Raw genomic sequence first — 46,053 nt, forward strand, 5'->3', positions numbered from 1 at the left:
CTCGTCACCTTCGTGCGGTTGAGGAATGTGCCATTGGTCGAGCCGAGGTCCTCGACGAACCACTGTCCGTCGTGAGGAACGAGTCTCGCATGCCGTCCTGACGCGAAGTCATCCTCGAGGACCAGAGTCGAGTCCGGTGCCCGTCCGATGGTGATTGCCTCGGGACCCAGTGGGATTGTTGTGCCGGCAAGATGCCCCTTTGTGACCACGAGCCGGCTCGGAGCCGGGTTGGTGGGCTGCGCGGGGGCTGGGCGTGGGCTCTGGCGCGGCGATCTGACCCGTTCGGGGCGCCCCCCGGCGGCCGGGGACGGCGCCCGCGCGACCACCGGCTGGCGTCGCTGCTGGCGCTTGGTCGGCCCGAACATGTCCAGCCGGACAGCTCGGACGGCCACCAGGACGAACCCCCAGAGCAGAGCCAGGAAGCCGATTTTCACCAGCAGCAGGACGAGCTCGCTCGGCGCGGTCGGATCCATCGGCTACCAGCCCCTGCGCCGGCGGTCGTCGCCGGGATGGTTCGCCGCCCGGCTGGGCAGGCGGGTCTCGGCGTCGTCGAAGCCGTCGAGCGGCTCCAACGCCTCGAGACCGTCGTCGGCCCGCCCGGGCGGGCGCTGGCGCGGATCGGTGGGCGAGCGGTACATCTCGTCGGCGGGACCGCCCCCGCCGCCCCCGCCGGCACGCGGAGGCTCCCCGCGGTAGCCGCGGGCCGGATCGGGCCGGGCCGGGCGACCGTACTCGGGCTCCCGGCCCGGCCCGGGGGCCCGCCGGCCGCCGTCGCCCCGCTCGCCGCCGTGGCGGGCGTCAGGAGGCGGCGTCGGCCCGGGACGGCCCCGAGGGGGAGCGCCGTCATCCCGGAAACGCGGGGCGGGTCCCTCGCGGTAGGTGTCCGGCCGGCCGGCCGGCGGCCGGCCGGGTGGCTCATCCCGGAAACGCGCCGCCGGGCCCTCGCGGTAGCCGCCGTCAGGCGGGGTCGCGCGGGCACCCGGCTCGTCCCGGAAGCGGGGGGCGGGTCCCTCGCGGTACGAGTCCGGCTGGTAGTCGTCGCCCGGGCGGGCCGGCGGCCCGTCGCGGAAACGCGGGGAAGGCCCCTCGCGGTAGTCACCGTCACGCGGATCCCGGCCGGGGCGGTCACGGTAGCCGGGCTCGCGACCACCCGGGCCGCCCGGATCCGGACGGGCGTAGCGGTCGTCCGGCGGAGGAGTGCCCCGACGGGTCGACGGAGTCGGCTGGCGCGGATCGAACGGCGGCGGAGTGCGGTGATCAGCCGGGGGCGGGGTCGGTCGACCTGGTGGCGGTGCCGAACGGGCCGGGACCGGCGTGCGCGGCCCACGCGGGCCGGTGGCACCGCGGGCCTCCTCACGGCGGAACTCGACGACCGCGGTGCCCAGCTCGATCCGGTCACCGCTCACGAGCTTCACCTGCGTCGCCGCGCGCCCGTTGACCAGGCTGCCGTTCGTGGAACCGGCATCCACGTACAGGAACTGCCCGTCCGGCAGGCGGCGGATCTCGCCATGCCGCCGTGAGACACCGGTGTCGTTCAGCCGGATGTCGCACTCGACGCTGCGCCCGATCACCGTGGTCTCCGCGTCCAGCGGGTACTCCCGCTCCCCGCTGCCCGACCCTCCCGGCGCGCGCGTCGTGATCAGTAGATGCGGGGTACCCGGCGCGGCGGGCCGCGGGCGCGGCCGGCGGCCACCGACCACCGCGGGATCCGCGGAGGCCACACTGCTGCGGATCCGGAAGACACCGATGTCGAGATCGGCGGCCTCCGCCAGCCGGACAGTCACCGGGCCGACGAAGGTGTAACGCTGCTCCGCCGCGTGCTCACGGACCATCTCCGCCAGCTCGTCGCACAACGCCCGGGTGTAGGGGGCCAGCCGGGCGAAGTCGCCACCGGCCAGCTCGACGGCGAACTCGTTCGGGACCAGGACACGGTTCGAGCTGTTCGCACGCCGGTCGTCGGTCTCCCGAGCCAGGGCGCTGGCGATCTCGACGGGTTCGACCCCGCCTTTGAAGACCTTCGCGAACGCGCCCTCGACGAGGCCGCCAAGGCGCCGTTCGAAGCGCTGCAGCACGCCCATGCCCGACCTCCCTTCTCCCGGTCTGTGAGATCGTATGCCCCCAGGCCGGTCCAACCCTCGGCTCGGCAGCTTGACATGCCCCCGGGGCCCGCCGGGGGGGTGCGCAAGGTACCGCCTGTGGCGTGATAGCGTGTCCCACGGCAAGGAGATAGTCCCACTCGGGCGAGTGGCGGAATGGCAGACGCGCACGGTTCAGGTCCGTGTGTCCTAACGGACGTGGGGGTTCAACTCCCCCCTCGCCCACGAGCCGGCCCGTCGTGCTTACCAACCGTTGGTTGGTTGCGCGGCGGGCCGCAATGTTTTCCGGGGGGCGACCCCCGGGCCCTCGGAGGGCTGGGGGGCGGTGGCCCCGGGCGTTTCGGCTTTCTGAGCGCGGGGCCCTGGCGGTTGGTCGTTCGGGTGGGGTGGTCGTCTGGGGCTCGGGCTCGCTTCGCTCGGCCTCGGGGGGCTTGGGAAGGCTTGCGGGGGGTGGGCTCGCTTCGCTCGGCCTCGGGGATCTCTTCGGCTTCTGGGTGGCGCTGTGGGCCGCTTCGTCGCCGGGGGGCTGGATCTTTCTTGGCCGGTTTTGGCTTGGTGGGCCGTGGATCGCGCGGAGCGCGGGTGGTTGCGCTGACCAGCGCGGAGTGGGGCCGGGCGGGTGTCGGGGGAGAGCGGACCGGTGGTGGTCCGGAATGTCTCCCACGTCGGGATGCGTACCGGTCGGCTTACCGGGTACTCCGACCCCGATCACGAAGGTCGGAGGTCACCTCGTCAGCGTCCTCCGCCGGACAGGCCCACGGAGGGAGCAACGGAATGGGAATCGGTGCCGGAGTATTCCTGATGGCGCTCGGCGCGATCCTCACGTTCGCGGTCGACGTGTCGATCTCCGGGCTCGACATCGCGGTCGTCGGGATCATCCTCATGCTGGCCGGGGCGGTCGGGCTCGTTCTTGAGCTCGCGGTGTTCGCGCCCCGGCGGCGGCGTGCCCTCGTGACGCGGTCGGATGTGGACGTCTACCCCGAGGCCGGGGCGTACGAGGAGCCCCCGACCCAGGCCCTGCGGGTGCAGCGCCGCACCACCCGGCAGGTGGACGTCCCGGCGGACTATGAGGTGGACGGTCGCACCGGGTACCCGCCGGTGCGCTGACCACGACTGATCGCCGTCCGGCCGGCACCCCGCGCAGTGGCGGGGTGCCGGCCGGACGGGTTTTCGGTACTTAGGACAAGCGTGCGGTGCTCAAAGGACAAGCTTGCGGTGCTCAGGACGGGTGCGTGGTGTTCAGCCGGCGGCCGCGGTCGTTCCGAGTGGTGGCTGCTGCGGGCAGGACTGCAGCACCTGGCGCATCGCGTCCGCCTCGGCCTGTTCGACCCAGAGGCCGTAGCGGGATTTCAGCCCCACCTGGCGGGCGATGTAGGCGCAGCGGATGCCCGGGTTCGGCGGGAGCCACTCGGAGGCGTCCTTGTCGCTTTTCTGCTGGTTGGTCGGGCCGTCGACGGCGAACAGGTTCTCCGGGTCGTTCGCGAAGCCGAGCCGTTCCTGGTCGGTCCATTCCAGCGCGCCGGTGCGCCAGGCGTCGGCCAGCGGGAGCACATGGTCGATCTGCACGGCCGACGAGTTGCGCCCGCGGTCGAACCGGATGATCCGGTTGGTGTACGGGTCGCGCAGCTCGCCGGTCAGGACGATGCAGTCGTCGTTACTGCGGGTGGTGATGCTGCGCAGGTCCCGGTGCAGGATGTCGTTGCGGGTGTCGCAGCCGTTGTGGTCGACGTCGCTCCAGGCCGTCCCGAACTCGTCACGTCGGTAGGGCGGGTTGTTGTCCTCCGCCCGGATCTGCAGCGTGCCGAGCATCTCGAGGGCCGAACCGGCGCCGGCCGGGGCGCCGGCGCCCACCCCGCCGCTGTCGGGCGCGGGCGCGGCGGTGGGATCTCCCGCCGTGGCGTCGAGGACCTCGTCGCATCCGCCCGCCAGCAGGACGATCGCGACCGCGCACAGGGCGCCGGCGACGCGGACCGGCCTTCCGCGCGCCGCGCCGGCCGTGCTCTTGCCCACTGTTGTCCCCGATCTGCTCGGCGTGGCCGGTCCGCTGTCACGTCCGGCTCCGTCCGTCTACGGCCGTTTCCACCCGTGACGGCCACCGTAGCCTGCGCCGATGCGAAGCCGTGTCCGGTCCCGTCAGATGAGCCCCGGGAAACGGCCGGCTGGGCCGGTTGATACCCATACAGTGTTCTGGCATGTACGGGGGGCCGACCGGTGGCGGGACGACTGACCATGATCTGGGCCGGCCGGGTGCCGAGCCGGTGTTCGCACGCCGGGCCGGTACGGAGACCGCGCCCGCCCGGCATCTGAGTTCGCTTCCCGTGCAGCCCGTGCCGGCAGGCCCGAGGGCGGTCTCCCGGCCGGCGGGCTCGCCGCGGCCGCTGCGCCGCGACGCCGAACGCAACCGGGAGCGGGTGCTCGCCGCCGCCCGGGAACTGTTCGTCGAGCAGGGCCTGGACGTCGGCGTCGACGAGATCGCGAAGCGGGCCGGCGTCGGGATGGGCACGCTGTACCGACGGTTCCCGAACAAGGACGCGCTCATCGAGGCGATCCTCGGCACGGTCGTCGACCATCTGCGCTCGATCGCCACGAACGTCCTGGCCACCGAGCCGCCGGGGGCGGCGCTGCGGTCCTTCTTCATCCGGTCGATCACGACCGAGGTCTGTCAGTGGGCGTTCCTGTCGAGCCGGCTGTGGAGCGGGCGGACCAACGAGCTGCTGTTCGCCGATGTGGTCCCGCTGATCGGCGAGATGTTCACCCGGGCGCAGCAGGCCGGGGCGGTGCGGTCGGACGTCGTGCTCTCCGACCTGATCGTGCTGGTCCGGTCGATGCGGGTCGTGCTGGACCTGACCGAGGAGTTCGCGCCCGAGGCCTGGCGGCGCCACCTCGACCTCCTGCTGGACGGCCTACGGCCCTGCTCCGGCAACGCCGTCCTCGGCGTGGAGCCGATGCCGTTCGACGCGCTCGCGATCTCGGTGGCGGCCCGGCCACTCGTCTGACCCTGAGGCCCGACGCTCCTGGGCCGCCACGGCTGCTCTGGCGGCTACGGCCGGATGGTGACGCCCTGGCTCTCCGGGCGCTCGTGCAGTTCCAGATCCTGGGGCTTCGCGTCCACCGGTATGTCGAAGACGATGGTGCCGGTGGCCGTGGCGCCGGGTGCGATCGTGTTCCACACGTCGTCGTGGAGCCAGAGGCGGGACCAGAAGTCGGCCGCGTGGCGGTCGCCGTCCACGGTGCGCAGGTACTGGTCAGAGTTGCTCAGCGTCCGCTCGGCCGTGCCGACGTTGGTGATTTTGATGTCGACCAGGCAGAACTGGCCGTCGGGGTGGGGAGCCAGGAAGTTGTCACCGAGCTGCTTCTTGCCGCAACTGAGCGTGCTCGCGACGAACTCGAGCTGGTCGTCGCGGACCGTTGTGTTCAGGCCCCCGCTGCGCGGGATCGTCGGCTGCTGGGACGGCGCGGTCCGGTCGCCGTTCGCCGCGGGCGCTCCCGGATCGTCCGAACCGCCGGCGACCGAGCTGATCAGCCACGCTGCCAGGACGACCACGAGCGCGGCCGCGCCGAACAGGAGCACGCGGTGCCAGGTGGAGCGGGACTGGTGGGGGGCGGGTGCCCCGCCACCGGCCGGGCCGGCGGGTACAGGCGGATAGGGGCCGCCCTGCCCGGGCGGATACGGGCCCTGCACGGATGAGTGCTGGCCTTGCGCGGGCTGATACGGGCCCTGCGCGGATGGATACGGGCCTTGCGCGGGTGGATACGGGCCCTGCGCGGGCGGGCGTGCCCCGGGGCCGGCACCCGCGGGGCGCGGGGCGGCGGGCCCGAAGCCCGCGGGGCCGCCGACGGGCACCGGCCCACGGGCCGATCCGGGGGCTCCAGGTGCTCCGGAGAAGGCCGGTGCGCCGGCCGGCGCCGGAACGGCCACACCGGCCGCGCCGGCCGGCCCGGCCGCGGCGGCCCTGCTGGCGGACGGCTGTGGGGCGACCCGGGTCGGTGTGAGGCCGGGCAGGGTCGTTCCCCGGGTGAGGTTCAGCAGTTCCTCGGCCTGGCCGACGGCGCTGGCGCTCGGCTGCCCGGTACCGTCGTCCCGGCCGTCGCCGGACCGGGTGGGTGGCAGCGAGATCAGGTTCAGCAGGAGGTCCCGGGCGCTCGGGCGGGCGTCGGGGTTCTTGGCGAGGGCCGCCGCGACCAGCGCCTTCAGGTCGTGTGGCAGGCCGTCCAGGGCCGGATGGGAACCGACGATGCGGGTGCTGAGCTCCAGGTCCGTCCCGGTGCCGAACGGGTGGTGGCCGGTGCCCGCGTAGGCGACCAGGATGCCCCAGGTGAACACGTCGGCCCCCGGGCCGATGGCCTGGCCGTTCACCTGCTCGGGCGCCATCCAGCCGGCGGACCCGAAGCCCCACGCGGTGGGTTTCGCCTTGGCGCCCTCGAGCGCCTGGGCGATGCCGAAGTCGATCACCCGGGGGCCGGACATCGACAGCAGTACGTTGCTCGGCTTGAGATCGCGGTGGACGAGACCGGAGCCGTGGATCGCGGTCAGCGCGGTGGCCACCCCGACGGCGAGCCCGGTCAGCGTCGAACCGCTGATCGGGCCGTTCTCCACCGCGTGGTCGAGCCGGACGCCGTCGATGAACTCGGTCACCAGGTAGGGGGCGGCGGCGTCGGGGTCGGCGTCCAGCACCTCGGCGGTGCAGAACGGCGCGACCCGCCGGGCCGCGTCGACCTCCTGGCGGAACCGGCGCCGGAACTCCTCGTCGGCGGCCAGATCCGGCCGGACGACCTTCACCGCGACCCGGCGGCCGGCGGACTCGGCGAGGTACACCGTCCCCATCCCGCCCGCGCCCAGGCGGCGCAGCAGGCGGTACGGGCCGATCACACGGGGTTCGTGCGGGTGCAGGATCTCACCGGGTGGCGCCATGCCACCCGGCTGCCCGCGCGCCGCCGGAGCGACGCGTTCCCCGTTGTGATCCACGATGGTGTTCCGCCTTCGGTGCCCGGGGCGCGGCTCTACGCCTGTTCGCAGTCTGCACCAACGTGGCGACGGCCCCGCGCGTGCCGAAGCTTTGGCCGGATTCTCCGGCCACGGCGCGGAAACGCCCGGCGAGTCGGTGTCGTCGGTGTCAGAGTCGTCGATACCAGAGCGGGCGGCGCAGCGGTGCGCTCCGGACCAGTCCGCCTCGCGACACCCCCGCGCGCCGCCACCACCGACGACCGATCAGCCCGGACGGGAGCGCCCCTGATGACCGAGATTGCCGGGCCGTGGCTGGACTGCCCCTGGTGCGCCGGCCCGGTGCCGCTGGCGCACCTGGTGCCCTCGGACGAGGAGCCCGGCGCCGTGGGCGCGGTCTGCGCGGGCTGTGGACGCCGGGTGACGATCACCCCGCCGACCGACCCCCGGGCCTGACCGCCCCCGACTCGCCACTCCGTCGAAGCGAGTTGCCTGAGTCGGCCCCATACGCCGCTGGCGCAACTCGCTTCGGCCGGGCCTGCGCGGCCGGGCCCGTGGGGTTGGCGCTGCGTGACCTTGCCCGCTGTTCAGCGTTCCAGTTCGTTGGCGACCGCGTGGACGACCTTGGCCACCTTCTGAGCCGCCTTGCGGTCGGGGTAGCGCCCGCGACGCAGGTCACGCTGGACGTCGTCGAGGACCTTGATCATGTCTTCGACCATGCTGTGGAGCTCGTCGGGGCTGCGCCGCGAGGCGTTCGCGGCGGCCTTGGCAACGGACGGGGGCGCGCTCAGAATGCGCAGTGAGAGCGCCTGGTCGCCCTTCCGACCGGCGGCAATGCCGAACTCGACCCGATCGCCGGGCTTGAGACGATCCACACCGGACGGCAGAGCGGCCTTGTGGACGAAGACGTCGGCGTCGCCGTCATCACGGCTGAGAAAACCGAAACCCCTGTCGACGTCGAACCACTTGACTTTGCCGGTGGGCACGGGCGACCTCGTTCTGCGTTGCGGATCGGTGGATTGACACGCGGTGACGGATTCCCAGGCTATCCGGCGCCCGCGCCATGTGTAGCCCCTTCGCGGACGATGACACCGCGTGGCCGGGGCCCGACATCGTCCCCGGATGACCATGCCGATGTTCGTCCGACACCGGACAGTTCGTGGTCACCTGCGGAATATGAACCGTCTGTCCGGTAAGGCGAGTTCTTCCGGCGTCCCGGGACGTTACAGAAGACGCATCCGGGGCAGGACCGCCGTGCGCGTGTCTCGCAACGGTCGCGCCGCCGGACACAAGCGCACACGGCGCGCACCAGCGGACGCACCAGCAGGAGCACACAACGCGCAACCAGAAAGAATCGATCGTTCGAGGAGTGAGCTCCATGTCGAAGCCCGACCGTGATCTCGACTTCCGTGACGCGGACGCTTTCGCCGAAGCCGAGGACAGCCGTCGCCGCGACGAGAACGCGCACGCCGACGGAGGTACCACCGACGCCGCGGCGATGCGGGAGGCCGACGGCCTCACGGCGTCGCCGAGTGAGGCCGCCGCCTACCGCGAGCACGTCGAACGGGGCGCCCGGCAGCAGGGTGAGGGCGCCCCGACCTTCTGAGGCGCCGGCCTCGCGCCCGAGTGTCGGACCGGCCCCCCCCGGGTGTCAGACCGGTTCGGTCTGGCGCCCGGGGGCGGGCAGGAGCTCGTTCATCGAGCCGGACCGGAAGCCCCGGGGATCCACCTCCGCGCGGGCGAACCCGGACTCGACGACCACCGAGACCAGATCAGGGCGGGCCGCCAGCGCGGCGACGTGGTCGGCGTCCACCTCGATCCGGGCGACGTCCCCCAGGTCACGCACCCGCAGGTCGCGTATGGGCAGGCCGGCGGCCGCCGTGGCCACCCGCAGCGCCGTCTCGGCCCGTTCCACCCGGGCGAGCCGGGCCGGGCTGACCCGCACCCCGTAGGCGATCCGGCTGGCCAGGCAGGCCGCCGCGGGCTTGTCCCAGGTGGGCAGCCCCCAGGCCCGGGATGTGGCGCGCACCTGGGCCTTGGTCAGACCGGCGTCCAGCAGCGGTGTGCGCGCGCCCCTGCTGGCCGCCGCGCCGATGCCGGGCCGGAATCCGGCCCGGGCGTCGTCGGCGTTGGTGCCGGTCGCGACCTGGGCCAGACCCAGCTCGGCGGCCAGCGGCGTCAGGGTGTCGACGAGCTCGGACTTGCAGAAGTGGCAACGGTCGGAGCCGTTGGCCTGATAGCCCTCGTGGCTCATCTCGTCGGTCGCCGGGAACAGGTGGCGCACCCCGAGCCCGGCGGCGAAGCGGCGGGCCGCGTCGAGCTCGGCCGCGGGCAGGGACGCCGACACGGCAGTGGCCGCGACCACGGCGTCGGGGCCGAGCTCCCGCACGGCGGCGGCGAGCAGGAAGGCGGAGTCCGCGCCGCCGGAGAAGGCGACCAGCACCGACTCGAGCTCGCCCAGCCGGGCGCGCAGCGTGTCCAGGCGCCGGCGGAGCACCTCGTCGGCCAGCCAGGCCGGGAAGGCCGCCAGGTCGGGCAGGACGACGTCCGCCCCGGCCGCGGCCAGCTCGTCCGGCGGGCAGGGGCCGGTGGGCACCGTGACGGCGGTGGCCCCGCCGGCGTGCGCGCCGCGGACGTCCCCGACGTGGTCGCCGACGAAGACGTCCACGCCGTGCTCCGCGATCGCCGCGCCCTTGGTCTCGGCGAACAGCCAGCCCACGACGTGGTCGGCCGTGATCCCGATGTGTTCCAGGCTGATCAGGGCCAGCGGCTCGCTCTTCGCGGTCACGACCACCACCCGTCCGCCGGCGTCGCGGACCGCCTCGACGGCCGCTGCGGCGTGCGGCATCGCGACGGAGAGCGGCACCGCGTGCACCGGGTAGAGCTCGCGGTAGCGGGCGGCCCGCGAGGCCACCTCGTCCGCCGGGAACCAGCGGGCGATCTCTTCCTCGAGCGGGGGGCCGAGCCGGCTCACGGCGGCCTCGCCGTCGATCGCGACGCCGGTCTCGGCGGCCAGCACGGCGAAGGTGGCGACGATCCCGCGGCGGGCGTCCAGCAGGGTCATGTCCAGGTCGAAACCGACGACCAGGGTGGATGTTCTCCAGGGGGACACCCGGCGAGCCTAACCAGCCCGGCGGACGAGCCGCCGAAAGCCGGTAGGGTCCGCGGGTGTGACCAGGGTTGTGGTGGATGTGATGCTCAAGCCGGAGATCCTCGACCCGCAGGGCCAGGCGGTGCTCACGGCGCTGCCGCGCCTGGGCGTGGCCGGGATCAGCGGCGTGCGCCAGGGCAAGCGTTTCGAGCTGGACCTGGACGGCGAGGCCGACGCCGAGGCGCTGACGCGCATCGAGCACCTCGCCGCGACGCTGCTGGCGAACCCGGTGATCGAGGACTACGTCATCCGGGTGGAGTCAGCCCGGGTCGACTAGCCCGGGCGGAAGCCGCTCGGGTGGAGCCGCGGCCCCGCGGCCCCACCCGAGCGGTTCAGCGCGCGTTCTAGAGCACGGTGGGGGCGAGCGGGGTCTCGCTGACCATGGGGCGGCCGGCGGCCTGCCAGCCCATCATCCCGTCCACGAGGTTGCGGGCCTGCCAGCCCTCACGGGCCAGGTGCGCGGTGACGGCGGCCGAGCGGCTGCCGGAGCGGCACACCACGACGATCTCCCGCTCCCGGGGGACCTCGCCGATGCGGGCCAGGAAGTCGCCCATCGGGATGTGGACCGCGCCGTCGATGTGACCGGCGGCCCACTCGTCGGGCTCGCGCACGTCGACGAGCAGCGGCCCGCCCTCGGTGGGGAGGTTGACGGGAAGCTCCGTCACGTTCACGGTCGGTATCTGCTGGGGACTCACAGCGCCATCCTGCCACCCGCCGCGGGGCTCGGCGGATGCGGCGTGGCGCTGGCTACCCGTCGGTGGCCAGGGCGGTGGCCATCAGGGCGCCGGCGGGCAGCTCCGGGACGAGCCCGGCGGCGGCGGCGCGCCCGAGCAGCTCCCGGACGGCGGTGAAGCCCTCGTCGCCCAGGTCGAGGGTGAAGTCGTTGACGTAGAGCTCGACGTGGGCGTCGACGACCTCGGGGGCCATCTCCTGCGCGTGCTCGATCACGAAGGACGCGCTGGCGGCCCGGTCGGCGAAGGCCGCGGCCACGCTGGCCCGCACGGCGGCCGCCAGCGCGGAGGTGTCGAGCTCGCGCCGGGCCAGGATGGCGCCGAGCGGGATCGGCAGCCCCGTCCGGCCCTCCCACCAGTCACCGAGGTCCGCCACCGCGGTCAGCCCGTAGGACGGGTAGGTGAACCGCGATTCGTGGATGACCAGCCCGGCGTCGTACTGGCCGTCCCGGACGGCGGGCATGATCTGGTCGAACGGCACGACGCTGGTCGAGCCGACGCCGAGCTGTTCGGCCCACAGCCGGAACAGCAGGTAGGCGGTGGTGCGGGTGCCCGGGATGGCGACCGAGGCGCCGCGCAGGTCCGTTCGCCCGGCGGTCAGGACGAGCGGCCCGCACCCGCGGCCGAGCGCGCTGCCGGCGCTGAGCAGCGAGTAGCGGTCGAGCAGCCACGGCAGGGCCGCGTAGGAGACCTTGACCAGGTCGTCCCGGCCGTCTGCGGCGCGGGCGTTCAGTACGTCGATGTCGGCGAAGGTCGTCGACACCGCCGGCGCGCCCGGGATCAGCCCGTGGATGAGCGCGTGGAAGGCGAAGGTGTCGTTCGGGCACGGCGAGATGGCGAGCGTCAGCCGGTCCGTCGCCGGACCGGCCGAGGTCGGTGCTCCGCTCTCGCTCCCGATGGCCTTGCTCCCGATCGGCGGCGTGCTCATGCGCGACCTCCTGGTCCGTTGCCTCCCGGGGGCCCGGGCTAGCCCGTCGGCCCCGAATCCTTCTCCGCGCGGGGGGCGGGTACCAGGCCCTCCGGGTGTGCCACGAGCGCCGCCGCGGCGGTGCGCAGGCTGGCCAGGGCGGCCTGCGTGTTCCAGGCCGTGCGGTCCCGGCGCCCGACCGGGTTGCTGATGGCGCGGATCTCCGTCGCCGGAACACCGAACGCGCCCGCGGCGATCCCGACGGCGTACCCCTCCATCGCCTCGGCGACCGGATCGAGCCGCGCGGTGAGCGCGGCGGCCCGCCGTTCCGTCCCGGTCACGGTCGACACACTGAGGACGGTTCCGCTGACGATTCTGCGCCCGGTGATGTCGAGAACGGCCGTCAGCCGCCGGACGAGATCGGCGTCGGGCTGCAGAGTCGACGAGCCGAGGCCGAGGTCGTCCATGGTCAGGAAGGCACCGGCCGCCACCGGGCCGGGCGGTGGGCCGGGCTGGTGCGGGGGTGCCCCCGCCGGGTGGAAGCCCAGGTTGCGGTCCATCTCGTTGACCCGGACCGGGGCGGCCGCCTCGGCCGGCTCGTCGAGGCCGGACTCGGCGCCGAGGTCCGCGGCGACCATCCGGTCGGCGATCACCAGGTCGCCGATCTCGGCCCAGCCGCGGAAGCCGCCCGCGATCCCCATCGAGAGGACCAGCCCGAACGGCTCGCCGGCCGCGCTCGCGACCGACAGGGCGACGGCCGTCCCGGCCGCGGACGCCGGACCGGCCGGGCCGGCGGCGAGGACCGTCACCGGACCGCGTCGGCGTCCGACGTAGGGCCCGAGGGTCGAGGTGGTCAGCAACTGCCGGTCCCAGTCGGGCGAGACCAGGCCGCCGGGCCCGGACGGAGTGCGCGAGCGGCCGCGCGACCAGCTCCCCATCAGACCGGCGCACACCGCGTCCGCCTCGGCGTTCACCGCGGTGACGATGAGGGTGCGGGTCATGACCTGCTCAAGATCATGGTTTGGACGTGTCCTCGTCTTCCGTCGCGCCGTTGGGGCGCCGGTCTGCGACCAGGCCACCGTGCCGGACGGCGAGGTGACGGCACGATCCCTGTGATGTGGTGCAAACCGGACTTAGTTGACGGACCCTAGCACCGCGATCGACCCTCCGTGGTTCCGCGCACCCGCTGTGAGTTGCCGCTCACGGTAATCCCCGGGCGTGGTGGGCCGCCCGCCGCGCGGCGGCTCATCGTGACCGGTCGTGGCGCCAGCGGCCGCGGCGGGCGGAGCCGTCCGGGGGGTCGGGATCCTCCAGCGTCCGCGGCACCGCCGGGGCGGCCCCGCCGGGCGGCGGCGGCCCGGCCACCCCCGGCTGCTCGGAGTTCCGCTGGTAGGGCTGCTGGTAGGCATGGTGCAGGTGCGGCGCCGGGCCGTGCGCGCCGCCAGTGCCCTCGGCCGCAGCCGGTGTGGGGACGGGCGGGTGCCCCAGCGGATTCGTGGCGTCGGGATCGCGGCCGGCCCACTGCCCACCGCCGGGCCCCCGCCAACTGACCGGGACGTCGGCCCGCGGATCGGGGGCGTACCAGCCGTTCATGGAACCGGCGGGCACCGCACCCGCACCCGTCGCCGGGCCGACCGCCGTGGGATCGGCCGCCGCCGGGCCGGCCGCTGTCGGGCCGACAGCCATGGGACCGGCCGCTGTCGGGGTGACGGCTGTCGGGGTGACGGCTGCCGTGGGGCCGACCGCTGTCGGGTCCGCCGGCGCGGGGCTGACCGGTGGGGGACCGACCGCGGTGGGGTCGGTCCCTGTGGGATCGGCGACAGCGTGACCGGCCGTCGCGTAGTCGGCTGCCGCGTAGTCGGCCGCCGGGTGGCCGGTGGTCTCCCGGGTCGTGGGCTGGTGGCGCTCGCGGGCCTGGCGCCGGGCCTCCCGCAACGCCCGGGACTGCAGGACGAGAGCCAGCCCGACCACCGCCGCGGCGAGCGCGAAACCGAGCGTGCCGGGCATCTCGATCAGGCCGAACGCGCCGCCGGTCACCCAGCCGAGCTGCAACGCCGTCTCGGAGCGGGCGAAGGCCGAGCCCCGGGTGTCCTCGACGATGTCGCGCTGGATTATGGCGTCCAGCGCCAGCTTGGCCATCGAGCCCGCCGTCATCGCCAGCAGGGCCGCGACCAGCGAGGTCAGGCGGGTGTACGTGACCGCGGCGACCAGGCATCCGCCCGCCGCCAGCAGCAGGCCCAGCATGAGGATTCCCTCGGGGCGCCGGCGCCCGAGCCGCCCGCCGATGAGAACGCCTATTCCGCTGCCGATTCCCGCCGTCGCCGCGAGGGCGCCGAGCCACAGGTTGTTGCCGCCGTTCGTCCGCAGCAGGAAGGCGAGGTAGAAGGTGAGGAAGCCCACCAGTCCGCGCAGGACCAGCGTCGCCCGCAGCGCCACGGGCAGCGCCCCGAGCGCCGCGGCGAACCGGGTGCGCAGGCTGCCCCGCCGGCGTGGGCCGGTGAGTTCGCGCAGCGTCCGCTCCCCGGCCGCCGAGTCGACGTGGCCGGGCAGGTTGAAGGCCAGCAGCACCCCGGCCATGTAGACCAGCGCGCACACCCGCAGGACCCACGGATAGCCGACGAACGGGATGTTGGCCAGCCCGAGGCCGACCGGGGCGACGATCGAGCCGGCGACGATGTTGACCAGGGAGATCCGCGAATTGACCTTGACCAGAGTCATCTCCGGTGGCGTCACCCGCGGCACGACGGCGCTGCGGGCGACGCCGAACGCCCGGGACAGGACGAGCAGGCCGAGGGCGAGCGGGTAGACCGCGAGCCCGTCCAGCGCGCCGGCGAGCTGCCAGGCCAGCAGGCACCGCCCGAGGCAGATGGCCGCGAGCGCGGTGCGCCGCCCGTAGGCCACCCGGTCCAGCAACGGCCCCACGACCGGTGCCAGCAGGGCGAACGGCACCATGGTGATCAGGAGGTAGAGCGCCACCTTCGACCGGGCCTCGCCGGTCGGCACCGCGAAGAACAGCGAGCCGGCCAGCGCCACCGTTACGAGCGCGTCGCCCGCCGCGTTGACGAATGACAACTCGGTCAGCGAGGACAGCCCGGACTGTTGCGCGCCGTCGCGGCGAATGGTCGCACGCAGGCGGTGGAGTCCTTCAGTGAGCGTGCTTCCCGGCTTCACTCTGCCGAGTGTCCTCGCCGGTACCGCTCGAGACCACGACCACATCGGGCGGGGCGACCGTCGGTGGGTGAGAATACGTGCCGTGGAAGCACTAGAAGTTCGTTCCGAGTCGGCTGGGGCCCGTGGGTCCCGGGGTTCGTCGGATGGTGCCGGCGTTCCCCCCGCTGGCACTGTGACGGATCACAGTGAGGCCACGGCGCCGTCCCCCGTGGACGACAAGCCACGCCGGCCCGTGCGCCGGTCATCGCGGCGCGCCCGGGCGGCAGCGGCCGAGCCCACCCCCGCGACGCCCCCCGAGGCCCCGGCCGGGCAGCACGCCACCGGGCAGCCCGCGTCTGCCGAGGCCGAGCCCACGCCTGCTGAGCCCGCGCCTGCGGGGGCCGCGGGCACGTCTGTCGAGGCGGCGCGCGGGTCCGGCGCCGACGCGCCGGCCGACGTGTCCGTCGGCGTTCCGGCCGGTGTGGTGTCGGAGCACGAAAGGGCGGTGCCCGAGAGATCCGGGCCCGAAACCCCCGGGCCCGACGCCGGGCCCGACGTCCCTGCGACGCGGGCGCGGGTCGCGCGGTCGGGCCGCCTGCTGCGGGAGCCCGTCCTCGACTCGGTGTGCGCCGGCGCGGTGGATCTCGCCCGTGCCGCGGCCGAGGAGGAGGCCGACTCGCCGGCCGAGGTCGGCCGGCACCTCGGTGTCGAGGCCGAGGCGGAGCGGCTCGTCCTGCACCGGTTCGAGTGCCTCTCCCGGGCCTACGTCGGCTGGACCTGGACCGTCGTCGTCGCCCGCGCGTCGCGCATCCGGAAGGCGACCGTCAACGACGTCGTGCTGACGCCGGGCGAGGGCGCGGTGCTCGCCCCGGCCTGGGTGCCCTGGTCCGAGCGCCTGCGCCCGGGCGACGTCGGGGTGGGTGACCTGCTCCCGACGGCCGTCGACGACCCCCGGCTGGCGCTGCGGGCGAGTGACGCGGAGGAGATCGAGGACCCCGAGCCCTGGATGGGGCCCGGCATCGGCCGCCCGCGGATGCTGTCGGCCGTCGGCCGTGAGGAGGCCGCGGAGCGCTGGTACGGCGGTGACTCCGGGCCGGACGCCTCCATCGCCAAGGTGGCACCGGCGACCTGCCTCACCTGCGGCTTCCACGTCCGGCTCGTCGGCGCGCTCGGCCGCCTGTTCGGGGTGTGCGCGAACGAGCTCGCCCCGGACGACGCCCGGGTCACGGCCGTCGACCACGGCTGCGGCGCCCACTCGGAGGCGCTGGTCGCGCCCTCGGCGCATCCGGAGTCGGTCCCCTTCGACGAGGACCCCTCCGACCTGACCCCGACCGACATCGAACTGGTCGGGGTGGCCGCCCACTCCCCGGGCTCGGTCCCCGACCAGCCCTCCGGCCGCGCCGACACCGACACCGATCCCGGCCCGGAGCCCTACGGCCACTCCTGAACGAGCGCGCGGCCTCCGCCTGGCGGGCCTGGCGGCGGAGGCCCCCGGTCGGCTTCTGGTGCTCGGCTACTCGCCTTTTGGTTTCCTTCTCGCCGTTTCGGTACCTGCTTCCGGCGGAAGCCGGTCCTGAACGGCGAGAAGGATGTCAAAGGGCGAGAAGGCTGCCCCGATATCTGGATTTTTTGTCCGATAGATGGTGATCCGGCGCCACCGGATCGGGCAGGTCGGGCCTTCTACTCAGGCCCCGCGGCCGAACAGGCGGGGCAGCGTGCCCTCGTGGGCCACCCGCAGCTCGTCCAGCGGTACGGCGAACGCGCCGACGACGTCCAGGCCGCCGCCGTCGGTCCCGCCGCCGCTGCTGCCGCCGTCGGTCCCGCCGCCGCTGCTGCCGCCGTCGGTCCCGCTGCCGCTGCCGTCGGCCGCGCCGCCGGTGACGACGCCGATCTGCCGGAACGGCAGGCCCCGGTCCGTACACAGCCGCGCGAAACGATCCCGCGCGGCGGCCGGGACGGCGACGACCGCCCGCCCGGCGGACTCGCTGAACAGCTCGACGAAGGCGTCGGCCCCGGCGGGCAGCTCGATCCGCGCCCCGTGCCCGCCCCGCAGGCACGACTCGACCAGCGCCTGGGCGAGCCCGCCCTCGGAGAGGTCGTGCGCGGCGGCGAGCAGCCCTTCGTGGGAGCCCGCGACGAGGATCTCGCCGAGCAGCCTCTCCCGCTCCAGGTCGACGGCCGGCGGTGTCCCGCCGAGATGGCCGTGGGTCGCCCAGGCCCACTCCGAGCCGCCGAACTCGTCCCGGGTCTCGCCCAGCAGGAGCAGCGCGTCGCCCGGGCCGGTGAAACCGATGGGGGTGCGGCGGGCGACGTCGTCGAACAGGCCGAGCACGCCGACGACCGGTGTGGGATGGATCGGGGCCGAGCCGGTCTGGTTGTAGAAGGACACGTTCCCGCCGGTGACCGGCAGGCCGAGCCGCCGGCAGGCGTCGGCGAGCCCGGCGCAGGCCTGGGCGAACTGCCACATGACCTCCGGGTCCTCGGGGGAGCCGAAGTTCAGGCAGTTGGTCACCGCGATCGGCTCGGCGCCGGCCGCGGTGACGTTGCGGCACGCCTCGGCCAGGGCGAGCTGCGCCCCGGCGAACGGGTCCAGCCGGGCGTAGCGGCCGTTGCCGTCGGTGGCGAGCGCGATGCCCAGCCCGGAGGCCGACAGGCGCAGCACGCCGGCGTCCTCGGGCTGGGCCAGCACCGTGTTGGCCTGCACGTACCGGTCGTACTGCTCGGTCACCCAGGCCCGTGAGCACAGGTTCGGGGAGGCGATCATCCGCAGCAGGGTGGCCCGCAGCGCGTCGCCGGTACGCGGCCGTTCCAGGGTGGACGGCGCGTCCGCCCGCAGCAGGTCGAGGTCGGCCGGGCGGCGCAGCGGGCGCTCGTAGACCGGCCCGTCGTCGGCGAGCGAGCCCGGCGGGACGTCCACGACGACCTCGCCGTGCCAGCGGACGACGAGACGGCCGCTGTCGGTCACCGTGCCGATGTTGGTGGCGATCACACCCCACCGCTCGGCGAGCGCCAGCACCTCGGGCAGCGCGTCCGGGGTGACGATGGCCAGCATCCGCTCCTGCGACTCGCTGGCCAGCACCTCGTGCGCCGCCATCGACGCCTCGCGCAGCGGCACGAGGTCGAGGTCGACCGACATGCCGCCGGGCTGGCCGGTGGCGATGCCGGCGGCGGTCGTCTCGGTGAGCGCGCAGGTCAGGCCGGCCCCGCCGAGGTCCTGGATGCCGGTGACCAGCCCGCGGTCGAACAGCTCCAGGCAGCACTCGATGAGGATCTTCTCGGTGAACGGGTCGCCGACCTGCACCGACGGACGCCGGGCCGGGCCGCCGCCCTCGTCGAAGGTGGCCGAGGCGAGCACCGAGACGCCGCCGATGCCGTCCCGGCCGGTCTTCGCGCCGAGCAGCACCACGGCGTTGCCGACCCCGGTGGCGGCGGACGTCTGCACCCGCCCGACCGGCATCACGCCGACGCACAGCGCGTTGACCAGCGGGTTCCCGCCGTACACCGGGTCGAAGACGACCTCGCCGCCGATGGTGGGAAGGCCCAGGCAGTTGCCGTAGCCGCCGATCCCGGCGACCACGCCGGGCAGCACCCGGGCGGTGTCGGGGGCGTCGGCGGCACCGAAGCGCAGCGGGTCGAGGATCCCGATCGGCCGGGCCCCCATGGTCAGGATGTCGCGGACGATGCCGCCGACGCCGGTCGCCGCGCCCTGGTACGGCTCGACGAAGCTCGGGTGGTTGTGCGACTCGACCTTGAAGGTGACGGCCAGGCCCTCGCCGACGTCCACCACGCCGGCGTTCTCACCCATGCCGACCAGGAGCCGGTCGGTGGCCGGCGTATCCCGGAACTGGCGCAGGTGCACCTTGGACGACTTGTACGAGCAGTGCTCGCTCCACATCACCGAGTACATGGCCAGCTCGGCGTCGGTGGGGACCCGGCCGAGGGTGGCGACGATCCGCGTGTACTCGTCGTCGGTCAGGCCCAGCTCGCGGTAGGGCTGGCGGTCGACGGCGCCCTCGCCCGGGCCGTCGGCCTGGTCGTCGGGGCTGGTCGTGGGGGCGGAAGGCGTTCCGGTCACGTCCCCCATCCTGGCGGATGCGCGCCGGTCGGGTGGCGGCGACGCCGCGGGCGTCACCCGCGGCCCACCAGTGGGCCCACCGCGGGGGGCGGTCAGGCGTCCAGCAGGCCCTTCTCGGCGAGGAAGTCGTGCGCGACCTCCTCGGACTTCTCCCGCTCCGCGTCCACCTTCTTGTTCAGCTCGGCCAGGTCCGCCGTGGTGAGGACCGGTGCCAGCGCGTTCAGGGCCGCGGTGATCTCCGGGGTGAGCGAGTCGGTGTTCACGATCGGCACCAGGTTGTCGGCGTTCTGAAGCTTCTTGTCGTCGGTCAGCACGACCAGGTTGTAGTCGCTGACGGTGGCGTCGGTGGTGAGCACCAGGCCGAGCTGCGCGGTGCCGTCCCGCACCGCCGCCTTGGTCTGGGCGGTCGCCACACCGGTCTCGACGATCTCGGAGACCTTGATCCCGTAGGTCTTCTCCAGGCCGGGCCGGCAGAACGGGCGGGTCGCGCACTCGGCGCCCGCGGCGAGCTTCACCGTCAGGCCACTGGCACCCAGATCGGACAGGGTAGTCAGCTGGTGCTCCGTGGCGAAGGACCTGCTCACCGCGAAGGCGTTCTGGTCGACCGCGTCGGCCGGCTCCAGCACGCTCAGGCCCGACCCCTGCGCGAGCCGGCGCAGCTCGGCCAGCGACGCGTCCAGGTCCGACGACGAGACCGAGGTGGCTCCGGAGCCGTTGACCTGGGAGTTCAGCAGGTCGGCGTAGGTCGCCACGTACTGCGGCATGGCGTCGATCTGCCCGCTCTCAAGGGAGGACTGGGCGATCTCGGTGCTCTGCACCGAGGTCCGCTCGACGTCGTAGCCGGCGTTGGTCAGCAGCTCCCCGTACATGTCGGCGAGGATCTTGCTCTCGGTGAAGCCGGCGTCGGCGACGGTGAGTGAGCCGAGGCTGGCGGCACCGGAGTCGTCGCCGCAGGCCGCGGCGGTCAGCGTGAGGGCGAGCACGGCCGCCACCGCGGCACCCACCCGGCGCAGACGGCCGGCCCGGTTCGCTGCCGCCACCGACGTTGGTTCGATCACGTCCGCCGACCCCATATCCCTCGTCCCGTCACCGTCGTACGCCCCGCGTCACCCTGCCGTGCGACCAGTTGCCCGTGCAACCCGGACCGGCCGTTGTCACCAGGCCGACCGCGATCCGGAGAACGCCGCCGTCAGGTTCCCACCGGGCTCCGCCCGGTGGGCCCGCCGCGGGGGGCCAGGAGCCGCTGCGCGCCCAGCAGGACGCCGTCCACGGCCAGCGCGAGCGCGGCGACCAGCACCGCGCCGCCGACGATCTGGGGATCGTCGTGCCGGGCCAGGCCGTCCACCACGAACCGGCCCAGGCCGCCGCCGCCGATCAGCGCGGCGATGGTCGCCGTTCCGACGACCTGCACCGCCGCCAGCCGCAGCCCGATTATGATCATCGGTGCGGCCAGCGGGAGCTCGACCCCGCGCAGGATCTGCCAGCCGGACATGCCCATCCCCCGGGCGGCCTCGCGCGCGTCACCGTCGATCTCCCGGACGCCCACATAGCTGTTCGTGACCAGCGGGGCGAGGGCGAAGAGGGTGAGCGCCGCGATCGTCGTCGTGTCGCCGATGCCGAATGGTCCGATCGCCAGCAGCACGAGCACGGCGAAGGTGGGCACCGCGCGTCCGACGTTCGAGATGTTGATCGCCAGGGTGCCGCCGCGGCCGGCGTGCCCCAGGGCTGTTCCGAGTGGCAGCGCGAGGGCGGCGGCGATCCCGACGGACGCGCCGCTGAGCACGAGGTGCTCGCCGAGCCGGGCGGGGATCCCCTCGTGGCCGGACCAGTTGCGGCCGTCCGCCAGCCACGACGCGGTCTCGATGAGCATGCTCATGTCGGGCTCACCCGCCGGGCGCGCCCGGCGGGCCGGGTGTCCGGCGGGCGCCGGGTGATCCGCGCGTGCCGTGCCGCCACGGGGTCAGCAGCCACTGCGCCGCCACGAAAAGGAGGTCCGCGGTGACGGCCAGGAGCACGCAGAGCACGGACGCGGTCAGCACCTCGGCCTTGAACGTGCTGCCCAGCCCGTCGTAGATGAGGTCGCCGAGCCCGCCGTGCCCGATCGTCGCCCCGACCGTCGTGAGGGCGATCGTCGACACCGTGGCGACCCGCAGCGCGGCCATGACGGACGGCAGCGCGAGCGGCAGTTCCACGGTGACCAGCAGCCGGGTCGGCCCGTACCCCATCCCGACCGCCGCCGCCCGCACCTCGGGCGGGACGGAGCCCAGCCCGGTGTGGAACCCGCGGAAGAGGATCACCAGGGTGTAGGCGATCAGCCCGATCAGCACGCTTGTCCGTGACAGGCCGGTGAACGGCAGCAGGATGGCGAAGAACGCCAGCGACGGCACCGTGTACAGCGCGCTGGTGGCGCCGCTGATCCAGGCGGCCAGCACCGGCCGGCGGCGGGCGGCCAGCACGAGCGGGACGGCGATCAGCGTGCCGTAGCCGACCGCGCTCACGGTGAGGCTGACATGCTCGCGCAACGCGGCCATGATCTCGTCCGAGCGGGAGGACACATAATCGCCACAGATCCAAGCGTTGCGTTCCAGGCAGCCGTCCGCGAGGAGTGCCACCACTGCACGGTAGCCGTCCACCGGTAGAAAACCCGGGGGAGCGGGATGAGGCGCGGCGGTGGCGCTGTTCGCCCCGGTGACACGGTGGGGGCCGGGGGGACGGGAGCGCGCGTGGAGACGACGACCCGACCGATGATCACCTTGGACGGGGTCGGCAAGCGCTACCCGGACGGCACGGTCGCCGTCGCGGACCTGTCCTTCGCGGTCGCCACCGGCGAGCTGATGTGCCTGGTCGGCCCGTCCGGCTGCGGCAAGACGACGATCATCCGGATGATCAATCGCCTGGTGGAGCCGACCTCCGGGCGGATCACCGTCGACGGCGCGGACGTCGCCCGGTCGGACCCGGTGCGACTGCGCCGCCGGATCGGCTACGTGATCCAGCAGGTCGGGCTGTTCCCGCACCAGACCGTCTTCGCCAATGTGGCGACGGTGCCCCGGTTGCTGGGCTGGAGCCGGGGCCGGACCCGGGAACGGGTCGGGATGCTGCTGGAGCTGGTCGGGCTCGACCCCGGCACGGTCTCGGCGCGGTACCCGCGGGAGCTGTCCGGCGGTCAGCAGCAGCGGGTCGGGGTGGCCCGGGCGCTCGCGGCCGACCCGCCCGTCCTGCTCATGGACGAGCCGTTCTCCGCGGTCGACCCGATCGCCCGCGACCGGTTGCAGGTCGAGTTCCTGCGCCTGCAGCGGGAGATCCGCAAGACGGTCGTGTTCGTCACCCATGACCTGGCCGAGGCGGTCCGCCTGGGTGACCGGGTCGCGGTACTCGGCCAGGGCGGCCGGCTGGCGCAGCTGGACACTCCGGCCCGGGTGCTCGGCGCCCCGGCCAGTTCGTTCGTCGCCGACTTCACCGGCGCCGACCGCATGCTGCTGCGCCTGTCCGTCACCCCGCTGCGCCGCGTTGACCTGGCGGATGTCGACGCGCCGGCTCGTGCCGGTGCCTGCGCGGGGGTGGAGGTCGGTGCCTCGTTGCGGGAGGCGCTCGCGGTGATGCTCGCCACGGGGGACGGCCGGGTCGAGGTGCGGGAACGCGGCACGCCGGTCGGCGTGCTCACCCTGGCCACTCTGCACGCCGCGCTGCGGCGCTCGCTGGCCACCGACGACCCGGGCGGCGGATGACCCACGCCCGCGCCGGCCGTCTCCGCCGGGGGTCGGGCCCGCCGCGCCCGCGGGCTAGGCGGCGGGGTGCAGCAGCGCGCCGAGCACCGAGGTGAACATCCGCAGGCCGTCCGTACCCGGTCCGGTGAGCTCCTCGACGGCGTGCTCCGGATGTGGCATCAGGCCGACGACCCGCCGGTTCTCACTGCACACACCGGCGATGTCGTCCACCGAGCCGTTCGGGTTGCCGCCCGCGTAGCGGACGACCACCCGGTCCTGCGCGACCAGCTGGGCCAGGGTCGCGGCGTCGGCGACATAGCGGCCCTCGCCGTGCTTGACCGGGACGACGATCTCCTCGCCGGGGGAGTAGGCACCGGTCCAGGCGGTGCCGGTGGTCTCGACCCGCAGCCGCTGGTCACGGCACACGAAGTGCAGCCCCGCGTTGCGGGTCAGCGCGCCCGGCAGCAGCCCCGCCTCGCACAGCACCTGGAACCCGTTGCAGATCCCCAGGACGGGCAGGCCCGCGGCGGCCGCCTCGACGACGGCGCCGACGACCGGTGAGAAGCGGGCGATCGCCCCGGCCCGCAGGTAGTCGCCGTAGGAGAAACCGCCGGGGAGGACGACCGCGTCCACCCCGGGCAGCTTGTCGTCGCCGTGCCAGAGCGGCACCGGCTCGGCGCCGGCGAGGCGCACGGCCGCCGCGGCGTCCCGGTCGTCCAACGACCCGGGGAAGGTCACCACACCGACCCGCGGGGCGCGTGCCGCGCCGCCGGCAGCTGCCTGCACCATCTGCCCACCACCGTCTCTCGACCCGCCGTCCCGCGACCGGCCGTCCCGCGACCCGCCTCCTCTCAACGTACCGGCAGGGTGTTCCCTCAGGCGCCGTCCGGTGCGGGGTCGCGGCGCTGGCCCGACCAGGGCCCACGGCTCGACCGCACCCGGCCGAGCTTGGCGCCGGGGGCGCTCTCGTCCCAGGTGAGCAGTTTCTCGAGATGGACCCGGGTGCCCGGGTGTGGTCCGTCTACGGTGTGGAACTGGACGTGGTCCATGAGCGCGCGCATCAGGAAGATGCCACGGCCCTGTTCCGGAACGGCGTCGGTGGGTACCTGTTCGAGCCACTGCTGGTCGGAATACGGCTGGTCGGGATTCGGCTGACCCTGCCCCGGCCGCTCGTGATTGGCGCGGGCTGCCCAGGGGTCGGAGCGTGAAACCACCCCGTTCGGATTCGCTCCGTCCTGATTCGTCTCGACCGGACTGATCTCGTTCGGGCCGGCGCCGTTGTGAAACGCGACGTCGACGTCCGCGCGGACCGGGATTCCGCCGTCGTCGAAGGCGGCGAGAGCGTCGAAGCCCCCACCGTGGTCTACGACCTCGATCGCCGCCACCTGGTTGTCCACGCCGACCGAAACCTCGTACTCGTCGTCCGCCATGGCATGGAGGAGCACGTTCGCGCACGCTTCGGTCAACGCCAGCTCAACGTCGTCGATGCATTCCTGTGAAACACCGAGAACCTTCAGCGCCTGTGTGCAAATACGACGGACGATCGGAATGGAGATCTCATCACGGGGTAGCGACAGGCTGAGTTTGATCTCCATGTCGCTCGGTGTACCCCGCCCACCGGACATCAATCGGAGGTATTCCGCCGGCGCGGCCCGACCGGGTGTTCGCGGGGTTGGTGGCCCGGGGCGTTCGGGGATCACCGGACCGCCTCGTCGATCATCCGACGGCCGCCGCGATCGCCCGGGCGAGCTCGGTACCGGACCGCCAGGCGGACTCGATCTTGGGCTCGCCCCAGCCGTCGCCCGCCAGCCCCACCCGCTCCGGGCCGAGGAAGTAGGTCCGCTCCCGCGGTTGCTCGGGGCGGGCGAACGTCCAGCGCTGGACGTATGTCCAGCGCGGTTCGGCGGGGATGTCGAGGAGCCGGCGGACCGCCGCGGTGAGGTCGCCGGCGGCCGCCGGCGGGTCGGTCAGTCGGCCCGCGGTGAACTCCGCGGTGGAGTGCGCCACCAGAACGGGCGCGTTGTCGCCGCGTCGGCGGCCGTCGTCGGCGATCCAGGCGATGGTCGGGTCGCCGTGGACGAAGGCGCCGTCCAGTGGGGGCCACCCTCGGGCCTCCCAGCCGGCGAGCAGGGCGAGCACCGGGGACCACCGCCGGCCGACAAGCTCCGCGCGCTCCGCGCCGAGATCCGGATCGAGATGGCGCAGGGCCTGCGGGTCGGGCATCGCCAGGACGACGGCGTCCACCGGCTCGTCGTCCACCACCGGCCCCGGACGCACCATGCGGATCGGGGACGACTGCGAGACCTGCAGGCCGCCGCGGGTGGCGAGGTCGACGACCAGCGAGCGGATGCCGTGCGGGGCGGCGTACCGCAGCGGGCCCGGCACCGGTTCGGACAGCGTCGCGGACGGGCCGTCGATCACCGGGAATCGGCGCGTCCAGGGGCGGACGAGGCCGCGGGTGAGCCAGTCGTCGACGACCTCGAGGAACTCGGGGCCGCGGGCCGTGAAGTACGACGCGCCGGCGTCGACGATCCGCCCGTCGAGCCAGCGCGAGGCCATCCGGCCGCCGATCACCCGGCCGCGGTCGCGCACCTCGACCTCGATGCCCCGTGCCGCCAGCTCGCGCGCGCAGGCGACACCGGTGATCCCGCCGCCTGCCACGATGACCTTCGCCACCCGTCAACCGCCCTGTGTGGTCCGCCTGTGTGCCTCATGTGGACGCTGGTCGTTCCGGTCCGGCGATCCTCGTTGGAGGACCCGTTCCTCCATCGTGCCCGCACCGGGTCGGCCCACGACCATCCGACCGCCTCACGCATGCTGATTGAAGGGAAAACTCCCAGGCGGGAGAGGGACAACTCGGAGAGGCGCGGGTTGAACCCCCCGACCCGCGGTGGGTGCTCAGCGCACCGGCGGCGCATGTCGAACGTGACACCGGCCGCGCATGCCCTAGCCTTACCGCACGAATCCCCGTCGGCGATGCCCGCCGCCAGTACCACCGGCGTACGCGGCACCACCGTGTACGCGGCACCACCGTGTACGCACCGACATCGTCATCGACCTGCCCCGCACGGCGCCCGGCGCCGCGGGCCCGACCCCGGAGGCTCGCGATCGCCCGCCGAACGACACCCAGCCGTCCCGGATCCGCCACCGCCAAGGCGGCCACCGCCAAGGCCACCGCCACCGCGCTCGCCGACGTGCCGGCGGTCGGCCCCCGCCAGCCCTGCCCGTGCGGCTCCGGCCGCCGGTACAAGGCCTGCCACGGCGAGCGCCGCCGGGCGGCACCGGTACTGCGCCCGTTCGCGGGCCGCGCGGACGAGCCGGACCTGGTCGCGCTGCGCGAGTTCGTCCCCAGCGCGACCGCGCCGCTGACGCTGTCGGCGGAGCACCTGGCCGCTCATCCCGACCACGCGAACCGGCGGATCATCCTGGGCACGCTGCTGCCGCAGGCCGCGCCCGCCGTGGTCCGCGACGACGGCGAGATCCTGCTGGCGATGCAGACCCTCGTCGGCGGTCTCGACGCCGCGGCGGACGTCGCCGGCTCGCTGATCGCCGCCCTGGAGGCGAAGCCCGGCACGGTGGTGGACGGCGGACCGGTGTCCGCGCCGCAGGCCGTGGAGCGGCTGCCCGGCGGCCTGGCGGACCTGCCCCGTCTCAGTGACCTGCTGGACCCGGCGCCGCTCGAGATCACCGTGCATCCCGGATTCGCCTGGTGGGTGCCCTCGTCGGAGGACGCCGAGCCGAGTCCCGAGGTCGTGGCGACCCTGGACCGGGCGAACGCGACGGTCGTGCCGACGTCCCGGTTGACCTCCGTCCCGGCCGCCTACTGGTGCAACCCCGGCGAACGGCTGCACCTGCGCTGGGTGCTGCCGCTCGACGCCGACCGCACGGAGGAGTCCGTCCTCGACGCCCTCGCCCGCCTCGCCGCCGCGGGCAACCTCACCGTCGGTGACGGCTCGCGGTTCGTCGGATCGTTCCGCGCCGACGGCCTGGTGGTCCCGGTGTGGGATCTCGCGCCGGGCGCCGACGCCGACTCCTGCGAGAAGCCCGCTGCCCAGCTGTGGGCGGCGCTGCGCGAGACCCTCGACGACCAGCGGGAACTGACCGCGCCGGAGCGGCGGGTCCGCGCCGGCGTGGTCGGGCGCACGCTCACCCTCCGATAGGACGGCCGTGCCACCGGAGCCACCATCGCCGGACTTCGACGTGGTCGTGCTGGGCGCCGGGCCGGCCGGCACGAGCGCGGCCCGCGCGGCCGCCGAGGCCGGCGCCCGGGTGTGCGTGCTCGAGCGGATGGCCGTGCCGCGGTACAAGACCTGCGGCGGCGGCCTGGTCGGCCTGTCCGTCGACCATGCCGGGATCGATCTGGCCCCGCTCGTCCGCTCCCGGGTCGACGCGCTCACGATGACCCTCGACGGCCGGCACCCGGTCACCCGGCGCCGCCAGGACGGCCGTCCGCTGCTGTCGATGGTGATGCGCTCGGAGCTGGACGCGGCGCTGCTCGACTCCGCGAAGGCGGCCGGCGCCGAGGTCCGGACCGGTGTGCACGTCACCGGGCTGCGGGAGGAGGGCCCCACCGGGGCCGGGCGGGGCGAGGTGGCCGTCCAGGTGCGGTCCGGGCCGGCGGTGCGGGCGCGGGTGGTGGTCGGCGCCGACGGCACCTCGGGCCGGGCCGGCACGTACGTCGGCGTCACCTGCGACCAGGTGGACGTCGGTCTCGAGGGCGAGTTCGAGGTGCCCGCCACGGTCGCCGGCGAGTGGTCCGGCCGAATGCTGCTCGACTGGGGCCCGGTGCCCGGATCGTACGGGTGGGTCTTCCCGAAGGGTGACGTGCTCACCGTCGGGGTCATCGGCGCCCGGGAGCAGGGGCCCGCGCTGCGCCGCTACTACGACGCGCTCGTCGAGCGGCTCGGCCTCACCGCCGCCCCCCGGCTGCACGACTCCGGCCACCTGACCCGGGTGCGCGCCGCCGGCTCGCCGCTGCGGCGCGGCCGGGTGCTCCTCGCCGGCGACGCGGCGGGCCTGCTAGACCCGTGGACACGGGAGGGGATCTCCTTCGCGCTGCGTTCCGGCCGGCTCGCGGGCATCAGCGCCGCCGCCGCCGCGGCCGGTGACCCGACGGCCCTCGACCGGTACCCGGCCCGGATCGAGAACGTGTTCGGGCCGGAGATCGCCGCGGGCAGGACGGTGCTGGCGGTGTTCACCCGCCGCCCGGCGCTCATGCACACGATGATGACCCGGGTCCCGGGCACGTTCGGGCTGTTCGGCCGGATCATCGAGGGCCGCTCCACGATCGCCCGTCAGCTGCGCCGGCCGGGAGTGGCCGCCGCCGTCGCCGCGCTGGGCCGCTGACGCCCGGGGTCAGCCGAAGCGTTCGGCCACCGCCCCGGCGATCTCCTCGTAGGCCCGGCGGGTCTCCCGGCGGAGCTCGTCGAGGACGATGTGCCCGCCGCTGGCGAGATGCGGGTCGAACGGCACCCGGACGACCTGGCGGGTCCGGGACGCGAAGTGGTCCTCGAGCGCGTCGACGTCCACCGTCTCGCCCTGCTGGGGGAACATCGAGATCACGGTCACGGCCTCGCTGACGTGGTCGTTGTAGCCGTGCGCGTCGAGCCAGTCCAGGGTGGCGCTGGCGCTCGCGCCGCCGTCCGCGCTCGCGTTGCTCACGATCACCAGCGTGTCGGCGAGCTCCAGCACCCCGTGCATCGCGCTGTGCAGCATGCCGGTGCCGCAGTCGGTCAGCAGGATCGAGTAGTGCCGCTGCAGCAGGTCGTCGACCGCCCGGTAGTCCTCGTCGGCGAAGGCGTCCGAGATCTCCGGGTCGCTGGCGGAGGCGAGCACCTCCAGCCGGGACGCCGACTGCGACAGGTACCGGCGGACGTCCACGTAACGGTGCAGCTGATCGGCGTCGGCGAGCAGGTCGCGGACGGTGTGCCGGGTCGTCCGCTCGACCCGGACGCCGAGCGTCCCCCGGTCCGGGTTCGCGTCGATCGCCACGACCCGGTCGCCGCGCAGGCCGGCCAGGGTGGACCCGAGCGAGACCGTCGTCGTGGTCTTGCCGACGCCGCCCTTGAGGGACAGCACCGCGATGCGGTGACAGTCGTCGAGGGGGGTGCGGATTCGAGCGAGCAGGCGCCGGTAGCGGGCCTCGTCCGGGGACGGACCGGGATTGAGCGCGCCGGCCGACACCTGGTAGACCAGCCGCCGCCAGCCGCGGGACGCGGTGTCCGGTGACGCCGGCAACAGGGCGGCGGGGGGCAGCCCGGTGCCGGACCGTGGGTCGCCGTGGCGCGGGTCGTCGTGGCGCGGGTCGCCGCGCGGGTCGTACTCGTCGGGCGACCAGCCCGGCTCCCGCGGCCAGGACCTGTCGAGGATGTCGTCCTCGTCGAGCGCTCGGTCGTCGAGCGCCCGGCCACCGGGAACCGGGTCGTGGCGCGGCGCGGCGCGGCGCATGTCGGCACCGTGGAGCTCGGTGTCGGGACGCCCGGCTCCGGGCGGCTCGGTCCCGTACGCCGGGCCGCTGTGGAACCCGTGGCCCCAGCCGCGGCCGGCCGGTTCCGGGGAGTCGTCGCGGTACAGCCCGGGACCGGTGCCCGCCGAGCCGGGCGGCGGCGCCGCTGAGGCCGAGGACGCAGGTGGGGCCGACGGGCCGGGTGGGGCCGACGGGCCGGGTGGGAACGACTGTGGGCGCGCCGGCGGCGGCGCGGGTGACTCCGCCGGATCACGCAACCAGGACGCGACCCGGCCGGAGGTGTGCGGCCCGGTCCGCGGTATCGGCGACGCCCCGGTGGCACCCGGCGGCGGGGGCGGAGCCGGGTAGAGCGTGGACGGCCGGTACTCCCCGGTCGTCTCGACCGGGATGGGGCCGGGCCGGGAACCGGGGCCGGGCGCCGGCGGGAACCGGTCGTGGATCGGGTCGAACGTCCGGGTGGTCACGCCGTCGATCACGTGCCCGGGCCGGGGCGGCTGCTCCGCCGGGGGCGGCGGTGGAGTCGGGTCGCGGAAGGTCGGGCGGATCGACGGCCAGGTGTCCATCCCCGACGCCGGTGGCCCGGGGGGCGACCCGAATCGTGGCAGCAGGCCCGCGGGAGGCGGGAGCGGCATGGCCTCGGTCGCCGGCCCGAGCGGCATGGCCTCGGTGGGTGGGGGCGAGTGCCGCACCGCCTCCGCCGGCGGGGGCGGTGGCCGGATTGCCTCGGTGGGCGGGGGCACGGGCGGCCTGGGGGCCGCCGCCGGGCGGTCGCCGCGGGCCTGCTGCCATGATTCGGGTCGCTCCCGGCCGTACGCCGGCGCGGGAGCGGCGCCAGGCCGCCAGGGATCGACGGGTGCCGCCGCGGGCGGCGGCGGGTCGCCGGCCCAGATCCGCCGCCCGGGATCGACGGTGGGTGGCGGGCCCGGTGTCTGGTGTTGGCGCTGTGCCCACGGCGGCGGACCGTCGAAGCCGTCCGGGCCGCCGACCTCGATGGCGTCGTCCGGACCGCCGACGGACCACCCCAGTGGCCGGACGTCACGCGGGCGAGGATCATGCCGGTGGGCGTCGTGTCGATGAGCGTCCTGCGGGCCGGTCACCTCGACGACGGACATGCCGTCCCGAGGCGACGGGCGGTCCCCGCCACCGATGTCGTCGGTCCTGTTCATGATCGAGTGCTCATGATCCCGCCTGAGATGAACGGCCGCCGTGCGGCGAAATCACACGGTCGACCCTGCCCCGGCACACTGTCCAGCCCGGCTCCTCCGTTCGGGCCGTCAACGACGAGAGTCCGTCCAGGATGACACGAGTCGGATGGTTGTGACGGCACGGCCTGTCACGGTCGCGCTCGGGAGCCGGCGGCGCGTCGGCAGCCGCTGAGGGCCGCGCCGCTAGGAGCGGCGGGCGACCCGGGCGGCGAACAGGCCCGCGCCGAACCCGTTGTCGATGTTGCACACCGCGATGCCCGGCGCGCAGGAGGTGAGCATCCCCAGCAGGGCCGCCAGCCCGCCGAAGCTCGCGCCGTACCCGACACTGGTCGGCACGGCCACCAGGGGCACGCCGACCAGCCCGCCGATCACGCTCGGCAGGGCGCCCTCCATCCCGGCGACGACGACCAGGCAGTCGGCGCCGGCCAGGACCGGCCGCGCGGCCAGGACGCGGTGCAGCCCGGCGACACCGACGTCGCGGACCATCTCCACGCCCGCGCCGGCGGCCTCGGCCGTCATGGCGGCCTCCTCGGCGACGGGCGCGTCCGAGGTGCCGGCCGCGACGACCACGACCCGGCCGCGGGGCTCCGGCAGCGGGCCGACGATCACCGTCGCCGGCCGTTCGTCCCCTTTGGTCGAGGCCGCTTCGGTGGAGGCCGCTTCGGCCGAGGCCGCGGAGCTGACCCGCGCGTCGGGCCAGCGGGCGCGCAGCGCGGCCACGGTGGCCGCCCCGGCCCGGGTGACCAGCGTGGGCGTCCTGACTCCCGAGGTCCGGCGGAGCGTCTCGACGATGCCGACCGTCTCGGCCGGGGTCTTGCCCGCGCCGTAGACCACTTCAGGATCACCGGTCCGGATCGCGCGATGGGTGTCCACCCGCGCGTAGCCGAGATCGGCGAAACCCGAGCCGTCGCCACCGAGCGGCCCCGCGATCAGCGCCGCGGCGGCGTCCTCGGGATCGACCTGGCCGCTCGACACGGCCGTCAGCAGCGTCCGCAGGCGTTCGGAGTCCATGGGCCGATGCTGCCAGGGCCGGGGCTGCCAGGACCGATGCCGCCAGGGCCGCGGCGGCCGGAGGTCCGCCGTGGGTGGTGGTCGGTCGCCGGCGACCGTGCCGTGCCGTCGCCTCCGCGGGCCTTCACCGGCGCTGGCACCGGCCCGACGTCAGCGGTAGGGGGTCCAGACCGTCCGGTCGGAGCCCGAGCGGAGGCTGCCCAGCCTGACCGCGAACTGGGCCGCGGCCGTCGGGCTGCTGGCCAGGATCGGGACGACGCTCGTCACCAGCTTCAGCTCGCGCACGGAGCGCAGCACCCCGAACCCGTCCCAGGCGGTGACGTCGAATCCGTAGGCGCGGGCGAGCTCGAGCTGCGGCGTGGGCGGTCGGCCGAAGCGCAACGCGCCCACCGCCACCGGGATGAGATCCCACTCGGCCGGCCCCCGGCAGGTCGCGTCGAAGTCGCAGATCACCACCTCGCCCGTGGTCGACCGGATGAGGTTGCCCAGGTGCGCGTCCCCGTGGACGACGGTGCGCGGCAACGCGTACCGCACCGTCGCGAGCGCCTCGCCCACCTGGAGCGTGCGGTCCTCCAGGAACCGCCGGTCGTCGTCGCCGAGCCCCTCGGCGTCGGAGAGCCGCCGCCGGACGTCGTCGAGGGGGTCCCACACCGGCAGCGGCGGTTCGGGCGGTGGCAGGGCGTGCAGCAGGCGCAGGACGGCGGCCAGATCCCGGGCGCCACCGGTGCCGGTGGGAGTGGTCGTGGGCGTGCCGGTGGGCGGAGCCGCGTCGACCCAGACGGTGGCGACGTGCTCGTCCACGGTGACCGGCGCGGGCAGGCCCGGGAGGAGCCGGACCGCGGGCATCCCGTGCCCGGCGAGCCAGCGCGCGACCCGCACGACCTTCCCCACCCGGTGGTTCATCGCGGCGGAGCCGGCGATGCGCACGACCGCCGCCTCGCGGGGCAGTCGGTACACCGCGTTCACGGTCAGTTTGATCGGTTCGGCGTCACGGTCGTCCAGGCCGACGCTCGCACAGACGCGCGCGAGCGCGTGCCGGGACCGCTGCGCGCTGAAGCGGCCGGCGACGCCTGGTTCGGGACCCACGGATCGACCTACGCGCGCGGGCCGGCCACACCCGGCACCGGTACTAGAGATCCAGTGCCGGAGCCGGGACGGCGCCGGGATCTGGGCGCTGGCCCGAGGCCGAGCGCTGCCATTCCCGCACGAGCGCGGCCAGCTGCCTGACCTGGCGCACCTCGCCGTGCGCGGCGGTGGCGGAGAGCAGCTGGTCGGCGCGGCTGGAGACCGAGGCGACCGTGCGCCCCCAGGAGATGCCGATCGCGTCGGTCGCGAGTTCGCAGACGCCGTCGAGCTCCAGCCGGCCCTGGCGGGCCATCGCCAGGGCGAGGTCGAACCGGATCACCGACCGGAAGCCGGGGGCGTCCATCGCGTCCAGCTTCGGCAGCGCCAGCTCGGCGTGCTCCTGGGCGGCCCGGGGCCGGCCGAGCAGGCAGAGCGCGGTCGTCGCGTTGTAGGAGACCTCGACCGGGTGGAACGTGTCGAAGCTGGGCCCGGGCCGGCCCCAGCGGTCCGCCGGGATGGCGTCGGCCAGGTCGTAGGCGCGGTCGAGGCTGCCGGCCGCGCCGCGGATGTCGCCCATCGCCGCCAGCGCGCGGGCCTCCTGGCACACGAGCCGGGCCCGGACGGGGCCGGAGCCCACGTGCCGCAGGCCGTCCCGGGCGAGGCGCAGGGCCTCGGCGGGGCGCCCGACGTAGAACTCGTTGACGGCACCGACCTCACGCGCGGAGCCGCACAGCGGACCGTCGCCGGCCTCGATGCCGGCCGCGTAGCCGTCGGCGGTGAGCTGGCGGGCCGAGGCGACGTCGCCCTGCTTGAACGCCGCGTCGGCGCCGAGTACCGCGACCCGGCCGGCGAGCACGAGCAGCCGGCGGGAGTCCTCCGTCGCCATGGAGCGCCGGCCGAGCCGCTCCAGGCCGCGCCGGAGTCGGGCCGTGCGCGCGCGCACGTGGGCGGGGGGAACCACCTCGTGGGTGTTCACCAGTTCACCCAGTGCCTCGTTCGCGCGCTCGAGGGCGAGCTGTACCGGGCTGGCCGCGAGCACGTCCGCCACCTCCATGATCTGGCTCTGGGCGAGCAGCGCGCCCACGACGGCGGCCCCCGCGCACCGGTGGAACTGCCTGCGGTCGGCGGTGGCTTCCGCCGCGCGCTCGGGGAGCCCGGCGCGCTCGGGAAACCCGGGGCTCCCGGGACTTCCCGGGAGCTCGGGAAGCCCTGTGGGCTCCCGGAGCCCGGTGGGCCCGGCTGTGTCCTCCGGCGCCGGCCGGTGCGGGGGCTCCGCGGGGTAGTCCTCGGGACGGTCGTCCGGGGGAGTGCGGGCCGGGGGGATGAAGATCTCGTCGAATGCCGGCGCTGCCAGCGGCGGGGGTCCGTCCGACTGCGGCATGCCCTGATCCCTCCTGTGCGTCACGATGGGCGTTCGTGACCTTCCGCTGTCAAGCTAGTGACAGCAAACCGACCGCGGCGGGGCATCGATGCAAGGGCACCGGACGGACCACGGTGATCGTGTTCGTCGTCCTGGATGCGGGGCCGCGTTCACCCGGGGCCGGCAGGCCGGCGGGCTGGTGCTCGTCACGTGCGAACGCCGATGCTCGTGCGGATGACCGTCCACCGACTGCATCGTGCGGATGCCATCGTCGGACGGCGGGTGCGGTTGTCGGGTGCACATGCCGATGCTACGGCGCTTGCGTGTCAGAAAGTGACGGCCTTGTGTCACGGACATGTGGCTTGGTGGGTTTGTGCGAGGAATGTCCAAAACATGGGAGTTTGTGGGGTGAGTTGGGTCGGGCCGCCGAGGAGGCTTCCGGCGAAGGATCTACTCTGGTGATCGGCCGCCACATGATGTTCTTTCCCATGTGGGGCATATGTAACGTTTTATCTTCGTCTGTGATCGGTCTGTCGGCCGGTCGATGGTCCGGGTCGGGCGGGGGCGCGCTGAGTGCCCCGGCCGCGAGCGCGGGTCCAGGAGTGACGAAGCTCCCGTTTCCTGAGTGTGGGTGGGAAGCATGGCGATCGGTGGTCCCCGGACGGGTCCGCGTACCGCGCCGGCGGCCGGCGGCACGGCTTCGGCGCTGCCACCTGGAGTCGTGCCGCCGCCGCGCACCGTGAGGCCGGAGCGTGCCGGCCGGCCGGCCGGGCCGTCCGCGTCGGCGGCGGTCCCGTTCGGGGGAGCCGGCTCGGTAGCCTCATCCTCGTGGTCGAAGTGTCCGCGAGGTGGCCCCGAGGTGTGCCGGCGTGCCCGTCCGGTGTCCGCGGCCACCCGGCAACAAGTACCCGTCGCGCGGCGGGCGCGCCGGGTTGGCTGCGTGTCCGGAGGCCCCGTGACCGCTGATCCGGCGAGTGTCGCGGGTGGCGACGCGCTGGCCGCGCCCAAAAGCGTGCTGCCTCCGGAGGATGTCGGACTGGCCCGCGAGCTCGAGGAGGTCGCGCACCGCGCCTGGCCGCCGCTGCGCGAGCGCGTCCTCGGCGGGTGGGTGCTGCGGGAGTCGGCGGGCTCCTCCCGGCGGGGTAACTCGGTGTGGGCCCGTGGCGACGTCCCCGACCTGCCCGCGGCGCTGCGCGCCGTCGACTCCTTCTACACGGGCGCCGGCCTGCCACCGACGTTCCAGGTCACCCCGGTGGTCCGGCCCGCCGGTCTGCTCGACGCGCTGGACGCCGCGGGCTACGACGACGCCGGTCCGACCGACGTCTGCGTCGCGCCGCTGCCCGCCCTGGGCCTGCCCCGGTCGGGCGCCGCGGAGCACCGCCCCGGGCCGGCCGGCCGGCCGGGCGCCGGTCGTCGCGTCGAGTCCACCGCCGCCGACCTGCCCGACGAGCGCTGGCTCGCGGTGGCGGGGGACGTCCTCGACACCTTCGCCGGCCAGCGCGTCGGCACGCTCGCGGTGCTGCGTTCGATGAAACTGCCCCAGCGCTACGTGACGGTCCTCCTCGACGGCCGCCCGGTCGGCGTCGGGCGCGGTGTCCTGGACGGCCACTGGCTCGGGATCTACAGCATGGCCACGCTCCCGGCCGCCCGGGGGGCGGGAGTCGCGGGCCGCACGCTCGCCGAACTCGCGCACTGGGCCGGGGCCCGGGGCGCCGAGCGCGCCTACCTCCAGGTCGAGCGGCACAGCCTGGTGGCGCGCGGGCTCTACGCCCGGCGCGGGTTCCGTCCTGTCTACGGTTACAGCTACCGGCGCTTGCCGGCGCCGTCCGGCCATCCGGGCAGCGCCGTGGCACCCCGCGTGACCACGGAGAACATGGCGGAGAACGTGACCTCGGCGTGGCCCGCGGCCGGCCCGGCCAGCCAGCCTGACCGGACCGGCCGGACCGGCGGCGGGGCGGCCGGCCGATGACCGGAGCACAGGACGACCTGTTCGCCCCGGGCGCCCCGACCCGGGTGATGGGCGTCGTCAACGTCACCCCGGACTCGTTCTCCGACGGCGGGGCCTACCCGGATCCGCACGACGCCGTCCGGGCCGCGCAGCTCATGATCGAGCAGGGTGCGGACGTCATCGACGTCGGCGGCGAGTCGACCCGTCCCGGAGCGCCGCGCGTGGTCGCCAGCGAGGAACTGCGCCGGGTGCTGCCGGTGGTGGCCCAGCTCGCCTCCGCCCGCGTCCCGGTGAGCGTGGACACGAGCCGCGCCTCGGTCGCCTCCGCGGCCGTGGACGCCGGCGCCCTGCTGGTCAACGACGTCTCCTGCGGCCGGAACGCGGAGCTGCTGCGCGTCGTCGCCGACCGCGGCGTCCACTACGTGCTGATGCACTCCCGCGGGTCCAGCACGGACATGGCCGCCCACGCGGTCTACAACGATGTGGTGACCGATGTGGTGGGTGAGCTCGCCGCCCGGCTGGACGTCGTCCTGGCCGCCGGCGTGGCGGAGGACAAGGTGATCATCGATCCGGGTATCGGGTTCGCGAAGACGCCGGCGCACAACTGGGCGCTGCTGGCGAACCTCGGCGCCGTCGCGTCCCTCGGCCGGCCGCTGCTCGTCGGCACCTCGCGCAAGTCGTTCCTCGGCGCGGTGGTGAGCGGTCCGGGCGAGCCGCCCCGTCCGCCGGACGAGCGGGACGACGCCACCCAGGCCACGACCGCCCTGCTGGCGGACGCCGGGGTCTGGGCGGTGCGGGTGCACGCGGTCGGCCCCGCCGTGGACGCCGTCCGTGTGGTGCGGGCCTGGCGGCAGGCGGCCCGCGCCTACGGGGCCGGCCAGCCGCCCGCGGCCGTGGCCGGCGGTGCCCCCACGGCCGGATCATCCCGATGACCGGCCCGGCGAGCCGCCCGGCGGATGGCCGGACAAGCGGTGTCCCGACCGGCGGCGCGGTGCCCTGGCCGGGAGGCGCCGCCGCGCCCGCGGCGGACGCCGGGCGGCTCGACCGGATCACCCTGACCGGTCTGCGCGTGCACGGCCGGCACGGGGTGCTGCCCGCGGAACGGGAGCTCGGGCAGTTCTTCGTCGTCGACGCCACGCTCTGGCTGGACACCGGCCCGGCGGCGGCCACCGACGACCTCACCCGCACCGTGCACTACGGCGAGCTGGCGCAGGCGCTCGCCGACATCGTCGCCGGCGAGCCCGTCGACCTGATCGAGACCCTGGCGCACCGGCTGGTCCGGGCCTGCCTGGCGGCCGACCCGCGGGTGGCCGCCGCCGAGGTGACGGTGCACAAGCCCGCCGCCCCGATCACCGTCGCGTTCACCGACGTCGCCGTGACCGTGGCCCGCTCCCGGGACGCCGCCGCGGACGCCGGGCCGTCGTCCGCCCCGGGCACCGAGGGTGCCGTGGACGCCGTCAGCGCGGCGGCGGGTGCCGTGGGCGTTGGTCACGCGGTGGTCGCCATCGGGTCCAACATCGGCGACCGGCTCGCCCACCTGCGGGGCGCCGTGCGCGACCTGGACGCCGCGCTGGGTGTGCTCGCCGTCTCCGCCGTGTACGAGACCGAACCCGTCGGCGGTCCCGAGCAGGACGACTACCTCAACGCGGTCGTCCTGGTCCGCGCCGCGCCGCCGCGCGACCTGCTCGCCGCGGCCCGGGCCGCCGAGCGGACCGCCGCGCGCGAGCGCACCGTCCGGTGGGGCCCCCGCACGCTGGACGTCGACATCGTCGCCTGCGGCGGCACCCGCAGCGACGATCCCGAGATCCTGCTCCCGCACCCGCGGGCGCACGAGCGCCTGTTCGTCTGCGTCCCCTGGCTGGACGTCGAACCGGATGCCACGCTGCCCGGCCACGGCCGGGTGGCGGACCTGGTCGCGAGCCTCTCGGCGGCGCCGGGGGCCGCCGCGCTGCGGCGTACCCCGCACGGGCTGGGTCGGTGAGACCGACCCACATCCGTGATCTCCTCGCGATCGCGGTGGCGGTCGGGGCGGTCGTCTACGCGCTGTTGTGGTGGAGCTACCAGTCGTTGCCGCAGCTGCCGGCGACGGCTTCCGTCTCGGTGCTGCTGGTCGGGCTGATCGAGCTGCAGACCGCGTCGCTGACCCGCCGTCGCCTCGCCGGCCGGCCGGGTACCCGCCCGATCCTGCCGCTGACGGTCGCCCGCCTCGCCGCGCTCGCCAAGGCGACGTCGGTGGTCGCCGCGGTGCTGTCCGGCGGGTGGACCGCCCTGCTCGCCTACACCGCCCCGCGGACCGACGAGTTCGGCACGGCCGGCGGGGACGCGCTGGCCGCCGGCCTCGGCCTGGGCGCGACGGCGGTCCTGCTGGCCGGCGGGCTCGTCCTCGAGCGCGTCTGCCGGATCCGCGACCGCTGACCGGGCGCGGCGGCGGTTCGCTGTTGACCGGACCCTTTTCCCGTTGCTTGATCGGTCGGGCTACTCTGGGATGTGGTTGCTCGGATCTACCTCGAACAACGGTGTGCGTAACTCGACGCGCCCAGGGTGGCGGCGCAGCCCCTCCTGAGTGTCCTGGCGGTGGATGTCGCCGTCATCGTCGGTCCCGTCGTCGTGACCGCGTTGTCGGTCTCGGGTGGCGGGCGCGGCCCGGCCGAGGTTGAGCGGATCGACCAGGTCGGGGGGCGTCTGACGGGAAGGTGCGGGCGTGGTCGCTCAAGGCCGGGGTTCTCCCGCCGAACCCGGTGAAGGCCGGGCCGGTGCAGGTGGCGGCGCCGACCCCGCCCCCTTCGACGATGATCCCCGGCCTGGGGTGGGCCGCTCCGGTGGGGCCGTCGGTGGTCCCCGGCAGCCGGTCGGGGTGGGTCGCCCACGGCAGGCCGGCTCCCGCCTGGTGACCTTCGGGAACCTGCGCACCGGCGGCCCGCGTTCCGACCCGGGTCCGCCACCCCCGCCCGTCCCGCCGGGCCGGGCCGCTCCGCCGCGTCAGGCGGTCCCGCCGGGCCGGGCCGCTCCGCCGCGTCAGACCGCCCAGGGTCCGCCCCGCCTCCCCGCCGGGTTCGACCCCGCGGACATGGTGACCGCGCCGGCCACGGACGGCCCGGTCCGGCTGTCTCCCGCCGCCCCGCGCCCCGCCCGGCCGCAGCCTCCCGGGCCGCGGCGGGACCGGACGCCACCCCCCTACCCGCCCGGAGGGGACGACGACGAGCTCACGACGCGGCCTTCGGCAGGCCGGCCACCGGGCCCCGCGAGGCCGTCCGGGCCGGTGCCCGTGAGGCCGTCCGGGCCGGTGCCCGGGCGGCCGGTCTGGGCGGGGCCCCCGAGAACGGCTGGCCCGGTGCCCGCGAGGCCGCCCGGCCCGGGGCCCGCGAGAGCCGCCGCGCTGGCGCCGCCGAGGGTGGCCGGGCTGGAGGCCGTGAGCACCACGGGCTACCAGGAACGGGTCGCCGACCAGCCCCGCGAGGAGTACCCGGGGTACGCCGCCGAGGGCTACCGCAGGCCGGGTGAGCTGCACGAGCCGCCCCGCAGGTTCGGCCATGATCCCGACGAGGCGCCCGCGCCCGCCCCGCGGCGTCGCCGGAACCCCGTGCTGACACTGGTCAAGATCGTCCTGGTCGGCGCGGTGATCGTTGTCGGCGTCTCGGTGGGCCGGGTGCTGGCGCTGCCCGGTGATCAGGGCAGCCTGTCCCGGATGGCGGACTGGGCCCGTGACAACCACCTCTCGGTCGTCGTGGACCAGGTCGACCGCCTGCGGTGACCGATCCGCGAACGGTTCCCCTCGACCCCGTTGGCGGGGCGGCTGAGCTGCGGGAACCCGGCGCCGCGCCCGGCTCTGGGCCGGCGGCCTCCGAGCGGGTCCGCGCGTACACCCCGTCCGGAGGGGCGGCTACCGTCATCAGGATGTCCCCGTCGACAGGCCGGGTCCCGGGCCCGCCCGGAACGCTCGCCCACTGGCTGCGCGCGTTGCCGGACGACACCCTGGTCCGGCTGTTCAGACTCCGGCCCGATCTCGCCACCCCACCCCCGCCGGACTTCGACATCCTCGCGGCGCGCCTGGAGATCCGCGGCAGCGTCAGCCGGGCGCTGGAGCGGCTGGACACCTTCACCCTGGAGATCGTCCAGGCGTTGACGCTGCTGCCGAACCCGGTCTCCGTGGCCGAGCTGACCGCCTTCTGCGGCGGGCTCGACCTGGGCGCCGCGCTTGAGAGCCTGCGGGAGCGGCTGGTCGTCTGGGGCCCGGACGAGGCGTTGTGCCTGGTCGGTGTCGCCTTCGATCTGCTCGGTGAGCGTCCGCTCGGGCTGGGGCGGCCGGTGCGGGACTGCCTGGCCGGCTACCGGCAGGCGCAGCTCGCCCGGGTGGCGGCGGCCGTCGGGCTGCCCGACGCGGTGTCCGACGGTCTGTCCGCCAGCTCGGGCGGCCTCGGTGACTCGGACGACTCCGACCTGTCCCTCGACCCGGCCCTCGACTCGGCCCGCGACCCGGCCCTCGACCATGACCTAGACTCCGATCTCGATCTCGATCTCGGCGCCGGCCGGCACCTCGGTGCCGGCAGCCATCCCGTCCGGCGCGAGAACATGATCGAGATGGTGTCGGCCGCCTTCGCGGACCCCCGCCGGATCACCGCCCTGCTCGACGGGTGCTCGGCGCGGGCGCGGCGGCTGGCCGAACGGCTCGCGGCCGGCCCGGCGCTGGGTGCGACCAGCGACGCCGACCGTCTGCTGAGTGTGTCCTCCGCCCGCAGCCCCGTGGAGGAGCTGCTGGCCCGCGGGCTGCTCATCGGCATCGAGCCGGGCACCGTCGAGCTGCCCAGGGAGGTCGGCCTGGTGCTGCGCGGCGCCGACCGGGCCGGGCCGCTGCATCCCGAGCCGCCCGAGGTCACCGGCCGCGAGGTGGCGGCGGACGCCGTCGACCCGGCCGCCGCGCTGGCCGCCGACGCGCTGGTCCGCGCCGTCACCACGCTGCTCACGGCCTGGGGGAGCACCCCGGTCACCCCGCTGCGCACCGGCGGGCTCAGCGTGCGCGACCTCAAGAACAGCGCCCGGCTGATGGACGTCCCCGAGACCGAGGCGGCCGTCGTCATCGACGCGGCGGCCGCGGCCGGGCTGGTCGACCTGACGCCCGGCACCGACGTCCAGTTCGTGCCGACCAACGCCTACGACCGCTGGTGCACCGAGACGGTGGCCATGCGCTGGGCCGTCCTCGCCGAGGGATGGCTGCGCTCGCCGTCCGCGGCCTGGCTGGTCGGCGGGCGCGACGAACGTGGCCGGCAGATCGCCGCGCTGTCGCTGGACGCCCGCCGCCCCGGCGCCCCGGACCTGCGCGGCGAGGTGCTGCGCGCCGTCGCCACCGCGCCGGAGGGCGTCGCGCCGACCCCCGAGTCGGTCCGGGCCCGGCTGGCCTGGCGCTCCCCGCGCCGGACGGGCCCGCTGCTGGACGGGATGATCGGCGGCACGCTCACCGAGGCCGAGGTGGTCGGGTTCACCGGCCGTGGCGCGCCCACCACCCTCGGGCGGCTCGTCGCACGCCGCCTCGCCGCCGCCGAGGCCGACGACCCGGGGCGCGGCTCCGGGCGGTCCCCGGCGGCCGACGAGGGGCTGTGTCACCTGCTCGCCGACGCGATGGCCCCGCTGCTGCCCGAACCCGTCGAGGAACTGCTCATCCAGACCGACCTGACGGCCGTCGCCCCCGGCCCGCTGGTGCCGCGGGTCGCCGCCGAACTGTCCCGGATGGCGGACGTCGAGTCCGCGGGCGCGGCCACCGTGTACCGCTTCACCGAGAACTCGCTGCGGCGCGCGATGGACGCCGGCAGCTCCGCCGACGACCTGCACGACCTGCTGGGCCGCCTCGCCCGTGGCGGCGTCCCGCAGTCGCTGACCTACCTGATCGACGACACGGCCCGCCGGCACGGGCGGCTGCGGTCCGGCCCGGCCGCCTCCTACCTGCGCTGCGACGACACCGCGCTGCTCACCGAGGTCGTCGCGTCCCGGCGCACCCAGGCCCTCGCGATGCGCCGGGTGGCCCCGACAATCGTCATCTCCTCCCTTCCGGTGTCCGAGCTGCTGGAGGGGCTGCGCGCGGCTGGTTTCGCCCCGGTCGCGGAGGCCCCGGACGGCCGCATCGTGCTGGCCCGCCCGGAGGTGCACCGCACGCCCGCCCGCACCCACCCACCCGCCGCGGAGTCCGTCGCCACCCGGGCGAACCAGCTGCGTGACGTCGTCCGCCTGGTGCGCCGGGGTGACGACAGCACCCGCGCCGCGCGGGCGGCACAGGACGCCGCCGGGGCGCGGCTCGGGCTCGTGCGCTCCGCCCCGGTGATCCTGGTGATGCTGCAGGGCGCCGTCCGCGACGGCCGGCGCGTCCTGCTCGGCTACGTCAACCAGCAGGGGACGCCCAGCGACCGGGTCGTGCGCCCGACGCTGCTGGAGGGCGGCTGGCTCACCGCGTGGGACGAGCTCAGCGAGGCGCCCCGCCGCTTCGCCCTGCACCGGGTGACCGGGGTGGCCGACATCGACGACCCGTTCGGCGGCCCGCCGGTCCCCGACTCCGGTGACTGGGTCGTCCCGCCGGCGGCCGACGACCTGCCCGGCCCGCGCTGACCGGTCGGGTCGTACCCGTACGCTGGTGGCGGGCCCGTGGCGACCGCGCGGCGGGTCGGCGGGGGTACCTGCCACCGCCGGTCGCAACGACGGGCGCGGTGGCGCGGAGCACGCGGAAGGCGGTGGCGGCTTGCCGGATGGTCCCCTGATCGTCCAGTCGGACAAGACCCTCCTGCTGGAGGTCGATCACCCGCTCGCCCCGGAGGCACGGGCGTCCATCGCGCCGTTCGCCGAGCTGGAGCGTTCGCCCGAGCACGTGCACACCTACCGGGTGACGCCGCTCGCGCTGTGGAACGCCCGCGCGGCCGGGCACGACGCCGAGCAGGTCGTCGACGCCCTCGTCCGCTACTCGCGCTACGCCGTCCCGAACGCGCTGCTCGTCGACGTCGCCGACACGATGGACCGGTACGGGCGTCTGCGGCTGGAGAACGACCCCGTGCACGGCCTGGTGATGCGCGCGCTGGACCGGGTCGTCCTCACCGAGGTGACCAGGTCCAAGCGGGTCGCCCCGATGCTCGGCGCCCGGGTCGACGACGACACCGTGGTCGTGCACCCGTCCGAGCGCGGGCGGCTCAAGCAGGCGCTGCTCAAGGTCGGCTGGCCGGCGGAGGATCTCGCCGGCTACGTCGACGGTGAGAAACACGAGATCGTGCTGCGCGAGGAGGGGTGGTCCCTGCGGGACTACCAGAAGGGCGCGGTGGCCGGCTTCTGGGAGGGCGGCTCCGGTGTCGTGGTCCTGCCCAGCGGCGCGGGCAAGACGGTCGTCGGTGCCGCGGCGATGGCCCGCGCCGGCGCGACCACGCTGATCCTGGTCACCAACACCGTCGCCGGCCGGCAGTGGCGCACCGAGCTGCTGCGGCGCACCACGCTGACCGAGGACGAGATCGGCGAGTACTCCGGTGAGCGCAAGGAGATCCGCCCGGTCACCATCGCCACCTACCAGGTGATGACGGCCCGCCGCAAGGGCGAGTACCTGCACCTGGAGCTGTTCGGCGCGCGGGACTGGGGCCTGATCGTCTACGACGAGGTCCATCTGCTGCCTGCCCCGGTGTTCCGGATGACCGCGGACATCCAGTCCCGCCGCCGGCTCGGGCTGACCGCCACGCTCATCCGCGAGGACGGCCGGGAGGGCGACGTGTTCTCCCTGATCGGGCCGAAGCGCTACGACGCCCCGTGGCGCGAGATCGAGGCCCAGGGCTGGATCGCGCCGGCGGAGTGCACGGAGGTCCGGGTCACGCTCACCGACGACGAGCGGATGACCTACGCCGTCGCCGAGCCGGAGGAGCGGTACAAGGTCTGCTCCACCGCGCACAGCAAGAGCCTGGTCGTGCGCCGGCTCGTCGAGCGCCACTCCGACGACCGGGTGCTGGTCATCGGCGCCTACCTCGACCAGCTCGACGACCTCGGGCGGCTGCTCGACGCCCCGGTCATCCAGGGGTCCACGCGCAACAAGGAACGCGAGCGGCTCTTCGAGGCCTTCCGCACCGGCGAGATCACGACGCTGGTGGTCTCGAAGGTCGCCAACGTCTCCATCGACCTGCCGGAGGCCGGGGTGGCCATCCAGGTCAGCGGCACCTTCGGGTCCCGCCAGGAGGAGGCCCAGCGCCTCGGCCGGGTGTTGCGGCCCAAGGCGGACGGCCGCTCCGCGCACTTCTACACCGTGGTCTCCCGGGACACCCTCGACCAGGAGTACGCGGCGCACCGCCAGCGGTTCCTGGCCGAACAGGGCTACGCCTACACGATCGTCGACGCCGACGACGTGGCCTGACCGGCGGCGCCCGCCCGGGCTCAGTCGTCGGGCGGGTCGATGAGCTCGGCCGGGGTCACCGTCACCGGGAACGGCCGCAGGACGCTGAGCTCCTCGTCGCCGCACACGATGCCGGCCGGCACGTAGTCGCGGCCGACCAGCTCGAACGCCTCGATCGTCGCCGAGTCCGGGTCGACCAGCCAGCACACGGGAACCCCGTGCTCCCGGTAGACGTCGAGCTTCAGCGTGCGGTCGTAGCGGCGGGTGCTGGCGTCGGCGACCTCGACCACGCCGAACGGCGTCTCGCTGATCCGCCGCCGGTCGGGATCGCCGACGGCGACCACGGCCACGTCGGGCACGAGCAGGCACCGGGGTGACAGCTCGACCTGGACGCCGGTGAACACCTGCGCGCCCGAGGTCGCCGCCTGGGTGAGCAGCGCCCGCAACCGATCGGTGACCCGGGCCCGCAGCGGAGTCGGCCAGGGGCGGGTGACGCACAGCCCGTCGAGCACCTCGACGCGCGCGTCCTCGAGGGCCGTCGCGTCGAGATCCGCGACGGACACCGGCGGGGCCGGCAGGGTGAGGGTCGGGCGGTGGGATCGCAGTGGGGTGGGAGCCTGTACCACGGTGTTCATCGTGCCCGTTGCTCCGTCCGCTGTCGAAGGTTGGGGCGTCGACCCGCCGATGACGCACGTCGGCGCGCCGGGGCGGAGCCGTCCAACTGTCGTCCGGTTGTCGTCCGCCGGTGCTCTCCGCTGATTCTCCGTGGACGGACTTGCGGCCCCGCGGCGAGGTTGGGACGTCCACGGATCGTCCGGATCGTCCGGGCCGGGTGGTTCGGGCCCCGGGCACCCGCTGGTGCCTGCCCGCACTGGCTCCTTCGGTGTGGGAGAAGTGGTCCGATAACGGGGTCTAAGTCCAGAAAAGTCGATTTCTTACCCGTGATCTGCGTCCTGGAGAAGCGTAGACCCCTTGTTGATCTAATTACTCCCTGGTAACTTCACGTTCAGTCGATCAGGGCCGGTTCGTCCGGCCCAGGACCGACCCGGGGCGACTCTTTGCGGTATCCCAGCTCCGGCCGCCTGGGAGCGGCTGGGGGGAGATTCCGTGGGGGACGCCTCGCACCGCGGGAACTGACCGCGCCGGCTCCGTCCCCAATCGGCGCACCCCGCGGGCGGTCACCCGCCGTCGTGGCACCTCCCACCCGGCGGCTGGGTGACCGACTACAACTTCCCGGTACCGGTCGATCTCCCGGTACCGGTCGATCTCCCCGGGCCGTCCCGGGGGCACCCCCGGAAACGCCGAAGGGCGGCCCCGGCCGCAGCCGGGACCGCCCCTCTGCGCTCGTCGAAGAGCGCGGGGGAGAGGACTCAGAAGTCCATCTCGCCGCCGCCGCCCGGCATGGCCGGGGCCTTGTCCTTCTCCGGCTTGTCCGCGATGACGGCCTCGGTGGTGAGGAAGAGGCCGGCGATCGACGCGGCGTTCTGCAGCGCCGAGCGGGTGACCTTCGCCGGGTCGATGATCCCGGTGGCGACCATGTCGACGTACTCGCCGGTCGCCGCGTTCAGGCCGTGCCCGGTCGGGAGGTTGCGCACCTTCTCGACCACGACGCCGCCCTCGAGACCGCTGTTGAAGGCGATCTGCTTGATCGGCGCCTCCAGGGCGAGCCGGACGATGTTCGCGCCGGTGGCCTCGTCGCCGGAGAGGTCGAGCTTCTCGAAGGCGCTGGTGGAGGCCTGCAGGAGCGCGACGCCGCCGCCGGCGACGATGCCCTCCTCGACCGCGGCCTTCGCGTTCGAGACGGCGTCCTCGATGCGGTGCTTCTTCTCCTTGAGCTCGACCTCGGTGGCCGCGCCGACCTTGATGACCGCGACGCCGCCGGCGAGCTTGGCCAGCCGCTCCTG

Annotated in this window: 39 protein-coding genes and 1 tRNA gene (1 of these 40 cut by a window edge); 17 read left to right on the forward strand and 23 right to left on the reverse strand. The window is 74.8% G+C overall.

What is annotated here, in order from left to right; all coding sequences use genetic code 11:
- Together B056_RS0113465 and B056_RS0113470 are read right to left on the reverse strand one after the other, a co-directional pair.
- A protein-coding gene (locus B056_RS0113465) for an FHA domain-containing protein FhaB/FipA (protein WP_018502394.1) crosses the window boundary here: on the reverse strand, positions 1-473 show its 5' portion. Its footprint begins 67 nt before the window's first position; 473 of the gene's 540 nt are visible here — the first part of the coding sequence; its start codon is at positions 471-473; its stop codon lies beyond the left edge, outside the window.
- A gap of 3 nt (positions 474-476) precedes the next feature.
- Positions 477-2,078, reverse strand: coding sequence for an FhaA domain-containing protein (locus B056_RS0113470; RefSeq protein ID WP_018502395.1), 1,602 nt, complete (start codon positions 2,076-2,078; stop codon positions 477-479).
- 160 nt (positions 2,079-2,238) lie between these two features.
- On the opposite strand from B056_RS0113470, the gene B056_RS0113475 reads away from it, so the two are divergent.
- Both B056_RS0113475 and B056_RS0113480 read left to right on the forward strand, forming a co-directional pair.
- Positions 2,239-2,321: transfer RNA gene (locus B056_RS0113475), tRNA-Leu, on the forward strand.
- Positions 2,322-2,870: 549 nt separating this feature from the next.
- Complete coding sequence (locus tag B056_RS0113480; RefSeq protein WP_018502396.1) at positions 2,871-3,203, forward strand: DUF6458 family protein; 333 nt, start codon at positions 2,871-2,873, stop codon at positions 3,201-3,203.
- Positions 3,204-3,335: 132 nt separating this feature from the next.
- Here the strand turns inward: B056_RS0113480 and B056_RS0113485 are convergent, their stop codons facing one another.
- Positions 3,336-4,106 (reverse strand): HNH endonuclease family protein, encoded by a 771-nt coding sequence (locus tag B056_RS0113485; protein ID WP_018502397.1) that lies wholly within the window; start codon positions 4,104-4,106, stop codon positions 3,336-3,338.
- A gap of 182 nt (positions 4,107-4,288) precedes the next feature.
- On the opposite strand from B056_RS0113485, the gene B056_RS0113490 reads away from it, so the two are divergent.
- A complete protein-coding gene (locus tag B056_RS0113490) occupies positions 4,289-5,092 on the forward strand; it encodes a TetR/AcrR family transcriptional regulator (RefSeq protein WP_018502398.1) in 804 nt (267 codons plus the stop codon).
- Between the two features lie 44 nt (positions 5,093-5,136).
- Here the strand turns inward: B056_RS0113490 and B056_RS0113495 are convergent, their stop codons facing one another.
- Entirely contained in the window at positions 5,137-7,062 is a 1,926-nt protein-coding gene (locus B056_RS0113495) for a protein kinase domain-containing protein (protein WP_018502399.1), read from the reverse strand.
- 267 nt (positions 7,063-7,329) lie between these two features.
- Here B056_RS0113495 and B056_RS43600 point away from each other — a divergent pair, with 267 nt between their 5' ends.
- Positions 7,330-7,494 carry a hypothetical protein gene (locus B056_RS43600; protein ID WP_018502400.1) on the forward strand — a complete coding sequence of 55 codons (165 nt, stop codon included), beginning with the start codon at positions 7,330-7,332 and terminating at the stop codon, positions 7,492-7,494.
- 131 nt (positions 7,495-7,625) lie between these two features.
- Here the strand turns inward: B056_RS43600 and B056_RS0113505 are convergent, their stop codons facing one another.
- Positions 7,626-8,024 (reverse strand): cold-shock protein, encoded by a 399-nt coding sequence (locus B056_RS0113505; protein ID WP_018502401.1) that lies wholly within the window; start codon positions 8,022-8,024, stop codon positions 7,626-7,628.
- A gap of 392 nt (positions 8,025-8,416) precedes the next feature.
- Between B056_RS0113505 and B056_RS0113510 the strand changes: the two genes are divergently transcribed.
- Complete coding sequence (locus tag B056_RS0113510) at positions 8,417-8,644, forward strand: hypothetical protein (protein ID WP_018502402.1); 228 nt, start codon at positions 8,417-8,419, stop codon at positions 8,642-8,644.
- Positions 8,645-8,689: 45 nt separating this feature from the next.
- Here B056_RS0113510 and larE read toward each other — a convergent pair whose 3' ends face one another.
- Positions 8,690-10,150, reverse strand: coding sequence for an ATP-dependent sacrificial sulfur transferase LarE (larE, locus tag B056_RS0113515; RefSeq protein ID WP_018502403.1), 1,461 nt, complete (start codon positions 10,148-10,150; stop codon positions 8,690-8,692).
- Positions 10,151-10,208: 58 nt separating this feature from the next.
- Between larE and purS the strand changes: the two genes are divergently transcribed.
- Positions 10,209-10,466, forward strand: coding sequence for a phosphoribosylformylglycinamidine synthase subunit PurS (gene purS / locus B056_RS0113520; protein WP_026239667.1), 258 nt, complete (start codon positions 10,209-10,211; stop codon positions 10,464-10,466).
- Between the two features lie 67 nt (positions 10,467-10,533).
- Here the strand turns inward: purS and B056_RS0113525 are convergent, their stop codons facing one another.
- The 4 genes from B056_RS0113525 to B056_RS0113540 all read right to left on the reverse strand — a co-directional run bounded on the left by B056_RS0113525 (position 10,534) and on the right by B056_RS0113540 (position 14,998).
- Positions 10,534-10,884: a rhodanese-like domain-containing protein gene (locus tag B056_RS0113525; protein ID WP_026239668.1), complete on the reverse strand. Its 351-nt coding sequence runs from the start codon at positions 10,882-10,884 to the stop codon at positions 10,534-10,536.
- A 52-nt stretch (positions 10,885-10,936) separates the two neighbouring features.
- Positions 10,937-11,848 carry a 1,4-dihydroxy-6-naphthoate synthase gene (locus tag B056_RS0113530; RefSeq protein WP_018502406.1) on the reverse strand — a complete coding sequence of 304 codons (912 nt, stop codon included), beginning with the start codon at positions 11,846-11,848 and terminating at the stop codon, positions 10,937-10,939.
- 38 nt (positions 11,849-11,886) lie between these two features.
- Positions 11,887-12,828 carry a futalosine hydrolase gene (gene mqnB / locus B056_RS0113535; protein ID WP_018502407.1) on the reverse strand — a complete coding sequence of 314 codons (942 nt, stop codon included), beginning with the start codon at positions 12,826-12,828 and terminating at the stop codon, positions 11,887-11,889.
- 244 nt (positions 12,829-13,072) lie between these two features.
- Positions 13,073-14,998, reverse strand: a complete 1,926-nt coding sequence (locus B056_RS0113540) for an MFS transporter (protein ID WP_020572481.1) — start codon at positions 14,996-14,998, stop codon at positions 13,073-13,075.
- A gap of 172 nt (positions 14,999-15,170) precedes the next feature.
- On the opposite strand from B056_RS0113540, the gene B056_RS0113545 reads away from it, so the two are divergent.
- The gene (locus B056_RS0113545) at positions 15,171-16,424 is read left to right on the forward strand and encodes a DUF3027 domain-containing protein (protein ID WP_230202981.1); all 1,254 of its coding nucleotides are present in this window, start codon (positions 15,171-15,173) and stop codon (positions 16,422-16,424) included.
- Positions 16,425-16,661: 237 nt separating this feature from the next.
- On the opposite strand, the gene purL is transcribed toward B056_RS0113545, so the two are convergent.
- The 4 genes from purL to B056_RS0113565 form a co-directional block, all read right to left on the reverse strand.
- A complete protein-coding gene (gene purL / locus B056_RS0113550; RefSeq protein ID WP_018502410.1) occupies positions 16,662-19,061 on the reverse strand; it encodes a phosphoribosylformylglycinamidine synthase subunit PurL in 2,400 nt (799 codons plus the stop codon).
- An 83-nt stretch (positions 19,062-19,144) separates the two neighbouring features.
- Positions 19,145-20,125 (reverse strand): ABC transporter substrate-binding protein, encoded by a 981-nt coding sequence (locus B056_RS0113555; RefSeq protein ID WP_018502411.1) that lies wholly within the window; start codon positions 20,123-20,125, stop codon positions 19,145-19,147.
- 116 nt (positions 20,126-20,241) lie between these two features.
- On the reverse strand, positions 20,242-20,928 hold the full coding sequence (locus tag B056_RS0113560) for an ABC transporter permease (protein WP_020572482.1): 687 nt from the start codon (positions 20,926-20,928) through the stop codon (positions 20,242-20,244).
- Positions 20,929-20,935: 7 nt separating this feature from the next.
- Positions 20,936-21,664 carry an ABC transporter permease gene (locus B056_RS0113565; protein WP_026239670.1) on the reverse strand — a complete coding sequence of 243 codons (729 nt, stop codon included), beginning with the start codon at positions 21,662-21,664 and terminating at the stop codon, positions 20,936-20,938.
- A 132-nt stretch (positions 21,665-21,796) separates the two neighbouring features.
- Between B056_RS0113565 and B056_RS45755 the strand changes: the two genes are divergently transcribed.
- On the forward strand, positions 21,797-22,777 hold the full coding sequence (locus B056_RS45755) for an ABC transporter ATP-binding protein (RefSeq protein ID WP_018502414.1): 981 nt from the start codon (positions 21,797-21,799) through the stop codon (positions 22,775-22,777).
- Positions 22,778-22,831: 54 nt separating this feature from the next.
- Here the strand turns inward: B056_RS45755 and purQ are convergent, their stop codons facing one another.
- The 3 genes from purQ to B056_RS0113585 form a co-directional block, all read right to left on the reverse strand.
- Positions 22,832-23,545 (reverse strand): phosphoribosylformylglycinamidine synthase subunit PurQ, encoded by a 714-nt coding sequence (gene purQ / locus B056_RS0113575; protein WP_018502415.1) that lies wholly within the window; start codon positions 23,543-23,545, stop codon positions 22,832-22,834.
- An 86-nt stretch (positions 23,546-23,631) separates the two neighbouring features.
- Positions 23,632-24,351, reverse strand: a complete 720-nt coding sequence (locus B056_RS0113580) for an ATP-binding protein (protein ID WP_018502416.1) — start codon at positions 24,349-24,351, stop codon at positions 23,632-23,634.
- 121 nt (positions 24,352-24,472) lie between these two features.
- Entirely contained in the window at positions 24,473-25,432 is a 960-nt protein-coding gene (locus B056_RS0113585; protein WP_018502417.1) for an NAD(P)/FAD-dependent oxidoreductase, read from the reverse strand.
- A gap of 356 nt (positions 25,433-25,788) precedes the next feature.
- Here B056_RS0113585 and B056_RS0113590 point away from each other — a divergent pair, with 356 nt between their 5' ends.
- The gene (locus B056_RS0113590) at positions 25,789-26,916 is read left to right on the forward strand and encodes a DUF5926 family protein (RefSeq protein ID WP_018502418.1); all 1,128 of its coding nucleotides are present in this window, start codon (positions 25,789-25,791) and stop codon (positions 26,914-26,916) included.
- 7 nt (positions 26,917-26,923) lie between these two features.
- Positions 26,924-28,102, forward strand: coding sequence for a geranylgeranyl reductase family protein (locus B056_RS0113595; RefSeq protein ID WP_018502419.1), 1,179 nt, complete (start codon positions 26,924-26,926; stop codon positions 28,100-28,102).
- 9 nt (positions 28,103-28,111) lie between these two features.
- On the opposite strand, the gene B056_RS0113600 is transcribed toward B056_RS0113595, so the two are convergent.
- From B056_RS0113600 to B056_RS0113615, 4 genes are all read right to left on the reverse strand, one after another.
- A complete protein-coding gene (locus B056_RS0113600; protein ID WP_018502420.1) occupies positions 28,112-30,388 on the reverse strand; it encodes a MinD/ParA family ATP-binding protein in 2,277 nt (758 codons plus the stop codon).
- Between the two features lie 222 nt (positions 30,389-30,610).
- On the reverse strand, positions 30,611-31,438 hold the full coding sequence (gene larB / locus B056_RS0113605) for a nickel pincer cofactor biosynthesis protein LarB (RefSeq protein ID WP_018502421.1): 828 nt from the start codon (positions 31,436-31,438) through the stop codon (positions 30,611-30,613).
- Positions 31,439-31,588: 150 nt separating this feature from the next.
- Positions 31,589-32,524, reverse strand: a complete 936-nt coding sequence (locus B056_RS0113610; protein WP_018502422.1) for an aminoglycoside phosphotransferase family protein — start codon at positions 32,522-32,524, stop codon at positions 31,589-31,591.
- Between the two features lie 43 nt (positions 32,525-32,567).
- A complete protein-coding gene (locus B056_RS0113615) occupies positions 32,568-33,884 on the reverse strand; it encodes a hypothetical protein (RefSeq protein ID WP_018502423.1) in 1,317 nt (438 codons plus the stop codon).
- A 934-nt stretch (positions 33,885-34,818) separates the two neighbouring features.
- Here B056_RS0113615 and B056_RS36370 point away from each other — a divergent pair.
- The 7 genes from B056_RS36370 to B056_RS0113660 all read left to right on the forward strand — a co-directional run bounded on the left by B056_RS36370 (position 34,819) and on the right by B056_RS0113660 (position 44,170).
- Positions 34,819-35,832, forward strand: a complete 1,014-nt coding sequence (locus B056_RS36370) for a GNAT family N-acetyltransferase (RefSeq protein ID WP_018502424.1) — start codon at positions 34,819-34,821, stop codon at positions 35,830-35,832.
- The gene (folP, locus tag B056_RS0113625) at positions 35,829-36,743 is read left to right on the forward strand and encodes a dihydropteroate synthase (RefSeq protein WP_018502425.1); all 915 of its coding nucleotides are present in this window, start codon (positions 35,829-35,831) and stop codon (positions 36,741-36,743) included. The genes B056_RS36370 and folP overlap by 4 nt, the downstream gene beginning before the upstream one ends.
- Entirely contained in the window at positions 36,740-37,792 is a 1,053-nt protein-coding gene (gene folK / locus B056_RS36375) for a 2-amino-4-hydroxy-6-hydroxymethyldihydropteridine diphosphokinase (protein ID WP_018502426.1), read from the forward strand. The genes folP and folK overlap by 4 nt, the downstream gene beginning before the upstream one ends.
- Positions 37,789-38,226, forward strand: coding sequence for a DUF3180 domain-containing protein (locus B056_RS0113635; RefSeq protein ID WP_018502427.1), 438 nt, complete (start codon positions 37,789-37,791; stop codon positions 38,224-38,226). Before folK ends, B056_RS0113635 begins: the two co-directional genes overlap by 4 nt.
- Positions 38,227-39,220: 994 nt before the next feature.
- Positions 39,221-39,562 (forward strand): hypothetical protein, encoded by a 342-nt coding sequence (locus B056_RS42700; RefSeq protein ID WP_230202984.1) that lies wholly within the window; start codon positions 39,221-39,223, stop codon positions 39,560-39,562.
- Between the two features lie 143 nt (positions 39,563-39,705).
- The gene (locus B056_RS0113655; RefSeq protein ID WP_035751442.1) at positions 39,706-42,402 is read left to right on the forward strand and encodes a helicase-associated domain-containing protein; all 2,697 of its coding nucleotides are present in this window, start codon (positions 39,706-39,708) and stop codon (positions 42,400-42,402) included.
- Positions 42,403-42,532: 130 nt separating this feature from the next.
- Positions 42,533-44,170 (forward strand): DNA repair helicase XPB, encoded by a 1,638-nt coding sequence (locus B056_RS0113660; RefSeq protein WP_026239671.1) that lies wholly within the window; start codon positions 42,533-42,535, stop codon positions 44,168-44,170.
- 20 nt (positions 44,171-44,190) lie between these two features.
- On the opposite strand, the gene B056_RS0113665 is transcribed toward B056_RS0113660, so the two are convergent.
- Both B056_RS0113665 and B056_RS0113670 read right to left on the reverse strand, forming a co-directional pair.
- The gene (locus tag B056_RS0113665; RefSeq protein WP_018502433.1) at positions 44,191-44,784 is read right to left on the reverse strand and encodes a Uma2 family endonuclease; all 594 of its coding nucleotides are present in this window, start codon (positions 44,782-44,784) and stop codon (positions 44,191-44,193) included.
- Between the two features lie 735 nt (positions 44,785-45,519).
- A partial coding sequence (locus tag B056_RS0113670) for a TCP-1/cpn60 chaperonin family protein (RefSeq protein WP_026239672.1) occupies positions 45,520-46,053 on the reverse strand: 534 nt, incomplete at its 5' end.

It is taken from the genome of Parafrankia discariae (genome assembly GCF_000373365.1).
Taxonomy (GTDB): domain Bacteria; phylum Actinomycetota; class Actinomycetes; order Frankiales; family Frankiaceae; genus Parafrankia; species Parafrankia discariae.

Bases quoted from the DNA above. Each gene is read 5' to 3' on its own strand.
- B056_RS0113470 (WP_018502395.1), bottom strand. From the start codon at position 2,078: ATGGGCGTGCTGCAGCGCTTCGAACGGCGCCTTGGCGGCCTCGTCGAG.
- B056_RS0113480 (WP_018502396.1), top strand. From the start codon at position 2,871: ATGGGAATCGGTGCCGGAGTATTCCTGATGGCGCTCGGCGCGATCCTC.
- B056_RS0113490 (WP_018502398.1), top strand. From the start codon at position 4,289: ATGTACGGGGGGCCGACCGGTGGCGGGACGACTGACCATGATCTGGGC.
- B056_RS43600 (WP_018502400.1), top strand. From the start codon at position 7,330: ATGACCGAGATTGCCGGGCCGTGGCTGGACTGCCCCTGGTGCGCCGGC.
- B056_RS0113510 (WP_018502402.1), top strand. From the start codon at position 8,417: ATGTCGAAGCCCGACCGTGATCTCGACTTCCGTGACGCGGACGCTTTC.
- B056_RS0113530 (WP_018502406.1), bottom strand. From the start codon at position 11,848: ATGAGCACGCCGCCGATCGGGAGCAAGGCCATCGGGAGCGAGAGCGGA.
- mqnB (WP_018502407.1), bottom strand. From the start codon at position 12,828: ATGACCCGCACCCTCATCGTCACCGCGGTGAACGCCGAGGCGGACGCG.
- purL (WP_018502410.1), bottom strand. From the start codon at position 19,061: ATGGGGGACGTGACCGGAACGCCTTCCGCCCCCACGACCAGCCCCGAC.
- B056_RS0113555 (WP_018502411.1), bottom strand. From the start codon at position 20,125: ATGGGGTCGGCGGACGTGATCGAACCAACGTCGGTGGCGGCAGCGAAC.
- B056_RS0113560 (WP_020572482.1), bottom strand. From the start codon at position 20,928: ATGAGCATGCTCATCGAGACCGCGTCGTGGCTGGCGGACGGCCGCAAC.
- B056_RS45755 (WP_018502414.1), top strand. From the start codon at position 21,797: ATGATCACCTTGGACGGGGTCGGCAAGCGCTACCCGGACGGCACGGTC.
- purQ (WP_018502415.1), bottom strand. From the start codon at position 23,545: ATGGTGCAGGCAGCTGCCGGCGGCGCGGCACGCGCCCCGCGGGTCGGT.
- B056_RS0113580 (WP_018502416.1), bottom strand. From the start codon at position 24,351: ATGGAGATCAAACTCAGCCTGTCGCTACCCCGTGATGAGATCTCCATT.
- B056_RS0113600 (WP_018502420.1), bottom strand. From the start codon at position 30,388: ATGAACAGGACCGACGACATCGGTGGCGGGGACCGCCCGTCGCCTCGG.
- larB (WP_018502421.1), bottom strand. From the start codon at position 31,438: ATGGACTCCGAACGCCTGCGGACGCTGCTGACGGCCGTGTCGAGCGGC.
- B056_RS0113615 (WP_018502423.1), bottom strand. From the start codon at position 33,884: ATGCCGCAGTCGGACGGACCCCCGCCGCTGGCAGCGCCGGCATTCGAC.
- folP (WP_018502425.1), top strand. From the start codon at position 35,829: ATGACCGGAGCACAGGACGACCTGTTCGCCCCGGGCGCCCCGACCCGG.
- folK (WP_018502426.1), top strand. From the start codon at position 36,740: ATGACCGGCCCGGCGAGCCGCCCGGCGGATGGCCGGACAAGCGGTGTC.
- B056_RS0113655 (WP_035751442.1), top strand. From the start codon at position 39,706: ATGTCCCCGTCGACAGGCCGGGTCCCGGGCCCGCCCGGAACGCTCGCC.
- B056_RS0113665 (WP_018502433.1), bottom strand. From the start codon at position 44,784: ATGAACACCGTGGTACAGGCTCCCACCCCACTGCGATCCCACCGCCCG.